Source organism: Streptomyces sp. NRRL F-5755 (assembly GCF_001279365.1).
GTDB lineage: Bacteria > Actinomycetota > Actinomycetes > Streptomycetales > Streptomycetaceae > Streptomyces > Streptomyces rimosus.
On the sequence record NZ_LGCW01000272.1, the window covers coordinates 1 to 57138 of the forward strand.

A 57138-nucleotide genomic window follows, 5' to 3' on the forward strand; every position below is an offset into this window, starting at 1 on the left:
CACCACGCCCCCACTCAGCCCCTCACCTCCCCACCCGAGTAGCCCCCTCCAACGCCAGCAGAACCGAGTGGTATCCCCGGCCGTTCGTGGCGTGGTCCATGCCCACCTCGCACATCCGGTTCGCGGACAGGTGCGCGTCGAAGTGGCGGGACGTCACCTCGGCGGCCTCCTTGGCGGTCGCGGCCTCGGTGAGTTCCTTGTGCAGCATGCCGCGGTCGCCGGCGAAGGCGCAGCAGCCCGCGTCGTCGGGGACGACCACTTCCCTCGCGCACGCCTCGGCGACGGCGCGCAGCTGCACCTCGTCGCCCAGGTGCCGCATGGAGCACGTCGGGTGGAGCACGGCGGAGCCGATCGTACGGTGGATCTCCAGGTGCGGCAGCAGTTCCTCGGCCGCCCAGACCACCGAGTCCACGACGGTCAGTTCGGCGTGCAGTTCCCGGTTGTCGGGGGTCAGGTACGGCACGACCTCGTGGGCGATGCCCAGCGTGCACGAGGACGCGTCCACGACCAGCGGCAGCCGCCCGCCCGCGGTCCAGCCCCAGGCCGCTTCCACGATGCGGTTGGCCATCACCGCGTTGCCCTCGTCGTAGCCCTTGGAGTGCCAGACGGTGGCGCAGCAGGTGCCCTGCACGTCGGAGGGGATCCACACCGGCTTGCCCGCGCGCGCCGACACCGCCACGACGGCCTCGGGCAGGGAGGGCCCGTCGAAGCCGTCCGGTTCCCCGAAGATGCGGTTCACGCAGGCCGGGTAGTAGACCGCGGCGGCTCCCACCCGCCGGGTGGCGGGCAGTCCGCGGGCCGCGGCGCCGGGGATCTGCGGCAGCCATTCCGGTACGAGATCGGGCCGTACCGCCTTGCGCGCCGCGCCCGTCAGGGACTTCAGCAGCCGGTCGGCGCGCCCCTCGCCGATCCGGTCGCCGATCTTCGCGGCGGCGGCCACCGCCAGCCGCGCCGACCGTTCCACCGCCTTGAAGTGCCGGGCCGTCAGCGCCGCGGCGCGTTCCTCGGCGGGGGAGTGGCGCCGGTGCCGGAACTCCTTCATCATCACGCCGGTGTCGATGCCGACCGGGCAGGCCAGCTTGCAGGTGGAGTCGCCCGCGCAGGTGTCCACCGCGTCGTAGCCGTACGCGTCCAGCAGGGCGCCGGTGACCGGCGACGCCGGGGCCTGGCGCATCATCTCGCGGCGCAGCACGATGCGCTGACGCGGCGTCGTGGTGAGGTCCTGGCTGGGGCAGGTCGGTTCGCAGAAGCCGCACTCGATGCAGGGGTCGGCGATCGCCTCGACCTGCGGAATGGTCTTCAGGCCGCGCAGATGGGCCTTCGGGTCGCGGTCGAGCAGGACGCGCGGGGCCAGGATGCCGTGCGGGTCCACGGTCCGCTTGATCCGCCACATCAGTTCCGTGGCGCGCGGGCCCCACTCCAGTTCCAGGAACGGCGCGATGTTGCGGCCGGTGGCGTGCTCGGCCTTCAGCGAGCCGTCGAAGCGCTCGACGGTCAGCGCGCAGAACTCGTCCATGAAGGCGGCGTAGCGCTCCACGTCCGCGGGCCGGGCGGCGTCGAAGGCGAGCAGGAAGTGCAGGTTGCCGTGGGCGGCGTGGCCCGCGACCGCCGCGTCGAAGCCGTGCCGGTCCTGGAGTTCGAGCAGCGCCGTGCAGGCTTCGGCGAGCCGGGACGGCGGTACGGCGAAGTCCTCGGTGATCAGCGTCGTACCGGACGGGCGGGAGCCGCCGACCGCGGTGACGAACGCCTTGCGGGCCTTCCAGTACCCGGCGATGACCGCGGGATCGCGGGTGAACTCGTTGGTGACGGACGCGACCGGGGCGACCAGCTCCAGGCCCGCCAGCACCTTGCGCGCGGCCTCCTCCTGGGCCTCGCGCGCCGCCTCGTCGGGCGCGCGGAACTCGACCAGCAGCGCGGTGGTCGTCTTCGGCAGCTCCGCCCAGTCGGCCGGTACGCCGGACACGCTCACCGAGGCGCGCAGCGTGTTGCCGTCCATCAGCTCGACGGCGATCGCACCCGCCTCGTTGAACAGCGGCACGGCCGCAGCGGCGGCGCTCAGCGTCGGGAAGAACAGCAGGGCGGTGGAGGTGTACCGGTCCAGCGGCAGCGTCTCGAAGACGGTCTCCGCGATGAAGGCGAGGGTGCCCTCGGAGCCCACCGCCAGCCCGCGCAGGATCTCGGCGGGGGTGGCGCCGTCCAGAAAGGCGTCCAGCCGGTAGCCGTTGGTGTTCTTGATCTCGTACTTGGCGCGGATCCGGGCCATCAGCTCCGGGTCCGCCTCGATCTCCGCCTTCAGCGCCAGCAGCCCGCGGCACAGCTCGGGCTCGGCGTGCGCCAGTTCCTCGTCGGCGGCCGGGTCGCCGGTGTCCACGATGGTCCCGGAGGGCAGGACGAGGGTGACCGAGGCCAGCGTCCGGTAGGAGTTGCGGGTGGTGCCCGCCGTCATGCCGGACGCATTGTTGGCCACCACGCCGCCCAGCGTGCAGGCGATGGCGCTGGCCGGGTCCGGGCCGAGCAGCCGGCCGTGCCGGGCGAGCGCGGCGTTGGCCCGTACGACCGTGGTGCCGGGCCGGATACGGGCGCGGGCGCCGCCGTCCAGCACCTCGACGCCCGCCCAGTGCCGGCGCACGTCCACGAGGATGTCCTCGCCCTGCGCCTGCCCGTTGAGCGAGGTCCCGGCGGCCCGGAAGACGACGCTGCGCCCCTTGCCGTGCGCGTAGGAGAAGACCGCGGAGACGTCGTCGATGTCCTCGGCCAGCACGACGACCTGCGGCACGAAGCGGTACGGGCTCGCGTCGGAGGCGTACCGGACCAGGTCGGAGACGTGGTGCAGCACCTTGTCCGGGCCGAGCAGCGCCGTCAGCTCGTCGCGCAGCCGCTCCGGGGTGCCGGACGCCTGCCGGTCCGTCACCCGGTCGTGGTACGGGCCTTCGGTGGCGGCCGGCCGCAGGGCCTCCGGCTTCGGTTCCAGCAGGGGCATGACGACGTACCTCCGGTCCGCTCGGCTCGCTCGGGCGGCCGGTCCGGCGTCCGGAGCGGCCACCCGGGCCAGTGTTTCAGCAGCGGGTGGCCGCCCCGTCGACGAGGGTGGACAACAGGCCGCCGAGCACTTCCCGCTCTTCGGCGGTCAGTGGTGCCAGGATGTCCCGTGCGGCGGCCCGGCGCGCGCCGCGCAACGCGCGCAGCGTCGAACGGCCGGTGTCGGTCAGCTCGATCCGTACGACCCGGCGGTTGGCGGGGTCGGGCACCCGGCGTACCGCGTCCTTCGCCTCCAGCGCGTCGACCAGCGTGGTCACCGCCCGTGGCACGACCTCCAGGCGCGCGGCCAGGTCGGCCATCCGGGGCGCCTGGTCGCGGTAGTGGTCCACGATGCGCAGCAGCCGGGTCTGCGCGGGGGTCAGGGCGATGTCGAGGTCTTCCATGTGCCGCTGCTGCGCGCGGTGCATCCGGCGGGTGAGCCGCACCAGCTGCTCCGCCAGGTCGGGATCGGTGGGGGCCGGGTCGGGGGAGGACATGGCCGGAGGATATCAGGACCAGGTTCATTGTGAGTATAGGTAACAATGAACTATGCTCGGCGGCACCTTGTTCCCGTACCGCCTCCGAAGGAGCCCATGCGCCCCGACGTACCCGAGTGGACGCCGCCGCCCCGGGACCCGGCCCAGCCGGCCCAGGTGCGGCGCATCCTCGCCCTCTTCCGCCCCTACCGCGGCCGGCTGGCCACGGTGGGCCTGCTGGTGGCCGCCTCCTCGCTGGTCTCGGTCGCCTCCCCGTTCCTGCTCCGCGCCGTCCTGGACGTGGCGATCCCCGGACGCCGTACCGGCCTGCTGACCCTGCTCGCCGCCGGCATGATCACCACCGCCGTGCTGACCAGCGTCTTCGGCGTCCTGCAGACGCTGATCTCGACCACCGTCGGCCAGCGCGTCATGCACGACCTGCGCACCGCCGTCTACGCCAAGCTCCAGCGCATGCCGCTGGCGTTCTTCACCCGCACCCGCACCGGCGAGGTGCAGTCCCGCATCGCCAACGACATCGGCGGCATGCAGGCCACCGTCACCTCCACCGCGACCTCCCTGGTCTCCAACCTCACCTCGGTCGTCGCCACCATCGTCGCCATGATCGCCCTCGACTGGCGGCTGACCCTGGTCTCCCTGCTGCTGCTCCCGCTCTTCGTCTGGATCAGCCGCCGGGTCGGCAACGAACGCAAGAAGATCACCACCGCGCGGCAGAAGCAGATGGCCGCGATGTCCGCCATGGTCACCGAATCGCTGTCGGTCAGCGGCATCCTGCTCGGCCGCACCATGGGCCGCGCCGACTCGCTCACCAAGAACTTCGCCACCGAGTCCGAGCGGCTGGTCGGCCTGGAGGTCCGCGCCAACATGGCCGGCCGCTGGCGGATGGCCACCATCGGCATCGTCATGGCCGCCATGCCCGCCCTCATCTACTGGTCGGCCGGACTCGTCCTCCAGATCGGCGGCCCGCAGTTCTCCCTCGGCACCCTCGTCGCCTTCGTCACGCTCCAGCAGGGCCTGCTGCGCCCCACCGTCTCGCTGCTGTCCACCGGCGTGCAGATGCAGACCTCGATCGCGCTCTTCCAGCGCATCTTCGAATACCTCGACCTGCCGGTGACCATCACCGAACCGGCCCGCCCGGTACGCCTGGCCGAGCCGCGCGGCGAGATCCGCTTCGAGGACGTGACGTTCGCGTACGACAGCCCCGAGCCCGGCGCCGGGCCCGCTCCGGCGACCCTGCGCGACATCGACCTGACCGTCCCGGCCGGCACCAGCCTCGCCGTCGTCGGCGCGACCGGCAGCGGCAAGAGCACCCTCAGCTACCTGGTGCCGCGTCTGTACGACGTGACGGCGGGCCGCGTCACCCTGGACGGCGTCGACGTACGCGACCTGGACTTCGACTCCCTCGCCCGCGCGGTCGGCGTGGTCTCCCAGGAGACCTACCTCTTCCACGCCTCGGTCGCCGACAACCTCCGCTTCGCCAAGCCGGACGCCACCGACGACGAACTGGAGGCCGCCGCCCGCGCGGCCCAGATCCACGACCACATCGCGGCCCTGCCGGACGGCTACGAGACCCTTGTGGGCGAGCGCGGCCACCGCTTCTCCGGCGGCGAGAAGCAGCGGCTCGCCATCGCCCGGACGATCCTGCGCGACCCGCCCGTCCTCGTCCTCGACGAGGCCACCAGCGCGCTGGACACCCGTACGGAGCACGCGGTGCAGCAGGCGATGGACGCACTCTCCAAGGGCCGTACGACGATCACCATCGCGCACCGCCTGTCCACCGTCCGCGACGCCGACCAGATCGTCGTCCTCGACGCGGGACGCATCGCCGAACGCGGCACCCACGGTGAACTCCTCGCCGCCGACGGCCGGTACGCGGCCCTGGTACGGCGTGACGCACACCTCGTCCCCAACGGTGATCAGCCCCTGTCCGCCGATCTGACGCATGGGTAAGGTCGGCTCCGACCGCGCCGGACCGACCCCAGGAGCGCCCGTGGCAGCCGCCGACCGCACCACCGACCGTTCCGCTCTGACGATGGCCCGGATGCTCGGCGGCATGGGGGCGCTCCACTTCCTCGCCCCCAGGCCGTTCGACGCGATCGTGCCGCGCGCGCTGCCCGGCTCCCCGCGCACCTGGACGTACGCCAGCGGCGCCGCGGAACTGGCGGTCGCCGCCGCGGTGGCCCTGCCGCGCACCCGCCGGGCCGGCGCGCTGGCCGCCGCCGGCCTGTTCGCCGCCGTCTTCCCCGCCAACATCAAGATGGCCCGCGACTGGCGTCACCGCCCCGCGCCCCTCAGGGCCATCGCCTACGGCCGCCTCCCGCTCCAACTCCCGATGGTGGCCTGGGCCCTCCACACGGCCCGCACCGCCCGCCCCTGACCCCCATGACTCAACAAGAGCCGCTGCCGCCCTTCGAATTCGCCTTCCCGGGCCCCCTGCGGGACCGGCTGGTGGCCGCCGTCCTCTCCGGCGCCAAAACCACCACCACGGGCCTGCTGGCCGACTACGAACACGCGGGCGACCCTCTCCCGCAGGCAGGCGAGCGCTATCAGGTCCCCGCCTCCGACGGCCGACCCGTGGCCGTCATCGAGGTGACGGAAGTACGGGTGCTACGCCTGGCCGACGTGGACCTGCGACACGCCGTGGACGAGGGCGAGGGCCACGAGACACTGGCCGACTGGCGGGCCGACCACGAGACCTTCTGGCACAGTCCGGAAATGCGCGAGGCCCTGGGCGACCCGGGATTCAGGGTGGACGACGACACGCTGCTCGTAACGGAACGGTTCCGGGTCGTCGAGCGCCTGTAGGACGGCACGAGCGCTCACAGCGCTCCCAGGTCCACCGCCCCCGCCATCGCCCGGTACCCCGCGTCATTCGGGTGCTTGCGATCGCCGCTGTCGTACGCGGGCAGGAGGGCGTACGGGTTCGACGGGTCGGCGAGGGCCGTGGCGAAGTCGGCCACCGCGTCGAAGGCGCCCGAGTCGCGTATCCACGCGTTGATCTCCTGACGCTTGGCCTCCGAGACGGGGGTGTGGTACTCGGCGCCCTCGAAGGGCAGGACCGTGCCGCCGATGACCCGTACTCCGGCCGTGTGGGCCTGGGTGATCAGGTCGCGGTAGCCGGCGATGAGCGCTTCGGCGGGCTGGTCCGGGTTCGGCCGGTACGTCGGGTACGCGGCCGGGTCCACCTCGCTGAAGCCGATGTCGTTGAGGCCGACGAGCACGATGGCGGTCCGTACCCCGGGCTTGTCGAGAACGTCCCGCCGAAAGCGCGCGCCGGCCCGTTCGCCGAACCAGGGCGCGTCGCTGAGCAGCAGGTTGCCGCCGATTCCGGCGTTGAGCACCGGGCGTGCCAGGCCGGCCTCCGTCAGGCGCTCGGCGAGCGCGTCCGGGTAGCGGCGGTCGGTGTCGGTGGTGGAGGAGAACCCGTCGGTGATCGAGTCGCCGAACGTCACCACGGTGTCCCGGCGGGCCGGGCCGCCGGCCAGTTCCACGTCGGCGAGGAAGTACCAGGAGACCGTGGTCTCGGTGAAGACCGCCGGGTCCGCGGCGGTCAGCTGGTCGCCCGCGGCGCGGTAGGCGGTGGTGAACGCCTGGGCGTGGAAGGTTGCGGGGCCGGTCGGCCGCGCGAAGTACAGGCTCACCGTCAGGTGGTCGAAGGGGGCCACGGGCAGCTCGGCCGCGTCGCTCCAGATCTCGCCGCCTGCGGGGACACGGGCGGTTCCGGCGCCCGCGAAGGTCAGGCGGCGGGTGGTTCCCGCCTGGACGGCCGCGCCCCGGTCCGTACGGGCGAGAGCGGCGCCGGTGACCTCCAGAGGAGCCGTGCCGTAGCGGTTGGAGAGCTTCACGCGGGCCGCGGTGCCGGAGCCGGTGACCCGGACGACCTGACGCACCGTCTGGTCGGCGAATCCCTCCTCGGCCCAGTTCTTGTCGAAGCCGCTGCTGGGGCGCTGGACGGCGGTGCTCCAGCCGGCCTGCCACCCGGTGGTGTCGTGCATGACGGTCGCTCGCTTTCTGCCGTGAATCCTTCCGCGGATGCGGTGATCACGAGTCTGCTGAGCGGGCGCCCGGCCACCCAGCCCCCCGGGCTGCGTACGCACCGGATGCCTACCCACGCCAGGGTCACCCTGCGGCCGAAGGCGGGAGCCGGGGGTGGCGAGCGGGTGAGAGTGCGGTGCGGCCCGGCCGGTCGAAGTTGGCGCAATCTTGATCGTGATAGGGCAGACAGCGTGCCGAGCGGAGTTTCACTCGATCACACCCGGCAAGGTGCACGACGCAACCACCTCACCCCACAGCACCCACCCCTACGCACACTCGGAGGCGACGTGGTCGACAGCGCTCCCGGCCGGCCCACGGCGGACGACGGGCACCCGGCGGCCCGGCGGGCGGCCCGCGCACCCGCCGGCACCACGGGCCCGGGCGGGCACCTGACGCGCGGGCCGGGCCGCCGCGGCGTCCTGGCCGCCACCGCGGCGGCCGGCCTCGGCCTCCTCACCGCCTGCGCGGGGAAGGCGGACGGCGACGCGTCACCGCCCGGCGCGGCACCGCTCCGTACCGGCGCGGCCACGCCCGGCCCCTCGCGCAAGCCCGCCAAGAAGCGCCCCCAGCTGCCGCGCGGCGGCCGGCAGCTGTTCCCCCGATACCAACTCGCCGGCTTCTGCGGCCTGCCCGGATTCGCGGCCCTCGGCCGCCTCGGCACCGGCGACCTGGACGAGCGCGCCCGGGAGATCGAGAAGCTCGCCCACACCTACGCCGGCGACCGCGAACCGCTGCCCGTCCTGGAACTGCTGGCCACGGTCGCCAACGCGGAGGCGGGTTCCGACGGCACCTACCGTTCCCGTACCGACGCCGACACCGTCCGCCGCTTCCACGCGGCCGCGCGCAAGCACCGCGCGCTGCTGCTCCTGAACATCCAGCCGGGCCGCGCCCCGGCTCTGGGCGAGGTCAAGGCGCTGCGCGAATGGCTGGTGCACCCGGACGTGGGCATCGCCCTGGACCCCGAGTGGGAGATGGGCCCCGGCGAGAAGCCCGGCGACACCTACGGGAGCACCGACGGCCGCGAACTCACCGAGATCGCCCGCTACCTCTCCGGCCTGGTCCGTGAGCACGACCTGCCGGAGAAGCCCTTCATCTTCCACCAGGTGGCCTCCTCGGTGGTCCGCGACCAGCACGCGTTCCGGCCGCAGCCCGGCGTCGCCGCCGTCAAGTGCGCCGACGGCATCGGCTCGCCGGGCCTGAAGCGGGAGACCTGGAACCACCTGGTCAGAAACATGCCCCGGGGGATGCACACCGGCTTCAAGCTCTTCTACGAGGAAGACCCCAAGGGCAGCCGCCTGATGACCCACCAGGAAGTGCTGGCCCTGCGCCCGCAGCCCGAGTACGTCATGTACGAGTAGGTGCCCCCGCCGGGCCGGAGCGGGGGCAGTGGACTCACCGCCTCAGGCGGGCCGCAGCCGGTACGCGTAGCTGTAGGGCCGGTCGGCACGCAGCAGGTACGTGTCCAGCGGCGGCGCGCCCCACGAGTCGTTCCCGCCGACGCCCATCTGCCGGTGGTTGACGCCGAGCACCGTCTCCGGGCGCCGCTTCAGCTGGTACGGATGCTCGTGCCGCTCGCTCTCCAGGTCGGACGGCGCGTAGTGCAGGGCGCTCAGCTCCAGCAGCGGCGCGCCGTCGCCCGGCTCCGCGCGCACGATCAGCCCCGTACCGTCGCGGCCGGTCAGCGAGGCGCTGCGCACATCGGTCACGTTGCCGGTCTGCTGCGGCCGGACGTACGGGCCGAACTGGGCGTCTACGCTGCTGCGGTAGCGGCCGACGAACGCCGCCGTGCGCCGGTCCCAGTAGTTCTCGTGCGGCCCCCGCCCGTACCAGCTCAGGGTCTCCAGCCCGGCCGGTACGGTCAGCAGCGCGCCCACCATCGGCAGGTCGGGCAGCCGGCGGCCCGGCGTGAGCGTGTGCCGCACCCGTACCTCGCCGTCACCGCGCACGGTGAAGACGGTGTTCCAGCGGGAGGCGGAGGGCCATGTGGGCAGCGTGGCCGTGACCTCGACGGTCACCTCGGCGGCGGACGGCTGCGCGGTCTTCACCCGTGTCACGGTGCGCCGGGCGCCCGCCTCGCGCCAGGTGCGCAGCGACTGGTGCGCGTCGCGGCCGATGTCGTTGTCCGTGGGCCCGCGCCAGAAGTTGGGCACCGGCCCGGCGGCCAGCAGCGCCCGCCCGCGGTGGCGGTAGGCCGACAGGGTGCCGCTCGCCTTGTCCAGGACGAGTTCGAGGTCGCGCCCGGTGACGGTGACCGCCCGGTCAGACTCGGTGAGGCGGAGCGGCGGCAGTCCGGCGGGGGAGGGCTCGGCGGGCGCGGGGGCGCGCCAGGGCAGCGCGAGCTGTTCGGCGGCGATGCTGTGGCCCGCGTCCGCCCAGGAGGTCGCGTGGCGCAGTACGAAGGTGAGGTTGAGCCAGTACTCGGCTCCGGGCGCGGGCCGCTCGGGCCGGGTGAAGGGAATCCGTACGGTCGTCTCCTGGCCGGGCGCGGCCTGGGGCGCGGGCAGCGTGCCGTGCTCGATCCGCTCGCCGTCGCGGGTGACCTCCCAGCGCAGCTCGTAGCCGTCGAGGCCCAGGAACAGCTGCCGGTTGGTGATCCGTACCGTGCCGGCGGCGAGGTCGGCGGCGGCCGTCCGGACGGCCTGGTAGACCTTCTTGACCTCGTGGATGGCCGGGTGCAGCACGCGGTCGGCAGAGACGATGCCGTTGCAGCTGAAGTTCCAGTCGGTCGGGTAGCCGGGATGCCAGTCGCCGCCGTAGGAGAGGTATGTGCGCTTCGGGTCGCCGGGGACGGGCAGGCGGATGGCCTGGTCGACGAAGTCCCAGATGAAGCCGCCGTGCAGGTTCGGATAGCGCTCGAAGACGTCCCAGTACTCCTGGAAGTTGCCGGTGCTGTTGCCCATGGAGTGCGCGTATTCGCACAGGAGGAACGGCTTGGGGTTGCCGGACTTCCCGTAGCGCTCGACCTCGTCCGGCTTGGCGTACATCCGGCTCTCGATGTCGGCGACCGCGTTCATGCCCTCGTAGTGCACCGGCCGGGACGGGTCGCGGCGGTGCGTCCAGTCCGCCATGGTGCGGAACGTGCTGCCCTGGCCCGCCTCGTTGCCCAGCGACCAGACCACGACGGACGGATGGTTCTTGTCCCGCTCGACCATCGACCGCATCCGGTCCAGACAGGCGTCGGTCCACTCCGGCAGGCTCCCGGGCAGCCGGTCGCGGACCCCGTGCGACTCCAGGTTGGCCTCGCCGACGACGTACAGGCCGTACTCGTCGCACAGTTCCAGCCAGCGCGGATCGGCCGGGTAGTGGGAGGTGCGGACGGCGTTGATGTTGTGCTGCTTCATGATGCGGATGTCCTGGAGCATGCGCTCCTCGGGGACGGCCTGCCCGTGGTCGGGGTCGGTCTCGTGCCGGTTGACGCCGCGGAAGACGACCGGCTGCCCGTTGACGGTGAGCGTGCCGGGCCCGTACGCGACGGACCGGAAGCCCACCCGGCTGCTCTGCACGTCCACGGTGCGGCCCGCCGGGTCGGTGAGGGTCAGCACGAGCGTGTAGAGGTACGGGGTCTCGGCGGACCACAGGCGCGGGGCGCGGACGGTGGCCTTCGGCTCGACCGTGGCCTCGGGCCCGTCGCCGAAGCGGACCTCGGCGGTCAGCGGCGCGGGCAGCGCGGGCCGCCCCCGCTCGTCGTACAGCTCCGCTCTGAGCCGGTGCGCGCCCGCCGCCGCCCCGCCCCGGTTGCGTACGGTCGCGGCCACGGTCAGCTCCGCGTCGCGGTGCGCGGCGTCCAGAGCGGTACGTACGTGCAGGTCCTGGAGGTGTACCGGGGCGATGGAGTACAGGTACACATCGCGGAAGATCCCGGACAGGTCGATCATGTCCTGGTCCTCCAGCCAGCTGCCGTCGGACCATCGGTAGACCTCGACGGCCAGCACGTTCGTACCGGGCCGCAGCCGCTCGGTGATGTCGAACTCGGCCGGGGTGTAGCTGTCCTCGCTGTAGCCGACCCGCTCGCCGTTGACCCACACGAAGAACGCGGACTTCACGCCCTGGAAGGAGAGCAGGGTCCGGCGGCCGTCCCAGCTGCCGGGGACGGTGAAGGCGCGCCGGTAGGAGCCGACCGGGTTGAAGCCGTGCGGGACGTGCGGCGGCTGCGGGTCCTCGTACCCGATCCACGGGTACTTCACGTTGAGGTAGATCGGCTCCGGATAGCCCTCGATCTCCCAGTTGGACGGCACGGTGATGCGGTCCCAGCCGCTGTCGTCGTACGGGGGCGCGAAGAAGTCGCGGGGCCGCTCGTCGGGATTCCTGGACCAGTGGAAGCGCCAACTGCCGTTGAGGGAGCGGTAGTACGGGGACGCGCGGAACGTCCCGGCCCGTGCGGCCCTGGTGTCGCCGTACGGGATCAGGCGGGCGCGGGCCGGTTCGCGGTTGACCTGGAAGATCCGCGGTGCGGCGTCCCACTCCTCGCCGAAGGCGACCGAAGGGACGGAGGCGGCGAAGGCTCGTTTCTGTGCGGCGAACGCGGCCCACCCGGCCAGCGCGGCGCCGGTGGCGAGGAAGGACCGGCGGTTGATGCGACGTACGTTCATGAGACAGCTCCGAACGTAAGGCAACAGGAAGCGTCAGGGTCGAACGGTGAGGGGCGCAACACAAGACGCCCTTCACGCCACTTCCCGCGCCCGCCTCACTCCGAGAGCAGCACGACCTCCAGCTTCCGCGGTCCGTGCACCCCTTCCACCCGGTCCAGCTCGATGTCACTGGTCGCCGACGGACCCGAGATCCACGTCAACGGCCGTGCCGGGTCCAGCCGTTCGAGCGCCTGCGGGACCGAGTCGACGACCTGGTCCGGGACCCGGACGACGCAGATGTGGTGATCGGGGACGAGCGAGATCCGGCGGCGCCCCTGGTCGGGCGAGCCGTCCAGGACGATCGTGCCGGTCTCCGCGATGGCCACCGCGCAGCCGGTGACGACGCTGTCCACCGCGTCGAGTTCGCGGGCGGTGCTCGCTGTCCGGTCGTGGATGCGGGTGGAGTCGGCGGCGGCCGTCCACGACGGGTCCAGCCCCGGCGGCACGAGTACGGAGCGCGCGCCGTGCTCGTCCAGCAGGCGCGCGATCAGCGCCGCCAGGCCGTTCGTGTCGCTGTGATGCACCAGCGCCCGGTACTCCGCCAGATTCTCCGCCAGCAGCGCCACCCGCTCCTCATCCGTACGGGAGCCGTGGGCGCGCAGGTAGTCGCGCGGCACCGGCGCGTCCTCCGGCCCCTCGCCGCGCGGTACGTCCGCCAGCGCCCGGCGCACCCGCGCCAGCACCACATCCCGGCTGCTCACTTGCCCTGCTCCTCTCCACGCGTACGCCGCCACCAGTCGCGGAACGACTCGGCCGGCACCGGCGGCAGGTCCCGGGTGTCCGACCAGGCGTGCCCGGGGCCCGGCAGCCGGCGCGGATGCAGCCGCCGGGTGCGGCCCGCCAGCCGCTGGCCCGCCCGCAGCACCCCCGGATGAGCGAAGGCGAACCCCGCCGCACGCATCGCCGCCCGCTCGGCGGCGTGCCCCTTGGCCGGCTTCAGGACGGTCTTCACCCCGCGCCGCGTCACCTTGCCGCCCTGCACCACCCGCTCCCGCAGATGCACCAGCACCTCCGGGATGTCGATGGCCACCGGGCACACCTCGTAGCAGGCGCCGCACAGCGACGACGCGTACGGCAGCGAGGCGTCCAGCTCGCTCGCCGTACCGCGCAGCTGCGGCGTGAGGATCGCGCCGATCGGGCCCGGGTACGCCGAGCCGTACGCGTGCCCGCCGGCCCGCTCGTACACCGGGCAGACGTTCAGGCAGGCCGAGCAGCGGATGCAGCGCAGCGCCTGGCGGCCCACCGTGTCGGCGAGGGTGTCGGTGCGGCCGTTGTCCAGCAGCACGAGATGGAAGGCGCGCGGGCCGTCGCCGTCCGCCGTCCCGGTCCACATCGAGGTGTACGGGTTCATCCGCTCGGCGGTCGAGGAGCGGGGCAGCAGCTGGAGGAAGATCTCCAGGTCCTGCCAGGTGGGCACCACCTTCTCGATGCCGACGACGGAGATCAGCGTCTCCGGCAGGGTCAGGCACATCCGGCCGTTGCCCTCGGACTCCACGACGACGAGCGTGCCGGTCTCCGCCACCATGAAGTTGGCGCCCGAGATGCCGACCTTGGCGTTCAGGAACTTCTCGCGCAGATGCAGCCGCGCCGCCTCCGCCAGTTCGCCCGGCGCGTCGGACAGCCCCTCGGGCGCCGCGCGGCCCCAGCTGCCCATCCGCTCACGGAAGATGTCGCGGATCTCGCCGCGGTTGCGGTGGATCGCGGGCACCAGAATGTGCGACGGCAGATCGTCGCCGAGCTGCACGATCAGCTCCGCGAGGTCCGTCTCGTACGCGCTGATGCCGGCCTCGGCCAGCGCCCGGTTCAGCCCGGTCTCCTGCGTCGCCATCGACTTGACCTTGACGACCTCGCGCTCGCCGGTCTCCCGCACCAGCCGGGCGACGATGGCGTTGGCCTCGGCGGCGTCCGCCGCCCAGTGCACCTGCCCGCCGGCCGCCGTCACCGCCTCCTCCAGCTGTTCCAGGTAGTGGTCGAGATGGCGCAGCGTACGGTCCTTGACGGCGGCGCCCGCGGCCCGCAGCCGCGCCCAGTCGTCCAGCTCGGCGACCGCCTTGGCCCGCTTGTCGCGGATGGTGTGGGTGGCGTACCGCAGGTTCGCGCGCAGTCGGCCGTCCTGCGTGGAGGACGCGGCGGCCGTGGGGAACGCGGGCATGCCGAGATAGGTGCCGCTCATCGCGGGCTCCCTTCCGTGGCAGCGGTCCGGACGGGCTGCCGGGCGCCGGGTTCGGTGGCGGCCAGGATCTCCGCGATGTGCACGGGCCGGGCCGCCGCGCCCTCCCGCCTGAGCATGCCGCCGATGTGCAGCAGACAGGAGTTGTCGACCGTGCAGACCGCCTCGGCGCCCGTCTCCCGGACGGCGCGCACCTTGTCGGCGCCCATCGCGGCCGACACCGCCGGATTCTTCACCGCGAAGGTGCCGCCGAAGCCGCAGCACTCCTCGGCGCCCGGCAGTTCCCGCAGCTCCAGGCCCTTGACGTGCTCCAGCAGCCGCCGCGGCCGGTCGCCCAGACGCAGCATCCGCAGACCGTGGCAGGTCGGGTGGTAGGTGACGGTGTGCGGGTAGTACGCGCCCACGTCCGTCACCTTCAGCACGTCGACCAGGAACTCGGTCAGCTCGTACGTCTTCGGTACGGCGCGCGCCGCGGCCTCGGCCAGGTCCCGCCCGCCGCGCCCCTCGGCCGCGGCCCGCTCCGCGATCCGCGGATAGTTGTCGCGCACCATCGCCGCGCAGGAACCGGACGGGGTGACCACGTAGTCGTAATCCCGGAAGGCCCGCTCGTAGCGGCGCACCAGCGGCTCCGTCAGATGCCGGTAGCCGGTGTTGAACTGCGGCTGGCCGCAGCAGCTCTGCTCCTCGGGGAATCCCACCTCGACACCGAGGCGTTCCAGCAGCGTGATCACTGCCCGGCCGGTGTCCGGGTGGAGCGTGTCGTTGATGCAGGTGACGAACAGTGCTACACGCACGTTGCCATCTCCTTTCGGCTGCCGTTACCGCTGGCGGCGGGCCGTCCCACCGGTACATGATCACCTGTCGGCTCATCCTGCCCCAGTGGCGGGCCGAGGAGAAGGACCCGGAGCGGAGGACCATGACACGTGCGGAGCAGGCCCCGGACATAACGCGAGCGCAAGGACCCGACGGCGCGCCGCGGCAGGTGTCGCAGCTGCGGCAGCTGGCCGCGGCGTCGGTCGGCAATGCGGTGGAGTGGTACGACTGGTACGCGTACTCCTTCCTGGCCGTCTACATCGCCGACCGGGTCTTCCCCAAGGGCACCGGCAACTCCCTGGTGCCGCTGCTGTCCACCTTCGCGGTCTTCGCGGTGGGCTTCTTCATGCGCCCGATCGGCGGACTGCTGATGGGCGCGGTCGCCGACCGCCGGGGCCGCCGCGCCGCGCTGACCGTGACGATCCTCCTGATGGGCGGCGGCAGCCTGCTCGTCGCCGTCGTCCCCACCTACGCGGCCACCGGCGTACTGGCGCCGGTCGTGCTCGTCGTCGCCCGGCTCGTCCAGGGGCTCTCGGTCGGCGGCGAGTTCGCCGCCTCCACCACCTTCCTCGTCGAATCGGCGGGCCCGGGGCGGCGCGGACTGTTCTCCAGCTTCCAGTACGTCTCCACCACCGCCGGCCAGCTGCTGGCGTCCGGCACCGCGGCCCTGCTCGCGGGCGTCCTCACCGAGGACCAGATGGGGCAGTGGGGCTGGCGCGTGGTGTTCCTGATCGGCGCCGTGCTCAGCCTGATCGGCCTGTGGGTACGCAGCGGGGCGCGCGAGACGCGCAGCGCGCAGCAGCGCGCCGCCGCCCGCCCCGGCCTCTTCGAGGCGCTGCGCCGCCACCCCCGGCAGTCCCTGCTGATCTGCGGCATCACCGCGGGCGGCACCCTCGCCTACTACACCTGGACCACCTACCTGCCCACCTACGCGCAGGTCAACGCCGGGTTCGACAAGAGCCAGGCGCTCACCGCCGGCACCCTGTCGCTGCTCTTCTTCACCCTGCTCCAGCCGCTCGGCGGCATGCTCTCGGACCGGATCGGCCGCAAGCCGCTGCTGCTCGGCTTCGCGCTGGGCTTCGCGGTGCTCGCCGTACCGCTGCTGCACCTGGTGACCGACGCGTTCTGGTCGCTGCTGCTGGTGCAGTGCGCGGGCATGGTGCTGCTGACCGGCTACACGGCGGTGGCCGCGGCCGTGAACGCCGAGGTCTTCCCGGCCCGCGTACGGGCCGCCGGCATCGGCTTCCCGTACTCCCTGACCGTGGCGCTCTTCGGCGGCACCGCGCCCTACGTGGGCACCTGGTTCAAGCAGGCCGGGCACCCGGACCTGTTCCCCTGGTACGTGTCCGCGCTCTGCCTGGTCTCCTTCGTCGTCTATCTGACCCTGCCGGAGACCGCCAAGCAGAAGCTGGAGACCTGAGGCACGGGTGCGCGCGGGCCGTCCGCGGTCCGCGCGCACCGGGACGGCCCGCATCCGGATCACGGTCCGGGCGTCACCTGCGGGCGACGACGGCCGCGTTGGCGCCGGGCGCCTCGAACGGCACCTTGCGCACCTCGGAGAACCCGGCGTCCCGCAGCCAGGAGCTGTACTCCGCCGCCGTGTAGTTGCGGCCGCCCTCGGTCTCCACCAGCATGTTCAGGCTCATCAGGGCGGCCGGCGCGGGCCCGGTCAGATCGTCGTCCACCATCAGCTCGCTGATCACCAGGGTGCCGCCGGGCGGCAGTGCCGCGCAGCACTTGTCGAGCAGCGTGCGGTTGGTGTCCTCGTCCCAGTCGTGCAGGATCATCGACAGCACGATCACGTCGTGGCCGCCGGGCAGCGCGGGCTCGGCGAGGAAGTCGCCGGGATGGGTGCCGATCCGGTCCGCGAGCCCGGCGTCGGCGATGTTGCGGTCCGCGACCGGACACACCTTCGGCAAGTCGTAGACCGTCGCCTTCAGGCCCGGATGCTGCCGGCACAGCTCGATGGCGTACGCGCCGGAGCCGCCGCCCACGTCCAGCAGCCGCGTCCCGGCGGTCAGGTCCACCACCTCGCCGAGCCGCTGCGCGGTCCACGACGACACCGCGTGCATCGCCTCCCAGAACACCGACAGCAGGCCCGGGTCCTCGGTGTCGAACAGGTGCAGTTGCTTGTCGGGGTCCCAGGTCGTGGGCCGGTTGGTGCGCACCGCCTCGCCGAGCCGGCCCCAGCCCGGGTACAGCCGCTGGTCCAGCATCCGCAGCCAGCCGCTGAAGTGGTACGGGCGCCCCGGCACCAGATAGGCGTCGGCCAGCGCCGAGTTGACGAAGCGGCCGTCCCCGCGGCGTTCCAGCAGGTCCAGCGCCGCGCAGCCGGTCAGCAGCATCCCCGCCGGCCGGGTGCCGATCTCCAGCTCTTCGGCGCACTCCTCGATCGTGCCGCCGCCCAGCCGGTCGAGCATGCCGAACAGGCCCAGCTCGTCGGCGGTGGCCAGCGTCTTGAACGCCCAGAACCCGGTGGCTAACTGCATCAGCGGAAGCGGGGACGCGGTCGGCGCGACGGGGTGCGGGGATGCCATGGGATGCCTCCAGGAATCGTTGTGGGGGTGCTGCGGGGGACGTGCGGGGGACCGCACGGGGGTTCACGGACGCGAACATACGTCCGCGTCCGTGATCACTACCACCGCCGGGAGGCCGTCACACACGGAAAACGGGCACCGTGGTGCCCGTTTCCGGCCGTGTCGGGGGGTTCGCCCACGTCAGGGGGCGTGATCGTGCCGGGAGGAACGGCCATGTCCGCCGCCCGTTTCCACGGCGCCGCCCAACTCGGCCCGGAGCGGGGCCAGCGCGCTCCGGGACGGGCCGGTGACCGACCAGCGGGTGCCGACGAGATACGTCCCCCCGTACGCCTGCGCCTCGGTGAGCCAGGCGCGCTTCTTGGCGTCGCTGCTGAAGGTGAGCATGCGGAAGGTGCCGGCGCCGGTGGTGCAGCCGCCCTCGCGCAGCTCCTGGGCGTCGACGATGACTTCGGCGCGGCAGCCGAGGGCGGCGGCGATCCGCGCCAGGGAGACCGGCGGGCCGGACGCGCCGGGGGAGGGGGCGGTGTGCGCGGGGTGCGGGGAGCCCTGGGCGGCGGGCGCCGGACCGCCGTTCGCATAACCGGTCACCACGATCGCGCAGGACAGGACGCCTGCCGCGCCAAGAAGCAGCACCGGGCCGGAGGGAGACCTCATGCCGGAATTCCCCCTTTCACCGGCAGTCGCGGCCGGAATTGATGCAGTCCACGGCCGTGCGCATCAGCCGCTGCGGCATCACGTTGATGAAGTCCCCGTGATCCGTCACCGGGTTGTGCAGCTGGTCGGGGAAACTGTCCACGGCGTACCGCGCGTTCGGCGGGACGGCGTAGGTCAGCCGCTGCACCAGCCGGGGAATGGCCCGGAATCCGTTGCGGCACTGCCCGTTCCCGTCCGGGAACACGACATGCGTCCGGTGATTGGCACTGTCGATGTTGCGCCCGTCCCAGCAGCTGGGGAACGCCAGCGACCGTACGACATTGCTGCCCCGAGGACAGAGCGGATACTTGTTCTTCAGCTGCCGGTCCTCGAAACCGGTACAGCTCCACGAGGCGTTCGCGTTGGCCGGGCCGTTCGTCAGCGCTTTCGCGTCACCGGTGAGGTTCCGCAGGAACGGGGGCATGGCCGTGACCTTGTCCGCGCCGTTCCCGTCGAATTCCAGCGACACTTTCGCCGGGCGGAGGATGGTGCCGACATTGCCGTCCTGCCCGCCGCCGGGTGCGTCGGCGTCCCGTTCCCGCCCGTTGTCCCGTAGCCGCAGCACCGGCCAGTAATACGTGGACCGGTCCCCGTTGCCGCAGGTCGTACCGGCCCCGGCCAGTTCCCGGTCGGAGGAGAACGCGTTCGTCGCCAGATTGCCGACATAGTCGTGCATATGGTGGGCACCGTTGCTGACTCCCGGCGCCACGATCAGGTTGTCCGGGTTGTTGTGCCGGTTCTCGTTGCGCCCGCATTCCGAGCGGAACGAACCGGAGGCGGCGCCGCCTCCCCCTTGGTCATTGCCGCGCGTATTCGGCCGTACGGTTCTGATGTCGACGAAGTCGTCGCGGAACGGGCCGTTGCCCGCACTGTTCCCGCTCTGGGCGTCCCGGAGCGCGTTCCGCGCGGTGGCGGAATTCCCCGTCGTCGTGCGGCACGCGCTCAGCCGGTCGAGCGCGTCCGGCTGCTCACCGGCCCGGCGCAGCGCGTCCGTGATCCGCCCGATGGTGGCCTTACGGTCTTCCTCCAGGCCGCGCAGCACTTCGCCCTGTGTGCCGGGATCGGCCGACCACCGCCGGAACGCCTGGGCGACCTGGGCGTCCAACTGCCCCAGGTTGCGGTTCACTTCGGGCGCGGCGGCGGGCGGAAGGCTGCGCAGTTGCTGCCCCACGTCCGGGCAGCTGATCGTCCGCCCGGCCGCCGTGCCGGCGCTGCCGCCCGCCGGGGCGTCCGCGCTGTCGGCCCCGGGCCCGCCGGGCCCCGCCAGCGCCTGGGCGGCGATGACCGCCGTACCGCCGCACGCGGCCAGCGCCGTGAGGATCAGCGCGCCGCTCCGCTTGGAAAGGCGCGTCCTCTTGTGCGGACGCGCCGTCCGCGCCGTTATCCGTTTCTGCCGTTTCATGTCATCACTTCGCTTCTGATCGCGGGGTGGTCCTGCGGCCGTGCCTCTTCGCGGCGATGCGGTCTCGCGGTCATACGTACGCCGGGCGCGGTCGTTTCACGGGAACCGGTATTCGATGGCTTGCCGCTGGTCGGCAGTGCCATGGGCAGGGATATACGCAGGGCTACCTGGGCGGCTGCCCATCGGCGAGCGCTTCGAAGTCGACCAGTCCGGTCTGTTCCAGCGCCGTTATGTGATCGAGCACGACGGAATTGGCGCGGGTGGCCAAATCCCGGATCATGGAATTCCGGGTGCTCGCCCGCACCTGCGCGACAAGGGAGAACACCTTGCCGTGCGCCCGGCGGGCCAGATTCGCGAACAACCGCTCATAGGCGTCCCCTTCGGCCGCGTCGAGCTGGGCGAGCCAGCCCTGCTGCTCGGGAGTCGGCTGTCCGGGGAGCGTGATGTTCAGGGCGCGGGCCGTGTCGGCGGCACGCTGATTGAGATCGGTGTGCCCCTCCAGCAAATGCCGGCCCGCGTGCTTGACGGCCTGCCGCGTACCGCGTTGCAGTGCTTGCCGGCCGGCGGGCAGTTCCCACAGTCCGGCCTGCCGTACCTTTCTGACGAATTCCCGGTCGAGCGGTGACAAGGGGCCCGACGGCGTGTTCCACACCCCGAGCCCGTCGTCCTGTGCGGCCGGCGCGGAACTCCCCGCCGCGCTGCCACTGCTCGCGAACAACTGCACCGGCAGCAGGATGGCCACGGCCGTCAGGGAAAGCCCGGCGACGACCAGGCCCGTACCCACCGAGAACCGCGACCGTACACCGCCGATCACCGAACGCCGCCGTCCGACGTTGCGCACAGCGCCCTCCTTCCCCAGGGATGGAAAACGGACGCTAATGCCGGGCCGGGGCGCCTTCGCATTGTTGGCACCAAAGCGACAAAGAACTGCCGTGGCCGTGGGTGGTTGCTAGGGTGCGGGGCCGCGGTGAGCGGTGCGGGGGCGCTTCGCGCGCCTTTTACGCTCTCCTGGGGTGTCCACCGAAGCCGACACACCGGGCGGTACCCGGGGGCATCGGGCGAACGGGTGATTAGCGGGCGCGCCCGTCACCACCGGGGCCGGGGCGTCAATACCTGTAGCAAACACAGCAACGCTGCCGGTCTGCCGCGGCCGACCGGCAGCCGTACGCGAAGGAGACGCCTCCATGTCCGCACCGCGCCGCCTGTTGACCACGGCCTGTGTGACCGCGCTCGCCCTCACCGGGCCCCTGGGCGTCGGGTTCGCGCTGGCCGCAGCCCCGGACGGCCCGCGCCCCGTGCCCGCACCCCAGGAGGAACTGTTCCGGCTGGGCAAGGGCACCGGGACCTTCTGCCTGACGCCCGGCGCCTCCCGCGCCCTGGCCAAGGCACACGTACGGCTCAACGCCGTCCGTCCGGCTCGGCTGACCGGCACCCATGAGCGGCGGTGCGTCACCACGCCGATCACCGGCGGCGCGTTCAACCGCGCCCTCACCCGGGGTGAGATGCACTTCGACGGCGGCTTCGAATTCACCCGCGGCGGCCGCTACCTGCGGGTCAACCACTTGAAGGCCGACCTCGCCACGGGCCGGGTCTCCGGCGACGTCCGGGGCGCCCGCCCGGCCAGGACGGCGTTCCTGGCGTTCAAACTGGACCGGAAGCAGGCCCGGCTCGCCTCCGGAAAGATCAACTCCGGCCGTATCGCCTTCACCCTGACCGACCAGGGCGCCGCATCCTTCAAGAGCGCCTTCGGCACCACACCGGTCAAGGCCGGCGAGCAGCTCTTCGAAGGCACCGGTTCGGCGGAGCTGCGCACACCGCAGCCGTCGCACACCCAGCGCCCGGCTCAGCAGACGCTTGACGTGTCGCAGTGATCGGGGGCGGGGGCGGGGGCATCGGCGGCGGCTGACCGGCGACCACCGCTGACCGGCGGGCCCGCCTCCGACCGGCGCGGGCCCGCCTCCGTACGCCTGTACTGGGACGCGTGACCGTACACTGCGCCGGGACGCGACACGGTACGCCTGCGTCGGGACGCGTCACCGTACGTCTGCGCCGGGACGCGTCACCGCGAAACCGGCTGGAACGCCTCCGCAGCCCCCGCCTCCACCCCCGCGTCCTCCCTACCGACTTCCTTCGCGGCCTCTCCCAGCAACCGCCGAACATCCCGCACAGCCGCACGTCCCGCGCGGTTGGCGCCAATGGTGCTGGCGGAGGGGCCGTAGCCGACGAGATGGACGCGGGGGTCCCGTACCGCGCGGGTGCCCTCCATCCGGATGCCGCCGCCGGGCTCGCGCAGCTTGAGCGGGGCCAGGTGATCGACGGCGGCGCGGAAGCCGGTGGCGTACAGGATCGTGTCCGCCTCGACGGTACGGCCGTCGGCCCAGACCGCGCCGGTTCCGGTGAGCCGGTCGAACAACGGCAGCCGCTCCAGCACACCGCGTTCGCGCGCCCGCCGCATCGCCTCCGTCATCGGCAACCCGGTGACCGACACCACACTCTGCGGCGGCAGTCCCCGCCGCACCCGCTCCTCGACCCGGGCGACGGCCGCGCGCCCCTGCTGCTCGTCGAACGGGCCCTCGCGGAAGACCGGCGGGCGGCGGGTCACCCAGGTCGTGGCGGCGGCGACCTCCGCGATCTCCAGCAACTGCTGGACGGCCGATGTGCCACCGCCCACGACGATCACGCGCTGCCCCGCGAAGTCCTGCGGACCCCGGTACTGCGAGCTGTGCAGCTGCCGCCCCCGGAAGTCGCCCTGCCCGGGGAAGCGCGGCCAGAAGGGACGGTCCCAGGTGCCGGTCGCGTTGATCAGGGCGCGGGTGGCGTACGTACCCTCCGAGGACTCGACCAGCAGGCGCCCGTCCGCGCCGTCGCGCACCGCCCGGACGTCCACGGGGCGGTGCACCCGGAGCCCGAAGGTCCGCTCGTACGTGTCGAAGTACGCGCCGATCACCTCGGCGGACGGGCGGTCCGGGTCGGCGCCGGTCAGCTCCATGCCGGGCAGCGCGTGCATGCCGTGGACCTTGCCGTACGTCAGGGTGGGCCAGCGGAACTGCCACGCGCCGCCCGGCCGCGGCGCGTGGTCCAGCACGACGAAGTCCCGGTCCGGCTCGTACCCCACCCGCCGCAGGTGGAAGGCGGCGGCCAGGCCCGCCTGCCCGGCACCGACCACCACGACCTCGGCTTCCCGCACCCCGGTGTAGTTCATGCTTCTACCAACCAGGGGGCGGGCCGGAATCTTCCGCCTTCCCTCTCCCTGCCCCTCCCGTCCTCCCACACCTCCCGTCCCTCAGCGACCGCCGGCCACCAGCAGCGGCGCTCCGCCCGGTGCGGAGGCCGGACGGCCGTCGAGGGCCGGGACCCCGCCCAGCGGTTCGGGCCCGGCCGGCAGCAGCCCGCGCGCAGCCAGCTCGGGCCGTACGCCTTCCCCGAACCAGTACGCCTCCTCCAGATGCGGATAGCCCGACAGCACGAAGTGCTCGATGCCGAGCGCGTGGTACTCCTCGATGCGGTCGGCCACCTCCGCATGGCTGCCGACCAGCGCCGTTCCCGCACCGCCGCGTACGAGACCGACCCCGGCCCAGAGGTTCGGCGCGATCTCCAGCTTGTCGCGTGAGCCGCCGTGCAGCGCGAGCATCCGCTGCTGGCCCACCGACTCGCTCCGGCCCAGCGCCTGCTGCGCGGCGGCCACGGTGTCCGGGTCCAGGTCGTCCAGCAGCCGGTTCGCCGTGGCCCACGCCTCCTTCGCCGAGTCGCGCGAGAGGGTGTGCAGCCGGATGCCGAAGCGGACCGTACGGCCCTCCCGGGCGGCCAGCCCCGCGATCCAGTCGATCTTCTGCTTCACCTGCTCGGGCGGCTCGCCCCACGTGAGGTACACGTCCACGTTGCGGGCGGCGACCGGCCCAGCCGCCGCCGACGAGCCACCGAAGAAGATCTCCGGCAGCGGGTCCGGCGGCAGCGCGGTCAGCCCGCCCTCCACCTGGTAGTGCTCCCCGTGGAAGTCGAACGGCGCGCCACCCCACACACCCCGTACGACCTGCAAGAACTCATCCGTACGGGCATAGCGCCGGTCATGGTCCAGCCCGTCGCCGAACCGCCGCTGCTCGGTGGAGTCGCCGCCGGTCACCACGTTCAGCAGCAGCCGGCCACCGGAGATCCGCTGGTACGTCGCGGCCATCTGCGCGGCCAGCACCGGCGAGATCACCCCCGGCCGGAAGGCGACCAGGAACTTCAGCCGGTCGGTGACCTGGGTCAGCGCCGCCGTCGTCAGCCAGGCGTCCTCGCACCAGGTGCCCGTCGGCGTGAGGACCGCCTCGAAGCCCAGCCGCTCGGCCGCCTTGGCGATCTGCGCCAGATAGTCGATGTCGGGCGCCCGCACCCCGCTGACCGGGGTGATCCGCTCACGCCGTACACTGCCGTCGGTGTACGCGTGCCGGTCGACGAGCGTGCGCCCGTCGCCGCCGGTCGGCAGGAACCAATGAAGATGCACGGTCACGGTGTTCAGCCGGCCTTTCCTGGAGAGCTGTTCGTGTAGGTACGCGGCGCCGTGCTCGAAGGCGGCAGGCCGCCGTTGAACCGGGTGTCGACGAAGGACGAGAAGTCAAAGCGGCCGGGGATCAGCTTCAGTTCGGCGAAGGTGTCGGCGATCCGCTGCTCGGAGGCGACGGCCGGCCGGTCCAGGGCGACGGTCACCGCCGTACCCCGCGTCCGTTTGGCCGCGGCCAGCGCCACGTCCCGCGGCAGCCCGGTCTCCTTGGCCCACACCTTCGCCCAGGCGTCCGGGTGCCGGTGCACCCAGTCCTGCGCCCGGCGCAGCCGGTCCACGTAGTCCTTGAGCGCGGCCGACTTCTTCTCGTCGCCCAGCGCGGCGGGCGCGGCGACCTGGAAGCTGAGCCCGTTGACGACGCCCTCCCCGGTGGTCAGCACCCGCGCGTCACTCTGGTCGAGGGCCTGCGAGGTGTACGGGTCCCACACGGCCCAGGCGTCCACCCGGCCGCGGGTGAACGCGGCCAGCGCGTCGGCCGGCTCGAGGTAGTTGAGCGTCACGTCCTTCGGTGACAGCCCGGCCTTCCGCAGGGACGCGACGAGCTGGTAGTGCGCGGAACTGCCCTGCGCCACCGCGATCGACTTGCCCTTCAGCTCGGCGGGCCGTTTGATCGGCGAATCCTTCTTCACCAGGACCGCTTCCCCCGCGGACGAGCCGTGCGACGCCGCGACCACCTTGATCTTCGAGTTCGCCGCGGCGGCGAAGACCGGCGGCGTGTTGCCGACCCCGCCCACGTCCACCGCCCCGGCGTTGACCGCCTCCAGCAGCGGCGGCCCGGAGGTGAAGGTCGACCACTGGATGCGGTACGGCAGGTCGTCCAGCTCCCCGGCCGCCCGCAGCACCGACTCCGAACCCCCTTTCTGGTCACCGACGTTCAGCGTCACCGAGCCCTTTCCGTCGGTGCCGCCGCGGGTGCCGCCATGCCCCCCGTCGGCTCGGGAGGTTCCGCCGCAGGCGGTGAGCAGGAGGAGGGGAAGGACGAGGAGGGAGAGCAGGGGAGAGGGGCGGGGTGGGGGTGTTGCTTGCATGGGGTGGTCCGTTTCCTGTGGGGGATGGATACGAGAGCGGGTGAGAGGCCGTGAGAGCGGGCCTCACGTATGGCGGCGGGAGCGGCAGCGACCAGCGGTGGCGGTATCGGCAGTGGCAGTGACCGGGGTGGTGGTATCGGCAGTGGCAGTGACTGCGGTGGTGGTATCGGCAGTGGCAGTGACCGGGGTGGCGGGAGCGGCCGCGGCGGAGGTATCGGCAGCGGCAACCGCCCTCAGGCGACAACCACCCCCGCCGCACCCACTTCCACCTCTTTCTCTTCGTCGGCGTCCTCCTCGTCCGCCTCCACCCCCTCCACCCCCAAGCGGTCCAGCAGTTGCGCGCGCAGCGCGGCGAACAGCGGGTCGTCGACGGTGCGGGGGCGCGGCAGGCGGACCTCCTCCTCGTACGCGATCACACCGTCCTCCATCACCAGCACCCGATCGGCCAGCAACAGGGCCTCCTCCACGTCATGCGTGACGAGCAGCACCGCGCAGCCGCGCTCCCGCCACAGCTCGGCCACCAGCCGCTGCGCCTTGATGCGCGTCAGCGCGTCCAGCGCGCCGAACGGCTCGTCCAGCAACAGCAGATCGGGTTCGCGTACGAGCGCGCGGGCCAGCGAAGCGCGCTGAGCCTCACCGCCGGACACCGTCTTGGGCCAAGCGTCCGCCCGATGCCTCAGCCCCACTTCTTCCAACGCCGCTTCAGCCACGCCGCGTTCGGGCGTTCCCGGCAGCCCGAGCAGCACATTCCGCCACACCCGCTTCCACGGCATCAGCCGGGGAGCCTGAAAGGCGACGGCCTTCCGGTCCGGTACGAGCACCTGCCCCTCGATCTCCCGGTCCAGCCCGGCGAGCACCCGCAACAGCGTGGACTTGCCGCACCCACTCCGCCCCAGCAGCGCCACGAACTCACCGGGCGCCACATCCAACCGCAGCCCATCGATGACGGCCCGCCCACCGAAAGCCCGCCGCAGCCCCCGAACCCGTACAGCAGCACCTCCGTCGGCTACTTCGCCCACCCCGAACCGCCCCTCTTTCCCCGCCTCTTCTACTGTCCGGTGAACGTCGGTCGCCATTGCAGCAGCAGCCTTTCCAGAGTGCGGACGATGAAGTCGGCGATCAGCCCGAGGACCGCGTACACCACGAGGCACACCACGATCACATCGGTACGGAAGAACTCCCGGGCCTGATTCATCAGGAACCCGAGCCCGTCATCGGCATTCACCTGCTCACCGAAAACGAGCGCGAGCCAGGCGGTGGCGAGCGAATAGCGAAGCCCCGTCATGGCACCCGGCAGCGCACCGGGCAGTACGACGTGCCGGATCAGCCCCCAGCGCCCGAGGCCCAGCGAGGTACCGGCCTCCACCAGTTGCGCATCCACACCACGAATCCCGGCGTACACATTCACGTACAGGTGAAAGGCCACCCCCAGCGCGATCAACGCGACCTTCGGCGCCTCACCGATCCCCAGCCAAATAATGAACAGCGGAACAACGCCCACCCACGGCACGGACCGCAGCATCTGCACCACGGGATCGACAAGATCCTCCCCAAGCCGCGACAGCCCGGACACGAGCGCGAGCGCCACCCCGGCGACCACCCCCGCCGCCAGCCCGACGGCGACCCGTTGCAGCGACACGAGCATCGCCGACGACAATGTCCCGTCGGACACCAGCGTCCATGCCGTACGGGCGATGGTCCCCGGCGAGGCGAGGATGTCCTCCGGCAGCGCCCCGCTCGCGCTCAGCACCTGCCACAGCACGAGCAATGACACGGGCACCACGGTGCGCCGAATCCACCGGGGCACGGACCGCCGCCGGCCCGACAGGGGAACGACGGGAACGAGATCGGGCCGCCTCGTACGCGACGGCGGCGAGTCGGGTGGGACATGCACAGGCACGGCCTGATCAACAGTCACGGAAGCTCCAGATCAGAAGACGCACGCCCCCTTCCGCCGTACGCCAGTCCTGGGCAACCCAGCGGGGGGAAAGAGGAACGTGCCGAGAACACGCCGTACATTCGGCGCGGGAACCAACCAAAAGAAGGGCAACGCGAAAGGTGTGCGCGGATCACTTCTGAACGCGCCCCAAAGACGTCAGCGGAGCAAAAGCCCTCAGCCCCGGCGCCCGCGCCGACACGCGGCGGACGCCACCCGCAGCAGGTCGATGTGACCGCGCGTGGTGAGCCGGGCTGACGTAGACATGTCGCTGAACGTAGCGGCGCACCCGAAGTCGGGTCAAACATCATCTCACCTGCTGGACCTTTATTGCGGCGACATTGCCCCACCGCTGCCCCGATCCCCACCCCACCCGTATGAAAATGAACCCATGAGCAACGCATTCAAGACCCGGACCCTGGACCTCACCACCGGCACCAAGGAAGCAGTCGCCGACATCACCGACGACTGCGCCGCCTTCCTCCGCGACGTCGCGAACGGCGCCGACGGCCTCCTGAATGTCTTCGTCCCCCATGCAACTGCCGGCATCGCCATCATCGAAACCGGCGCCGGCAGCGACGACGACCTCCTCACCGCCCTCGCCGACCTCCTCCCCGCCGACAACCGCTGGCGCCACCAACACGGCTCCCCCGGCCACGGCCGCGACCACGTCCTCCCCGCCTTCGTCCCACCCCACGCGACACTTCCTGTCGTCGAAGGGCGGCTGGCGCTGGGGACGTGGCAGTCGGTGTGTTTCGTGGATACGAACCGGGACAATCCGAGCCGTCAGGTCAGGCTGTCGTTTCTCGGCTGACACCGCCCCGTACCGTGAGCCGATGTCACGGCCCCGCGCCACCGATGGACGCGAGGATCCGGTGAATGGGATCGCCGAGCGTGCCCAGCCACGTGGCGAGGGCCGACAGAGGAGTGATCAGGCTGTTTCCCGCGGCCGCCAGGGCGCCCGCCGAGGCCAGGTGCTGGGTTATCCGGGTCAGACGCCCGGCCACCGAGCTGCGGTCGGCCGACGGGCCGGCGAGTTCGTCGCGAATGGCGGTCAGCTCTTCGTGAATGGTCCGGGCGGTCGTGCGTGGCAGGGGGACGTCGGCCAGAGCCGCTTCCAGGTGGTGCAGTGGGACGGCCGCGCTGCTACCGGGAGAGCCCGCCGTCTGCCCTCCGACGACGGTCTGGCCGCCGGTCACGTTGTTGATGATGGAGCCTTGCTGGTGGCGTATGCGGAAACCCATGGTGGGTCCTTCGGTCGAGGTTCACGGGGACCAGATGGGAGGCGGCGAGAGCGGCTGGTTGAGCGCGGATTCCACGGAGCGCCGACGGGAAGCCGCGACGATGTGCCGTACGAAGCCGACGAGCATGCAGATGATTCCCCCGGCGTTCAGCGCCATGGCGATCAGGATCAGGGGCATCCCGCCGATGGTGGGGCCGAACGGGGAGGGCAGGGAGCCGTCCCAGCACCGGGTGTCACCGCGGGCGATGCACTCCCAGTCGGCGGTGAACCCGGTGATGAACCGACGGAAGACCGCGAAACCCAGCGCCATTCCGGTCAGGAACGCGGCGAGGCCGATCGCGATGACCCACCGGGCCCGGGTGCGGGCGGCGGCGATCTCGCGGAGGAAACCGTCCCGGCGTTCGTGGATCTCCTGCACGTGGTGGTTGTACTGGTCCCGCAGCACGTTGTTGATGACCTTGCCCCATTGCCGGTCGCTGTTGAAGTGGGCTTCGGAGGCCGGGACCGGCGGCCCGGCGGGCGGGTCCGGTGTGGGGCGAGGCGGCACTGCGGTCGTGGTCCCGAAGGGCGCGTGGAAGACGGCCTCCACCGACCCGAACCGGATCACGTCTCCGTCCCGCAGCCGGTGGTACGTACCGTCGATGCGGACCGAGTTCAGCCAGGTGCCGTTGGTCGACCCCTTGTCTTTGAGCGAGGTCGCGCCATCGGAGCGGCGCAGTACCGCGTGGACGTTGCTGACCTGGGGATCGTCCAGTCGCAGATCACACTCGGGGGCACGGCCCACGGTCAGATGCCTGTTCCGGAAGGCGTGGACCGTTCTGGGAACCGACGCCGTCCCGGTGAAGATCAGGCGGGGGCAGGAGTCGGGCTGTGTGACGGGGTGCGGCATCGACGGCTCCTCACATGACGGGTGCCGCGGTTGTCGTCCACCACGCTGCATGCCCGGCGTCCCGGGCCGCATGAGGCATTGTCCCGGACAGCCGGGACGGTCCTGCCGGGACGTGGCCGGTTCAAGGGCCCGGGCCGGTGGGCGGGACGCCTCCCAGGCCGGCTTCGCGGGCCAGTTGCGCGGCATGCGAGCGGTCGTGCGCCGGCAGCTTGGCGAGGACGGCCGAGACGTGGTTGCGTACGGTCTTCTCGTGCAGGCCCAACCGCTGGGCGATGACGTGGTTGGAGCAGCGTTCGCCCAGCAGGGAGAGCACTTGGCGCTCGCGGCCCGTCAGTTGGGGGAACGCGTGGGCCCACCCGTACTCCGGCCGCAGCCGGGACCGGACCCGGTCGGCCAGCCGAGGGTCGAAGACCAGCGCGCCGTGCGCCACGGCCCGCACGGCGTCGAGGATCACATGCGGCTCGGCGTGCTTGGACAGGAATCCGTGCGCGCCGGCCGCCATCGCCGCCTCGAACTGCCGGTCGTCGTCGTACCCCGTCAGGATCAGCACCGCCACCGGCGGGTGCTGCCCGCGCAGCATCCGGGTGGTCTCGATTCCGTCGCAGTCCGGCATCCTGACGTCCAGTACGGCCACATCGGGGTGGAGTTCCGCGGCGCGCCGCACTGCCTCCCGCCCGGTCCGGACCGCGGCGGCCACCAGCATGTCCTGCGCGGTCGCGCATTGGGCCAGCAGCCCTCCGAGGAAGACCGGGTGGTCGTCGGCGAGGAGTACGGAGAGCGGCGTGGGGTTCATGGCGACGAGAGGGCGCCGGGCGCGGGCCGGCCGGCCGACGGGCAGGGCAGCAGGGCGTGTACGACGGTTCCGCCGCCGGGCAGCGGCCGGACCGAGCAGGTTCCGCCGAGTTCTTCGGCACGTTCCCGCATGGAGGGGAGTCCGGCTCCGGGGGCGCCGGGCGAAGCCCCTGGCGGATCGGGCACTCCGGTGCCGTCGTCCCGTACCTCGACGGACAACAGCGGTGATGGGCCATCGTGATGCCCTGCCCCATGGTGGGTGAGCCGGAGGCGCACGGTGCAGTGGGAGGCGTGGGCATGACGGACACAATTGGTGACGGCTTCGACGGCGATGTGATACGCCGCCACCTCGACACCGGCGGGCAGCTTGGCTTCCTTGGCGGGCCCGGCCACCTCCAGCCGAGGGCCGTCCGCGGCATGGGTCACGAGTTCCCGCGCCGCCGCCCGGACCGCGTCCGTGAGACCGAGCGCGTCCAGCGCCGGCGGGCGCAGGCCCTCCACCAGACGGCGCAGATCGACGGCCGCCTCGCGTATTCCGGCGGCGCTCTCCGCGAGCAGGCGCCGAGCGTCGGCGGGCGGCGCCGGGCTTGGTACGGGGTGACCGGCGTGCTCGCCGGGCGGGGGAGGAGGGGACGCGGGGAGGCCGTCGCCGAGGAGCACGAGCGCGGCATCGATCTTCATCGACAGCCCGATGAGCGTCGGGCTCAGCGTGTCGTGCAGGTCCCGGCGCAGCCGCCGGCGCTCGTGTTCGCGGGTGGCGACGGCGGCGGCTCGCGAGCGGCTCACGTCCTCGTACGACACCACCGCGTGCACCGCGGCGCCGAGTTGGCCGGCCACCTCGGACAGCAGCTCGTGATCGGCGGGGGACAGCGGTTCGTCCGCCTCCCGGGTGCAGACCGTCAGCCGGCCGACGGTACGGCCGTGGTGGCGCAGGGGCAGCCGGTAGGTCTCGCCGATCGGCGCCCCGAGGTTCTGCGTGGTCCGGAAGCCGTCGGGAGCGGTCGGATCGGCGATCTCGACGGCCACGTGCGGCAGCCGCAGCGCCTCGATGACGCCGGCCGCCACCTGGGGCAGCGCTTGCTGCGGCGAAGGGACGCGGGCCAGCGTGCGTCCGAGGGCGCGGAGTGCCCGGGCAGGGTCCTCCCGGCCGCCGAAGAGCCTGCGCGACGCGTGCCGGCGGATCCCCTCCCTGAGGGGCAGCGCGACCACAGCCACCGCCACTGCGGCGCTCGCCGCGACGAGGGTGTCCGAGGCGGCTGCCGCTGCCGCCGCCGCGGCGACCGCCAGATAACAGCCGTACAGGACGGCTGCCAAGGTGGCGTATTCGATACTCCGGCTGACGACCTGTTTGATGGCGTAGACGTCGTAGCGCAGGATCGCGACCGTGATGCCGATCAGGACGGGGAGTCCGGCCAGACCGAGCCAGAGCATGCTCGTAGGGCGCCGGCCGACGGCGATGTCGGGGACGAGCCAGAGGGCGAACAGGGCGAGTCCGGTCAGCAGTCCACCGCCCAGTACCCAGCGCAGCGGACGACGGCGGGCGGCCGTCGCGTGGCGGTAGAGCAGCAGCGACAGCCACCCGGCGGTGAGCCAGCAGGCCGCGATGATCACTTCCTGGCCGACGTGCACCAGCCCGACCGTCCGCATGCCGCCGGGGCCGAGCCACAGGAGAGCAGCGATCCATTCCGTGAGCAGCAGTAACGGTGTGGCGTACGCGGCGATGCGAAGCCGCCGGTGGCGACGGTCCGGCCAGCGGCCGCGCAGCAGGACCAGAGCGAGGTCCACCATCGCGCTCCAGGCGAGCGTCCCGCCGACCAGCGTCGCAACGTGGTACAGCCAGAACAGCAGGCTCCCGGTCGCGGCGTCGAGTGCGGTCAGCCCCACGACCGGTCCGGCGACCAGCCAGGCGAAGCTGGCGGTGAACGCGAGGAACAGGGGGCCCTGCGTGGGGGCGGTGGGACGGCGGGCGCGCAGCCAGGACGCCAGCAGGCCGAAGACGGCCAGGTAGAGCAGCGGGCCGGCGAGCAGGACGAGGGTCAGGCCCAGGTCCGGGCGGACCAGGAGCAGGTCCACCTCTATCGGTGCGCCGTCGCGCAACAGCCGGTAGCGCAGTACGGCGCCCTGGCCGATGAGCCGGGCCGGCACCGAGCCCACTCCGTCGGCCAGCGGATACCCGTTGATGGCGACGGCCACATCGCCGTCTTCGACCGGTCCCGCGTTGGGGAACCACTCGGCCACACCGAGCCCGGAGGATGGCCAGTCGCCGCGCGAGTAACGCACGTCCGTTCCGTCACACGGAGTGTCCATGCGGAGTGCGAGGGCCCAACAGGGCAGCGCGACGAAGGCCGCTCCCAACACCGAGGCGGGGCGGACCCGACCGGACAGCACCGTGACGCCGAACGCCCACACATCCTCATGGTGGAGCTACCCGTGCACCAGGGCAACCGACGTGCGGTCCCCGCTCACCACGGCGCGGTTCCCGACCCCGCCCGCGTCGCCTGCTGTTTCGAGCCGGGCCGCGCACCCCGCTGCCCCTTCTTCTCCGTCCGTCCCTCCACCGCCACCCCCAACGGCCTCGCCAACCCCGAAATCCCCTCATCCAACCGCTGCAAATGCCGCAGCACCCGATACGTCACCGTGCCGGGATTCGGTGCTCCCGAACCATCCGACTCCAGCAGAGAGATGATGGTCGCGCCGGAAGAAACCTTCGCGTCCGTCTTCTCGCCCCGTACATGCGCCGTGATGGTTTCGATGTTGTGGGCTATGCGGTGGCCCACGCGTTCCAGGCGGGGGTCGGCGGCGATGGTTTTGCTGTAGGGGAGGAGTTCGGCGGTGGCTGCCAGGGAGCGGGCGTGGTAGGCGCTGGTTTCGAGGAGGGCCACTACGTAGCGGACGGTTTGGCGGCGGACGCGTAGGGGGGTGATGGGGTGGGTCAGGGGGCGGGTGGAGGCGCGTAGGTCGTCGAGGGCGGTGTCGAGGTCGCGGGAGAGGCCGAGGAGGTCGGTGGCGGGGCCGCCGCTGAGCTGGTCGACGGAGGCGGCGACGACCTCGTCGAGTTTGGTCAGGACCGTGCCGAGGAGGTCGTCGGTGCGGCGGTCGGTGTGGACCGGCAGGACGAGGGCGGCGGCGATGATGCCGCAGGCGGCGCCGAGGGCGGTTTCCTCGATGCGCAGGATGAGGACGTCGAGGCTGTAGGTGTTCAGGAGGGTGTAGAGCAGGCCGAGCATCGCCGTGACGAAGAAGGACATCAGGGCGTAGGAGAGCGGCGCCGTGAAGAACATCGCGAAGACGAAGAGCAGGATCAGCGCGAACGCCGTCCAGGTGTGGTTGCCGACCAGGCCCGCGAGCGCGACACCGGCGACGACGCCGAGGACCGTACCGACCAGGCGGCGGTAGCCCTTGATGATGATCTCGCCGGTGGAGGCGGTGTTGAGGAAGACGACCCAGCAGGTCAGCACGGCCCAGTACCAGCGCTGGGCGGAGAGGAACTCGCCGCCGACGATGGCGAGCGTGGAGCCGACCGCGATCTGGAAGGCGGCCCGGGTGGTGGGCCGCCGCAGGCCGGTGCGGTCGTCCTCCTCGGGCTCCTCGGCGCCGGCCAGCGCGACGTCCTCGGCGTCGAACTCCTCGCGGGAGCGGGTCGTGGCGGGGGTGTCGTCGGATTCGTCCTGGGGGCCGTCCAGCGCGAGCCGCAGGCCCAGGACGGAGCGGGCGGCCTCGCCGATGCCGCGGAACACGTCCTGGACGGCGATGGAGGCGCGCGGCAGGTTGTCCTCGTCGCGGTAGCCGAGCAGGCGGTTGCGTACGTGGGCGACGGCCGTGCCGGAGTGGTCGGAGGCCCCACGGGAGACCAGCAGGTGCAGGGCGTTGAGGTCGCGGCGCAGGGTGACGGTCGCGGGGTCCTCGGCCGGCATCTCGTTCTTCGCCGCGGTGGGCAGCGGGGCCTGGGGCAGGTGCAGGGTGAGGGTGTCGGCGCGCTCGGCGGTGCGCGCGTTGAGCAGCAGGACGCCCAGCCGCTCGGTGGCGATCTCGGCGTCGGCGATACGGCGCTGGAGCAGTGAGGCGGTGGCCTGGTCGCGGGTGCCGTCCTCCAGGCGGCCCTGGATCATCAGGGCCGACTCGTGCAGCCGGGCGGTGTGCCGCCGCAGGTCGTCGAGGACCTTGTCCAGCTGGTCGGGGCGGGCATCGAGGAGTTCGATGTGGGTGGCGACCAGCTGGGCGACCCGGGCCCGGAAGGCGCCGCGCAGCCACCGCAGGATGCGCTGCGGCGTCTCCGGTACGACGGTGAAGCGGACGACGGCGCTGCACGCGAAGGCGATGACCAGGGTCAGGGCCAGGTGGGGCAGGGCGGACGCGGTGACGCCGACGAACAGGGAGACGAAGTAGGTCTGGAAGCCGATCAGGCCCAGCGCGGTGCCGCGGTCGCCGAACCGGCGGCAGTAGACGGCGCCGAAGATGAGGGCCACGAAGAAGGCGTCGCCCGCGATGACCTGGCTGTGCAGCAGCGCGCCGAGGGAGACCGCGGCGAGCGCCACGGGCAGGCCGAGCGCCAGGGTGACGGCCTGGCCGCGTACCTGCTTCTCCTTGATCGCGAAGGTGGCGACCATCGCCGTCATGGCGCCCGCGACCAGGTGGGTGACATCGGTACCGAGGATGGCGAGGACGACCAGGGTGAGCGCGATGGCCGCCACCGTCCGCAGTCCCGCCATCAGCCGCAGCAGTCCCGGGTCGGACGCCGCGAAGCGGTCCCACACACCGGTCAGGCCCCGTCGTATCACTGCCCCCACGCTTCCGACTCTCCCGTCCGTGCCGTGAACTGCCGACGTCTCAGCATTGCATGGCCGGGAATTGCGCCGGCCGTGTCCGCCGGTGGCCGCCGGTGTTTGTAGCTGGGTTGTGACGGTCGTCGGAAATGGGTGCCGGCCGTACGCCGGGATACGGTAAAGGCCCCCGCGAACGTAAGAGGAGAGGCTGATGAGCTCGTCCCCGGTCGCCGCCGAGGCGTTTTCGTGTTTTCTCGCGCAGCTGGAAGCCGACGGGCCCGGTACGGGCGGAGGCGGTGCGCGGAGCGCGCAGGGGGTGACCGCGCCGGCGTGGTTCGTGCCGGTGGCCGCCGCGCTGTTCGACGGGCAGCCCGTGGAGGTCGCGACGGACTGGGCGCGCCGGGTGTACGGGGAGGTCGAGCGCCTGGAAGGGCGGATTCCGTTCGGCGTGGTGCACGACTGGCACCTGCGGACGGCGCTGCCGATGCTGGTGGCGGCGAGTGCCCGGCGGGGCGGTACGGGCGCGGAGCTGGAGGCCGTACGCGCCTTGCACGAGCGGGCCGCGGCGGGGGACCCGGGCACGGAAAGCGAGTGGGCCGCGGCGCTGGAACCGGCGCTGCGGGAGGTTTACCGGCTGGCTTATGCCTATGCCGACGCCTTCGCCACGGCGACGGCCAATGCCCGTGCTTATGCGGTGGCCAATGATTACGGCGAGGAGAAGACCGAGGAGTTCGCCGCGTATTACGCGAAGCTCAACACCGGTGCCAATGCGCGGTCGTTCGCCGACGCCCACGCCCTGGCGAATTCCCGGGCGGTGGCGGCGGCGTACGCGAACGGGGACGCGCGGGCCTATGCCGAGGCGTACCCGGGCGCGTACATCCACGCCTACGCACTGGCCGAGGCCAACCGGGAGGTGGCCGACGGCCAGGAGGACGAGCGGTGCCGTACGGCGTACGGGCGGCTCGCCGAGGGATTGGCGGAGAGCCTGGAGAGGGCGGCGGCCGCCGCCTGAGCCGTAACGGTTCTCCCCACCGGCCGCCGCCCCGGGCACCCACGGCCCGGAGCGGCGGCCGGTCGCGTCACGCCTGAGGCCGCTGCCCCTTGATCGCGACGCGGCGGCCGTAGCGCGTCTGCGGGTAGTAGTCCCACGTCGCGTGGTGCTGGAGGCAGCGGTTGTCCCAGAAGACCAGCGTGTTGGGGGCCCAGCGCACCCGGCAGTTCAGCAGCGGCGTGCGGGCGATGTGGTCGAAGAGCATGTCGAGCACGGCCCTGCTCTCGCCGCGGGTGAGCTGCGGGATGTGCGAGGTGTAGGCGCCGTTGACGAACAGCAGCTTGCGGCCGGTCTCGGGGTGGCGGGCCACGACGGGGTGCTCGTTGACGGGGACGACGTAGTCGGCCGGCGGGGTCTGGCCCTGCCAGGGGAGGATGCCGTCGTGGACGGCGGTGAGGCCGTCCAGGAACGTCCGCATGGCCGGGGACAGCAGCTCGTACGCCAGGTGCATGTTGGCGAAGAGGGTGTCGCCGCCGCTGCCGCCCTCCGGCGGGCGGATGATGTGCAGCATCGAGCCGAGCGAGGGCTCGGCGTCGGCGGTGCCGTCGGCGTGCCAGCCGTTGCCCGCCACGGCGCGCGACTCCTTGGTGGTGCTCAGTTCCAGTACGTACGGGTCGGAGCCCTCGGCCGGGGCCGCCACCGGGTGCAGCTCGCCGAAGTGGCCCGCCAGCCGCTTGTGGTCCTCGGGCGTCAGCTCCTGGTCGCGGAAGACCAGGACGTGGTGGGCGAGGAAGGCGCGCCGCAGCTCGTCCACCTGGCCGGGGGTCAGCTCCTTCGACAGGTCGAGGCCGGTGATCTCGGCGCCGGTCAGCGGGGTGATCGGGTCGACCGCGATGGTGTCGTAGACCTCGGGCTCGCGGGTCGTGACGCGCTCGATGGCGTCCAGTGCGTACTGCTCCATTGCGCCCCTCCTGGGGTGGTACGGGGTATACGGGGTGGGTCGGGGGAACGGGCGGTCACAGGCCCCGGGCCAGCAGGTCGGCCAGGATGAGCCGGCCGAAGGCCAGGTTGCCGTGGATCACGTCGTTGGGTTCGCAGAGTTCGGGCCGCTGGAGGCCGGTCCCGTCGGTGACGCGCTCGCGCAGGTCCACGACCTCGACGCCGAGCGCGGTGACCGCACGGCGTACGACGTCCTGCGCCGCCATGAACACGTCCGGGGACGACAGGCCCGGTACGCGCTGCGGCGGCATTGCCGCCAGCACGCGCAGGCCCAGTTCGCGTGCGTGGGCGTAGAAGGTGAGCGCGTCGCGGACCGTGGCGCGTACCAGGTCCTCGAAGAGGGGGCTTTCCAGGAAGCCCGGGGCGAAGCCGCCGCCGCGCACCCGGTAGATCCGCCAGTTCTCGGTCGTGGCGATGAAGTGGGCGCTGAAGCCGAAGGTGCACACCAGCGGGACGGTCAGCTCCCCGAGCCCGGCGATGCCCAGCTCGTCCAGGAACCGGCGGTAGTACGCGTCCGCCTCGGCCTTGCGGAAGACCACGTCGGTGCCGCGCGCGTCGAAGAACTCCGCGTTGAAGTCGCGTCCGGCGCCGATCGGGCCGCCGCTGAACGGGATGCCGGCCGCCTTCGCCGCCCGCCCGACGGGCCCGGCGTGCGAGTCGCCGAGCAGCAGGAACCGGGCGGCGGAGGCGCGCGCCGACGCGTCCGCGCCCGGCTCAGCCCTGGTTGTAGTAGTCGAGTACGGCGTCGTCACACCAGAAGTCCTCTCCGGTCGGTGCGGGCTGGGCGGGGGCGGCGGGCCGCGGCGCGGCCGGTGCCTGGGCGAGCGCGTCGAAGAACTGGCGCATGACGAAGGCGACGCCCTCCGGCGTGACGGTGCGCAGGTTCGGCTCGAAGAACCCGGCCTTGAACGGGAAGCCGGTGACGATCTCGTACGCGGGGAAGTAGTCGACGTCCTCGTGTTCCTGGGCCAGCTGACCGGCCACGGCGCGCAGCACGGACTTCGAATACGTGGTGGCGGTCAGGGCGTGGCCGCCGGTGGCGGTCGCGGTCAGCGGTACGGGGGAGACCGTGAGCAGCACCCGCAGGCCCGGGTTGACGGTGCGGGCCAGCGCGATGGCGTGCGACAGGTCGCGGCGGACCTCGTCGAAGGTGAAGTTGTGGAACGCGTACCGCCCGGCGTCGAAGGCGCCGCGCACCGTGCCGGGGCAGACCGGCTGCACGGTGCCGTCGCGGCGGTCCACCCACGCCTCGGTCAGGCCCAGCGTGAAGACGAAGCAGTCCGCCTCGGCGACGGCGCCGCGCACCGCCGCCAGGGTGGCTTCGCGGGCGGCCCGTACCGCGTCCGCCGTGGGGTGCCCTTCCGGATCGACGGCCGGGCGGAACGGGTCGTACCAGCGGCCGTCCTCGGTCCACACCTCGTCGGGCGGGGCGGTCTCGCCGTGCGCCCAGGACAGCCACTGCCGCAGCATCGCGGCGGTGTAGATGTTGCCGGTACGGAACGAGAACACGCCGTAGTGGCGGGCCCGGCGCTCCTCCTCGGTCAGCCCCGGCGGGGCCGGTTCGGCGTCCCGCCAGTTCATGCCGCGTTCGAGCAGGGCACGGCCGATGTGGCGGGCGAAGCAGGAGCCCGCGGTCAGGACCACGTCGTCCTGGCCGATGGCGAACTTCGGGGTCCACAGCCCGCCGATGTCCGCCGGGTCCGGCTCGGCCACGGCGGTGCGCCAGAAGGAGCGCGGCGGGAGGGACTGGTACGGGTTCTCGGTCGGCATGGTGGTGGCCTCGGCTCGGGGGACGGGTGGTCGGTGGGCGGGCGGGTACGGGGCGTTCCCCTCGGTCAGGTACGGCATCAGCGGCGCTCCGGGTCGGTCGGTGCGGCGGCGTCCACCGCGCCCGCCGCGTACGTACTCACCGCGTCCGCCACGGCCCGCACGTACGGAGGCCGGACGATGCCGTAGTGCGTGGTGTCCACGCTCTGCCAGCCGCGCAGGTCCGGCAGCCGGTCCCGCCACTTGCGCTGCTTCGCCTCCGGCGTGCCCAGGTCCGGCAGTCCCTCCACCGGCCGGTTCGCCAGCCACAGGTGGGTGGGCGTGCCGGTCAGCCGGGGTACGTCGTGCCGGGCCATGCCGGCGATGTTGGCCCGGCAGCAGCGCGCCAGCCGCTCGGCGTACGCCTGCGCCTCCCGGCTCGCCGGCTCACCCGTGCCGCCCTGTCCCAGCTCGTGCGCGAAGACCGCTTCGAGCTGGGTCTCGTCGTACGCCCTGAAGTGCGGCGCGGCGTCCGGCGGCGGCGGGTCGAGCAGGTGGAGCGCGGCGGCCGGACGGCCTGCCGCCTCCGCTTCGGCCGCCATCGCCTGCGCCACCCATGCGCCGAAGGACCAGCCGGCCAGCTGCCGGCGCCATCCGGTGTGCGGGAAACGCGCTTCGAGGGCGGCGTGGTAGCGCCGGGCCCGCTCGGTCAGGGACCAGGCCGGCGGGTCGGGGAGGCGCAGCGCGGGGTCGGCGATCAGGCAGACGGTGAAGCGCGGGTCGAGGGCCGACACCAGCGCGCGGTACGCCTGGATGTCGCCGCCGACCGGGTGGACCAGGCACAGCAGGTCGCGACCGGTGCCCTGCTGCCAGACCTCCAGCGTCACCGGATCATCGGCGGCTTTGGTGGCGGCCCGGTCCGCGCCGGACGGTTCCGCCCCCGCCTTGACCAGGACCTCGTTCAGGCTGACCTGATGGCTGAGCTGGGACAGCTCCAGATCGACGCCGAAGTGCTCCTCCACCTTGCCGATCAGATCGAGCATGGTCAGCGAGTCGGCGCCCTGGTCGTAGAGCGAGGCGTCCGGGTCCAGCTCGTCCAGGCCCAGCCAGCGGCCGAGCCAGTCGGCGAGTTCGGCGGCGGCCGAGGCGGTTGCGGTGCCGGACGTGACGGGCGGCACGGACGCGTCGGCCGGAGCCTCATAGAACGCGCGGGCCTCCTCGATGGGCGTCGTGGAGACCAGCAGCTGCGGGAGTTGCAGCTCCAGCGCCCGCGCGAAGAGCCGCCGGCCCTCCTTCACCGCCAGGCCGACCGCGAGGTGGGCCTGATGGCGGGCGTCCGTCCGCAGGGCGTCGCGCGCCATGCCGACCTCGCTCCAGATGTCCCAGTCGATGCCGATCCGCAGGGTCGCTTCGGCCTCGCCGCTCCGGTGCCGGGCGAAGCCGTCCAGCAGGCCGTTGGCGGCGGCGTAGTCGAACTGGCCGATGCCGCCGAACTGCGCCGCCATCGAGGAGCAGTACGCGGCGAAGGCCGGCCGGTGCCGCTCGATCAGCCGCTCGGCCAGCAGGGCGCCGTGCAGCTTGGCGGCCATGGCCTGGCGCATCGCCGGGGCGTCCCGCCGTGTGACGAGGCCGCCGGCCGCCGTGCCCGCCGCGTGCACGACACCGTCGATCCGGTGGGTCACGGCGTCGATGCGCGTGAGGACGGTCTCGGTCGGCGTCTCGGCGAGGTCCGCCTCGACCAGCTCGACGCGGTCGGCCCACGCCGTCAGCTCGGCGGGCACGCGCGGCTGCCGGGACAGCAGGACCACCCGGCAGTCGGAGCGCTCCAGCAGCCAGGCCGCGATGCTGCTGCCGATGCCGCCGGTACCGCCGAGGATCAGGTACGTACCCGCCTCGTCCGGCAGTACGGAAGGCAGCGCGGAAGACGGCGCCGTCGTGGGGGCGGGCACCGGCAGCAGCGCCTGCTGCCACCAGTACCCCTGCCGCAGCGCCAGCCGCCGCGGCAGCGTGCCGGAGTCGTCGGCGCGTCCCGCCAGTGCCGCCAACTGCTCGGCGCAGTCGGCGAGTTCGCGGCTCGGCAGGTCCAGCCAGCGGCCGTCGACGGCGCACTCCTGCGGAGCCACCTCGCAGACCCCCGCCAGCAGGCCCAGCTCCGGCCGCCGTACGGGCCCTTCGACCGGCTGCGCACCGTACGACAGCCACCACGGCCGCACCTTCTCCGCGAGCGGCGTACCGGCGACGGCTTGCAGCAGGGCGGCGGGCGTGTCGAGGCAGGCCCAGCGGGCGCGCGTCAGCGCGTCCTGGTCCACCGGGCCGTCGACCGCCAGCGGCAGGGCGTGCAGCCAGTCGATGACGGCCTCGCCCGGGTCGCCCAGCGCGTCGAGCAGCTGCCGCAGCGAGGCCGGGTCGGCCGGGTCCACCTCGTACACGTCGTCCGCCGGCCGGGCGTACGCGCCGGCCGCGCCGACCCGTACCACCCGGGACCAGCCCGCCTCGAAGGAGCGCAGCGCCTCGGGCGGCAGCGGTTCGGCGGTCACGACGACCAGCAGACCGCCGGGCGTCCGCGACGCGGGGGCCGGGACGGCACGGCTCAGCCGGACCCAGTGCGGCTGGTGCAGCCAGTCGGTCGCAGGCAGCCGCTGGGGAAGTGCCTCGGTGGTGGCCTGGTTTGCGGGGGCGTCCGTCTCCGGCGTGGCGCGCTGGAAGTCGTACGTGGACAGCTCGAACGCCGGGGGCGGGAAGTCCCACGGGGCTTGCGCCGGACCGGCGGGCCAGCGGATCGTCCGCCCGGTCAGCCAGGCGTCGGCCAGTTCCTCGGGGGAGCGGCCTTCGGCCGGCAGCGGCTCCTCGGGGCCGTCCGCGTCGGTCGGTGCCGGGGCGATGTCCGGTACCTGCTCGGCCTCCGCGACCGTACGCAGCCACGCCACCGCGCTCGCCGCGTCGGCGCAGACCGCCGCGGCCCGTCGGCGGTGGGCCGGGCGGCCCGCCTGGAGGTGGCGCAGCACCTGTCCGTACGTCTCGGGCCGGGCCTGGAGATAGTCGGCGATGCGCGCGGCGTCGGCGCGCAGCCCGGCCGCACTGCTGCTGGACAGCGGCAGGCAGGGCACCTCGGACACGGGCTCCTCCGCCTGTTCGCCCGCCTCCAGGACGAGGTGGGCGTTGGTGCCGCCGATGCCGAAGCTGCTCACCGCCGCCATCCGGGGCCGCCCGGTGGGCCACGGGCGCGCCTCGGCCGGAATGGTGAACGGCGCCGCGTCGGTGCCGATCTGCGGGTTGAGGCGGCGGAAGTCGACATTGGGCGGGATGACGCCGTGGTGGACCGCGAGGGCGGCCCGTACCAGGCCGACCACGCCCGCTGCGGCGCCCAGGTGCCCGATCTGGCTCTTCACCGAGGCCAGCGCGCAGTGGCCGGTCCCGTCCGGCCCGTCCAGACCGAACGCCTGGCGCAGGGCGCCGACCTCGACCGGGTCGCCGAGCGCGGTGCCGGTGCCGTGGGCCTCGACGTAGCCGAGGTCGGCGCCGGTACGGCCGCTGCGGCGCAGGGCGGTGCGGATCACCTCGCGCTGCCCGGCCAGTGAGGGCGCGCTGTAACTGAGCTTGGCGGAGCCGTCGTTGTTCAGCGCCGAGCCGGTGATCACCGCGTACACGGTGTCGCCGTCCCGCCGTGCCAGCCGCAGCGGCTTGAGCACGATCACGCCGACGCCGCTGGCGCCGATGGTGCCGTCGGCGTCGTCGCTGAACGGCCGGCAGTGGCCGTCCTTGGAGAAGATGTGCTGCGGCCGGTAGCGGTAGCCGTCGGTGAGCAGGGTGTCGACCAGTACGCCGCCGGCGAGCATCACCTCGGCGTCGCCCTGGCGCAGCAGCCCGGCCGCGACGTGCACCGCCACCAGCGAACTGGCGCAGGCCGCCTGCACGGTGAAGGCCGGGCCCGACAGGTCGAGGTGGTAGGCGACCTTGGTGGCGAGGAAGTCCTTGTCGTGGTGGAGCGCCATCTGGAAGCCGTCCGGCAGGTACGCCGGGTCGGCCTCGCGCAGTACGGACTGGTAGTACGTGTTCTCGCCGCAGCCCGCGACCAGGCCGACGCGCTGCCCGGCCGGACCGGTGATACCGGCGTGGGCCAGTGCCTGTACCGCGCTCATCAGCAGGTGGCGCTGTTGCGGGTCCATCAGCCGGGCCTCCTGGCGGCTGATGCCGAAGTGGTCCGGGTCGAAGTCCAGCAGGCCGGACATCTGGCTGCGGGCGCCCACCAGGCCGTCGGCGGCGTCGAAGTGCTCGATGCCGCGCCCGCCGGTCCGCACCATCTCCCAGAAGGCGCCGAGGTCGTCCGCGCCGGGCAGCCGCACGGCCATGCCGACGACGGCGACCGGCTCGTCGGCCGCGCGGGACGCCGGTGCGTCCTGGCGTACCGGCGTCTCCGGCGCTGTCGAGCCGGTCAGGAACCGCGCCAGCCGCCGGACGGTGACGTGCTCGAACAGGTCGGGAATGCCGAACGACAGGTCTGGCTCGGCGGTGCAGCGCAGGTGGAAGCGCATCAGGTCGAGGCTGGTGGCACCCGCGTCGAAGAACCGCTCGTCGGGGCCGACGGGCGTACCGACCACCGCCTCGAACAGCTCCGTGAGCCGGGCCTCGACCGGCGACAGGGCCGCTGCCGTGGCGGCGGTACGCGGGCGCAGCTCCTCGCCCGGCGCGCTCAGCGCCTGGCGCCGGTCCAGCTTGCCGCTCGGGGTGAGCGGGAGGGACGCGAGCCGCCGGAAGCGGTCGATCCGTACGTACGGAGGCAGCAGCGGCGCCAGGTGCGCGGCCAGTTCCTCCGGCGCCGGGGACTCGCCGCGGCACTCCAGACAGGCCGTCAGCCGGCCGCCGTCGCGCACCACGACCGCGTTGACCACGCCCGGGTGCTGGAGCAGCGCCGCCTCGACCTGTCCCAGCTCCAGCCGGTGGCCGCTCAGCTTCACCTGCTGGTCGTCGCGGCCGAGGTAGTGCAGCAGGCCGTCCCGGTCGAAGCGGGCCAGGTCGCCGCTGCGGTAGAAGGTGCCCAGGCCGGGCAGCTCCACGAAGCGGGACGCGTTGAGCGCCGGGTCGCCGAGGTAGCAGGGCGCGGCCATCGGGCCGCCGATCAGCAACCGTCCGGGACAGCCGGGCGGTACGGGCGCGTCGGCCTCGTCCACGACGTGCAGCCACGCGTTGGCGACGGGCCTGCCGATGGCCGGGCGCTCCGGCCAGTGCGCCGGGTCGCCCTCCAGGCAGAGGCTGCTGACGACGTGCGTCTCGGTCGGGCCGTAGTGGTTGAACAGGCGCGCGCCGGGCAGCCCGGCGAACCAGCGGCGTATCGCGTCCGTACACAGCAACTGTTCGCCCGCGGTGACCACTTCGCGCAGCCGGGACGGGAAGCGGCCGAGCCGGACGCCGTGTTCGGCCAGCAGGTGCAGCGCCACGTACGGCATGAAGATCCGCTCGACGCCTGCCGTTTCCAGCTGCTCCAGCAGGGCCGGTGCGTCCTGCCGCCAGCCGGGCCGTACGAGGTGCAGACGGCCGCCGCTGCACAGCGTGCCGAAGATCTCCTGGAAGGAGACGTCGAAGGACAGCATGGAGAACTGCTGCGTGACGGCGCCGCCCGCCAGGCCACCGGCGTCGGCCTGCCAGTGCAGCAGATTGCACAGCGTACGGTCGGGCACCTGCACGCCCTTGGGTGTACCGGTGGAGCCGGAGGTGAACAGCGTGTAGAGCGGCCGTTGTCCGTCGTGATCGGGCGCGTCGTACGCGGGTACGTCCGGGGCGGCGTCCGGCAGCGTGACCGGGTGGCGCGGCAGGTCCGCCGGGGCGATCGCGTCGATCGCCGCCGTGCCGTCCGGCGGCACCAGGACGCACAGCGGGCGCACCTGGTCGAGGATCTGCCGCAGCAGCTTCGGCGGGTACGACGGGTCGAGCGGCACGATGGTGAGGTTGAGCCGGGCCAGCGCCAGCAGCGCCACCGCGTGCTCGGCGGAGGGCTCGAAGTGCAGCGCGACGCAGCGCGGGCGGTCGTCGTCCTCCGGCGGGGCGGGGTACGCCGCCCGTAGCTCGTCGGCCAACGCGACGGCGTGCCCGCCGAGTTCGGCGTACGTCAGGGTGCGGCCGTCGGCGACCAGCGCGGGAGCGTCGGGCGTCCGCCGCGCCTGACGGGCGAAGCCCTCGGCCACCGTGGTGAACGCCGGGGGAGTCGCGGCGTCCCGGCCGGGCTCGGGCAGGCCGTCGCGGTACGGGCCCACCAGTTCGGCCAGCGTGGCCGTACCGCCGTCGGCCAGCTCGTCCAGCCCCTGCCGGAACAGGGTGGCCATCGCCTCCGCCTCGGCGTCGTCGAAGTGCTCGGCGGCGTACTCCCACAGGCAGTCGAAGCCCGCGTCGTGTTCGACCACGGAGAGCGTCAGCGGGCACTTGGCCTCGGCCGGCACCGGCCACTCGGGGCGGGAGGTGCAGCCGGGCAGCGTCAGCGCGCCGAAATCGGTGTTCTCCAGGACGAAGAGAAAGTCGAACGGCGGGCCGTCCGTACGGTGCTCCCGGTCGGCCAGGACATCGGCCAGCGCTACGTCCTGCCGGTCCAGCACTTCCTGCACGGCGGCACCCTGCCGCAGCAGCTGCGTGCGCAACTGCTCGCGCGGTGCCAGATCCAGCGGCAGCAGCACGGTGTTGGCGAACATGCCGACACTGTTCTCGAAGGGCTGCACCGGGCGGTTGGCCACCGGCCCGGCGATACGCGGCCGCGAGCGCCCGGTCACGCCGTACAGGCTCCAGGCGAACACGCCCAGCAGCAGTTGGAAGCGGGTGAGATCCAGGTCGGCGCAGAGCCGGTCGAGCGCGGCGCGGCGGCCCGGGTCGAGCGGGGCGCGCAGCAGCCGGCCGTTGGTGCGGGGCCGGGGGCGGGCGGGCTCTAGCGGGGCCGCCGCCTCTTCCACGGTGTTCAAGTAGCCGTGGAGCTCGGCACGTTGTGCCTGGTAGGCGTCGGTCGCGAACCACTCGGTCTGCCAGCCCGCGTAGTCCAGCGGCGTCGGCGCCGCCGTGGGCTCCGCCGCCTCCGTGCCGCTCAGCGCGGCCGCGTAATCGGCCGACAGCTCGCGGAAGAGGACATTGAGCGACCAGCCGTCGACCGCGATGTGGTGCAGGTGCAGCAGCAGGATGCCGCCGCCCGGCCGCGGAAGGAGTGTCGCTTGCAGCAGACGCGGGCGGGCGAGGTCGAAGGGGGCGGCGAAGAGACGGTGGGCGGCGGGGCGCCAGTCGGGCTCGTCGGCCGTCGGCGTGCCGGATTCGGCTGACGTATCCGTTCCAGGCGCGTCGGTCCCTGTCAGTGATTCCGGTGCCACCCACGGGTCGTACGCCTCGCCGACCACCTGCCGCAGCCCCTCCGGCGTGGCCTCGAAGGCCGTACGCAGCGCGGGGTGACGCGCCACCAGCCGGCGCAGCGCCTCCCGCAGCGCGGCGGTGTCCACCGCGCCGTCCAGCCGGAACGCCAGCGGGACGTTGTACGCGCAGGACCGCGGGTCGCGCTGTTGCAGGAGCCAGAGCCGCTGCTGCTCCGAGGTGGCGGGAGCGGAGCGGGCGCCCGAGGGGGCGGAGGGCTCCGGGTACGGTGAGGCCTCCCCGTCGCGAGCCTCCGCGACCGCGGCGGCGAGCTGTGCGAAATCGCCCTGGAGCACCGCTGCCCGGGGCAGTTCGCAGCTCCAGCGCCGCCGGACCTCGAAGCGCAGCCGCAGTGCCTTGAGCGAGTCGCCGCCGTTGGCGATCCAGCGGTCGCCCGGCCGCAGGCCCGGTACGCCCAGCACCTCGCCCGCCAGCTCCAGCACCGTGCGCTGCCAGGGCGTGGCCGCCGCGTCCTCCGCCGTCTCCGGGCGCTGCCAGGGGCGGTCGTCGCGACGCAACAGTGCCGTCGCGTCGACCTTGCCGTTGGCGTTGAGCGGCAGCTCGTCCACCAGGTACACGTGGTGCGGGCGCATGTACGCCGGGAGGCCGTCCGCCAGGTGCCGGTCGAAGGCGTCGAACGACAGCTCGTCGCCGAGCACCAGATAGGCCAGCAGTTCATTGACGCCGTGCGCGTCACGGCGGGTGCACACATACGCCTGGCGCACCGCCGGATGGGCCTCGATCCGCCGCTCCAGCTCGCCCGGCTCGATGCGGAAGCCCCGCACCTTGACCTGCCGGTCGGCGCGCCCGACATAGCCGATCAGGCCGTCGGCGCCGCGGCGCACCAGGTCGCCGGTGCGGTAGAAGCGGCGCTCGCCGCCGTCGTGCCAGGGGAGCCGTACGAAGCGGCGCGCGGTCTCGTCGGGCAGGTTGCGGTAGCCCGCCGCCAGCGCCTCGCCCGCCAGGTACAGTTCGGCGGTCTCGCCGGGCTCGGCGGGCCTGGCGCCGTCGTCGGCCACCACCAGGGCCTCGGTGCCCGGCAGCGTCCGCCCGATGGGCACCACGTCACCGTCGAAGTCGCGGGGCACAGGGTGGCAGAGGGCGAAGGTGGTGGCCTCGGTGGGGCCGTAGATGTTGTGCAGCCGCGTCGGGCTCGTGGGGTTGTCGCGGTACCAGCGGCGCAGCAGCGGCGCGTTCAGCTGCTCCCCGCCGATCAGCACCTGGCCGGCACCGGAGAAGCAGTCGGGCACCTTGTCGGCGACCGCGTTGAACAGCGCGGTGGTGATGAACAGCGAGTCGATGCGCTCGCGCCGCAGCGCGTCGCTGAGCAGGTGCGGCGTCTGCACCTCCTCGTCGCCGAAGATCACGCAGCAGCCGCCGGTGAGCAGCGGCACCCACACCTCGAAGCTCAGCGCGTCGAAGGCGGGGTTGGCCAGGCAGGCGTAGCGCGCGCCCGCGTCGAGGCCGATCCACCCCGGGCGCGCGAGCCGCAGGATTCCGGCGTCCCGCACTTCGACGCCCTTGGGGCGGCCGGTGGTGCCCGACGTGTAGAAGATGAAGGAGGCGGGCGGGGTGGCGGACAGCGGCAGCGGGGTGTCGCCGCCGTCGGTGAGCAGTTCGGCCACCGGCAGGGCCCGTACGCCGTCCGGCAGCCCGTCGGGCGCCGTACCGTCGTGGAGCACCGTGCCGCTCGCGGAGTCGGTCAGGATGTGGCGTCGCCGCTCGGGCGGGCTCAGCCGGTCGAGCGGGACCACCACGGCGCCCAGCCGCAGGATGCCCAGCATCGCGCAGACCAGTTGCCACGAGCGCGGCAGGCAGACCGCCACCGCCTGGCCGGGCCGTACGCCGTGCCGGTGCAGGGACCGTGCGACGGCGGCGCTGGCGGTGTCGAGTTCCGCGTAGTCCAGGTGCCGGCCGCCGTCCACGACCGCAAGGGCGGCGGGGGTGCGGCGGGCCTGGGCGAGGACGCTTTCGGCCAGGCAGGGGGAGGCCGGGAAGGTCGGTTCGGGTTCCATGATCACTCCTGCGCCTGTGCTGACTCGGCTTCCGGCCCGGTGGACAGCGACGGGCTGCCGGGCGGCGGGGGAGCGGCGGCCAAGCGGGCAAGCTCTGCTTCCACCAGCGCGGCCACCCGCAGCACCTCGGCGCTCTCCAGCATTTCCCAGTGGTCGCAGTACGCCGGTTCCACCACGAAGTCGCCCTTCGCGCGCCGCTGCCAGAAGTCCCGCACGTCCCGCCGGAACGGGGTGTCGGTGCCGTCCTCGACGGCCTGGACGAGGACCGTGCGGGCCGCCGACGGCGGTGCCGGGTAGGCGCCCGCGGTCTGCCGGTTGTGGTTGTAGATGCGGAAATACTGGTCGATCTGCTCGTCGTCGATGCCCGGGTACATGCCGTTGAACTTGACGAGCTTGTCGCGGAACTCGGCCATGTCCACCGGCGCCGTCGCGGCCGGGTCCACGGGCCCGTCCGAGCCCTGGGTGTCGAGCAGCACCACGCTGACGTCCGTACGGCCGGACTCCGCCAGGCGGCGCCCCATCTCATGGGCGACCAGCCCGCCGTACGACAGGCCGGTGACCACCACGGGCCCGTCGAGCAGCGGCGTCACCAGCGTCAGATACGCCTCGGCCATGGCCTCGACCGTCGGCAGGAAGGTCTCGCCAGGGTTCACGCCGGGTGACTGGATGCCGTAGATACCGAAGGACTCGGGCAGCGCCTTGGCCAGCGACAGGTAGCAGAAGGCGGTGCCACCCGCCGGGTGGACGCAGATCACCCGCTGCCGGCCGTCACCCGCCCGGAACTCGATCAGATTGCTGTCCGGCCGGTCCGGCGCGCCGCGGCGCAGCCGCCCGCCCAGCGCCTCGATCGTCGGGTGCAGCATGATGTCGCGCACCGGCAGCGTCTCGCCGAACTCCTCGCGGACCGCGTGCGCCAGCTTGATCGCGGAGATCGAGGTGCCGCCGATGTCGAAGAAGTTGTCGCCGATGCCGATCTCGGAACGGACCAGCACCCGCTGCCATATCCGGTACAGCGCCAGCTCGACGTGGTCGCGCGGGCTGGCCTGGTTGACCTGGACGGGGGCGTCGGCCCGCGCCCGTTCCAGCAGCGCGGCGCGGTCCGGCTTGCCGTTGGGGGTGCGCGGCAGCCGCGGCAGCTCCACGAACAGCGCCGGGATCATGTAGCCGGGCAGCCTGCGCGCCAGCATGGTGCGCCATGCGTCGGGCTGCCGCGCCTCGGCGTCGCCCCGGCCCAGGAAGGCCACCAAGCGTGCCTCGCCCGCCGCGTCCCGGTCGGCCAGAACCACCGCCTCGCGCACGGCGGGCCCCTCCAGCAGCGCCGCCTCGATCTCGCCCAGTTCGATACGGAAGCCGCGCAGCTTGACCTGGTGGTCGCGGCGGCCGACGTACTCGGCGTCGCCGCCGGGCAGCCGCCGGGCCAGGTCGCCGGTGCGGTACATCCGCTCGCCGGGCGCGAACGGGTCCGGTACGAAGCGCTCGGCCGTCAGGCCGGGGCGGCCGACGTAGCCACGGGCCAGTCCCGCGCCACCGATGTAGATCTCGCCGGTCACACCGGGCGGTACCGGACGCAGGCGCTCGTCCAGCAGCCGGACCCGGGTGCCGTCCAGGGGGCGGCCGACCGGGCACTGCCGGGACAGCGGGCGGGGTTCGGTGTAGCCGGTGCTGAAGACCGTGGTTTCGGAGGGGCCGTAGCCGTTGAGCAGGCGGAGTTCAGGCAGGAATTCCCGCATACGGTGCAGGGCCTGTTCCGGTACGGGTTCCACACCCGTCAGCAGGCGGCGCAGCGCAAGACCGGCCAGCCGCTCCCCGGGCGCCTCATCAATCCACTTGATGAAGGCGGGCGGCAGGAACGCCTGCGCGATGCGGCGGGTGCGCATCCAGTCCAGCAACGCGTCGGGGTCGGCGCGCAGTTCACCGGGGACCGGGTGCAGCGCGCCGCCCGTGGTGAGCGGCAGCAGGATCTCGAACGCCGAGCAGTCGAAGCCGATGCCCGACCACCACGACGCGGCCTCGCCCGCTCCGTCGTCGAAGCGCGCCAGCCAGTGGTCGAAGAGGCTGGCAACGTTGCCATGGGTGACGCCGACGCCCTTGGGGCGGCCGGTGGAACCCGAGGTGAAGACCACGTACGCCAGGCGGTCGGGGTGCGCGGCGATGCCGGGTGCGTCGTCGCGCCGGCCCTCTGCCTCGACGGCGGCCAGTGACTGCCAGTCGCCGGACGGTACGGGTGCGTCGCTCAGCACCAGGGCGGGCGCGGCGTCCTCCACCATGGCGGCCAGCCGTTCGGCAGGCAGTTCGGGGTCGAGCGGCAGATAGGCCGCCCCGGCCTTCAGGATGCCGAGGACGCCCACGACCAGCGCCGTCGAGCGTCCGGCGTGCAGGCCGACCACCTGGTCCGGGCGCACACCGCGGGCCAGCAGGGCGTGGGCGAGCCGGTTGGCGCGCCGGTCCAGCGTCGTGTAGTCCAGCCGCTCGCCGTCGCACACCAGCGCCGTCCGGCCGGGCTGTTCGCGTACCCGGCTCTCGAAGCGGTCGATCACGCCGGACCACGCCGCCCGGTGCACCGTCCCGTCCCACTCCGCGACGAGCCGGTCCCGCTCCTCCTCGTCCAGCAGCGCGAGGGCGTCGGCGGCGGTGCCGGGGTCGGCGGCCATCTGCGTCAGGATGCGCCGGAGATAACGGCCGTACCGTTTCACGGTTTCCGCGTCGAACAGCGCCCGCGCGTATTCCAGGCTGCCGACAATACGGCCGTCCTCTTCCGCCAGCGACAAGGTCAGGTCGAACTTCGCGACGTCGTACGGCGAATCCAGCGGCGTCACCTCGATATCCGGCAGCGACAGCTCGCCCTCCTCGCTGTTCTGCCACGCGAACATGGTCTGGAACAGCGGGGTGTGTGCCGGACTGCGGGACGGATTGACGAGTTCCACCACCTGCTCCCACGGCAGGTCCTGGTTTTCCAGCGCAGCCAGGGCGACACCGCGTACCCGCTTGAGGAGTTCGGCCACCGTCGGTCCGCCGGAAAGATCGACACGCAGTGCCAGGGTATTGACGAAGAAGCCGATCAGACCTTCCAGCTCGGCGCGCCGGCGATTGGCCACCGGCGTGCCGATCACCACGTCGGCATGGCCGGACAGCCGGGAGAGGACCAGTGCCCAGCCCGCCAGCAAGGTCATGAACAACGTACTGCCGTTGCGGCGGCTCGCGTTCTTCAGCGCCGCGGTCAATTCCGCGTCGAATTCCAGCGGAAGCTTTCCGCCGCGGTAGTCCTGCTCGGCCGGCCGCGGCCGGTCGGTGGGCAGTTCCAGCAGCGCCGGGGCGTCGGCCAGTGCCTTCTTCCAGTGGTCCGCCTGCTTCGCCGGTGCGCCGTCGGAGAGCCACTTCCGCTGCCAGGCCGCGTAATCGGCGTACTGCACCGGCAACGGCGGCAGCGGATTCGCCTCACCGGCGCGGAAAGCGGTGTAGAGCGCGGTGATTTCCCGCGTCAGCACGGTCATCGACCACCCGTCGGACGCGATGTGATGGGCGGTCAGCAGTAGTACGTGGTGGTCGGCCGCCAGCACGACCAGGCGCCCGCGGATCAGCGGACCCTCGGCCAGATCGAAGGGCGCGATCGCCTCCTCCCGCAGGAGTCCGGCGAGCCGTGCTTCGGCCGCGGACGCGTCACCGGCCCCGCTCAGATCGTGGACCTGCAAGGGAAAGCCCACGTCAGACGGGTCGATCTGCTGGTACGGGGTGCCCGCCACCGCGACCAGGCGGGTGCGCAGCACCTCGTGTCGGGCGACCAGCGCGTCCAGGGCGCGGGTCAGCGCGCCCCGGTCCAGTGGTCCGCGCAGCCGGAACGCCTGCGGCATGTGGTACGCCTCGCCGGCGCCCCGCATCTGCGCCAGGAACCACAGCCGCTGCTGCGCGTAGGACAGCTCCAGCGGCCCGGTACGGCTCGGCAGCGGCTCGACAGCGGTCTGCTTCCGCGTCGTCCGGGGGTTTTCGGAAGTCGAGGCGCGGAACGTTTGATTCGCCGGCAAAACTAGCTCTTCTTCTGTGCGAGGAGGTTTGTTCGTGCGGAGGCTGAACAGCTGCCGCCGGCCGGGCCCGAATACGGTGCGGTAAGGGCCGGAATGGGGTTGGCGGGCGGGTGCGTATTCGGACGCCGCGCAGGCCGCTGCGGGAAGTCGCGGGCTGAACTCATGGCAGTCGTATCCGCGGAGCGGAGGGGGGCCGGGGAGTTCGCGCATGCGCGCCGGAACGGCTCGACGAGGGGCGGGAATGCGTGGTGGGGGTGGTGTTTCGGCGCGGCGGTGAAGTACGGGCGGGGCCGTGGGACTTCCGCGGGGAAGTGCGGTCGGCCACCCGGCAGGCCGGTTCCGGTCTGCCCGCCGCCTCAAGTGGCCATGATGCGCACTCGCTTTCCGGGCCACCGGTCGGGCGGCCCCGTGCACACGGACCCCGATTCGGGTGCCGTGCTGGACGCTTTGTGACCCCGAGATGATCGAACAGTGTTGCGGAGTGTGTCAATGGTCGTAAGTTCCGTGTTTGACCGGTCCGCCGGGGCGTTCCGCGGTGCCCTCGAAGCGTGCACGGCCGTGCCGGGCGGCCTGTGTGGCGGTTCGGACGGCCGCGTCCCGGCACCCGGTGAACTCACCGGAAATCTTTCGGGAAGCGATGAAGTTCGCGCAGATAGTTGCATATCCCAGCCGGGGTGAGGCAGATTGAGAGCGCTTCCATCGGCGGGGACCACCCTCGGCCGCAGCGCTGAAGAAAGCTGTTCGATGTCCGACGCTCCAGCAAGCCCGCGCTCCCCGATCCAGGCCCGTCCCGCCTCGGCCGCCCAGAGCGGGATCTGGTTCAACGAGCAGCTCGACGACTGCGGGTCCGTGCACCACGTGCCCTTCACCCTGCACTTCGACGGCCCGCTCGACACCGCCGCGCTGCGCCGCGCGTGCGATGCCCTGCTGCGCAGGCACCCGGACCTCACGAGCGCCGTCGAGAACCGGGACGGCGTCCCCCACCTCGTCCCGGCGCCCGTACGGCCCGAGTTGGTGACCGAGCGGGCCGGCGCCGAGGCCACCCGGCAGCACATCACGGCACCGTTCGACCTCGCCGAGGGGCCGCTGTGCCGCCTGGTCCTCCAGATCATCGGCCCCCGCGAGCACCGGCTGCTGGTCGTCGCCCACCACCTCGTCTTCGACGGGCAGTCGATGGAACTGTTCGCGGCCGACCTCGCGGCGCTCTACGGAACGGAGGCCGGGCACGGCACCCCCGTACCGCCGGAGCCCGCGCCCGCCGAACCGGCCGGCGCGGAGGACGCCCGGATCGCCGCCAAGCTGACCGCCGCACGGGACCATTGGGCGCGGCACCCGCTCGGCGACGACGATGTGGTGCTCCCCGGCCTGGAGCGCCCGGCCCACGGAGCGGCACCCGGCGCATCGGTCGAATTCGCCCTCCCCGGAGACCTGCGGTCCCGGCTCACCCCGCTCGCGGACCGCCTGGGCGTCACCCGCTTCGAGTTGATCGTCGCTTCCTTGCACGCCCTCCTGTACCGCTACGGCAACGCGGTGCCGGTCACCGCCCTCGATCTCGGCACCCGTACGCCGGAGCAGCAGGGCCACATCGGCGTCCACGTCAACGAACTGCCCTTCACCACTGCGCCGGAGCCCGGCCTGACGTTCGCGGAGTTCGCCCGCGCGACCCGGGCCGGACTCAGCGAGCTGTACCGGGTGCGCGACGTACCGCTCGGCCGCGCCGGCACGGGCGTGAAGCCGGCGGTCGCCCTCGCGCCGGTCTCGCTCACCTACCGGCGCCCAGGGCCCGCGCCGGAGTTCCCCGGGCTCACCGTCTCGGCCGACTGGACGCCCTCCAACCACTCCGCCCGCAACGCCCTGCGCGTCGAACTGGTCGACGGGCCGGACGCGTTCCACGTACTGCTCCAGTACCCGCCCCGGTCCCTCGCCCGCGAACACGCCGAGAGCCTGACGCGGCACTGGCTGACCCTCCTCGGCCACGCGGCCGGCGACCCGGACACACCGCTGGCCGGACTGCCCCTCCTCGACGGCGACGCGCGCGAGCGGCTGCTGACCGGCGTCAACGACACGGCCGTGGCGTACCCGGCGCGGACCGTCCCCGAGCTGATCGCGGAACAGGCGGCCCGGCAGCCCGACGGCGTCGCCATCGTCCACGCCGACCGCAGCCTGACGTACGCGGAACTGGACGCCGGAGCGGAACGCCTCGCCGCGCGTCTGCGGGACAAGGGCATCGGCGCGGGGGCGCTCGTCGCCGTACGGGCGAGCCGCTCCGAACGCCTCCTGATCGGCCTGCTCGGCGTCCTCAAGGCCGGTGCGGCCTACATCCCCCTCGACGCGGAATACCCGCGGGAGCGCATCGATTTCGTCCTCGCGGACGCCGGCGCAGCGCACGAACTGGGCGACACCGACCTGTCGCCCGAGACCCTCGCGGCCGACGGCGAGCCGCTGACCCCCGACGCGCCGCTCCCGTCACCCGCCTCCGCCGACCTCGCCTACGTCATCTACACCTCCGGCTCGACCGGCCGCCCCAAGGGCGTACAGATCGAGCACCGGTCCCTGACGAACCTCCTGCTGTCCCTGCGCGACCTGCTCGGCTCCGGACCCGGCCACCGCTGGCTGGCGCTGACCTCCGTCTCGTTCGACATCTCCGGCCTGGAACTGTTCCTGCCGCTGGTCACCGGCGGCACGGTGATCGTGGCGGGCGCGGGCGACACACGCGACGGCGCCGCGCTGGCGGGCCTGGTCGCCCGCCACGGCGTCACCCACGTCCAGGCCACACCGACCGGCTGGGCGATGCTCCTGGACAACGGTTTCGACGCGCCCACCGTGACCGCGCTGGCCGGTGGCGAGGCCCTGCCCCCGACGCTCGCGCAGCGGCTGCGCCCGCGAGTCGGACGCCTCCTGAACGTTTACGGTCCCACCGAGACCACCATCTGGTCGACCTACGACGAGATCGACACCGAACCGGACGAGGTGACGATCGGCCGGCCCCTGGCCAACACCCAGGTGTATGTGCTCGACGAGCGCCTGGAGCCGGTCCCGGCCGGTCTGCCCGGTGACCTCTACATCGCCGGGGCGGGCCTCGCCCGCGGCTACGTCGGCCGCCCGGAACTGGACAGCGAACGCTTCCTGCCGGACCCGTTCGGACCGCCCGGCAGCCGGATGTACCGGACCGGCGACCGGGCGCGCCACCGCGGCGACGGCCGCCTGGACTTCCTCGGCCGCACGGACGATCAGATCAAGCTGCGGGGCCACCGGATCGAACTGGGCGAGATCGAGTCCCGGCTGCTGGCGCTGGAGGGCGTGGACCGGGCGGCAGCCGCCGTCCGGGACGGCCGTCTGACCGGGTACTACGTCGGTACCGCGGACACGGGACCACTGCGGCGCGCACTGGCGGCGGCCCTGCCCCCGTACATGGTTCCGGAGGTCTTCGTGGCCCTCGAAGCCCTGCCCACCACCCCGAACGGCAAGCTGGACCGCGCCGCGCTGCCCGCGCCGCCCGAGGAGACCATCGCACAGCCGCCGGCGGCCGACAGTCCCCTGGAAGCCGTCCGGGACATCTGGCGCGAGGTCTTCGGCCTCCCCGAACTCACCGACACGGACGATCTCTTCGACCTCGGCGGCCACTCGATCACCATGACCCGGATATCGACCCGGATACTCGACCGGCTCGGTGTGGAGGTCCCGCTCTCGGCGTATTTCGACGCGCCGACGGTGGAGGGGATCGCCGGGGTGGTCGCCGCATTGCAGGAAGAGCTTCCGTAGCACAGCGGCGGGCCGCGATCAGGCCCCCAGCACCTCGGCCAGGTCGTACCGCACCGGCTCCTCCAGCTGTGCGTACGTGCACTGCTCCGGTTCGCGGTCGGGGCGCCAGCGGCGGAACTGGGCGGTGTGCCGGAAGCGGTCGCCCTGCATGTGGTCGTAGGCGACCTCCAGTACGCGTTCGGGGCGCAACGGAATCCAGGAGAGGTCCCTCTTCCCGGTCCACCTGCTGGGACCGCCGGGCAGCCGGCCCGCCGCCTGCGCCTCCTCGCTGGTCCACTCCTCCCACGGGTGGCCCGCGACGGACTCCGTCCGCAGCGGTGCCAGCTCCTCCATCAGCTCCTCGCGCCGGCGCATGGGGAAGGACGAGCAGACGCCGACGTGCTGGAGGCGGCCGCTCGCGTCGTACAGGCCCAGCAGCAGGGACCCGACGACCGGGCCGCTCTTGTGCGGGCGCAGGCCCGCCACCACGCAGTCGGCGGTCCGCTCGTGCTTCGTCTTGACCATGACCCGCCGTCCCGGCCGGTACGGCATGCCGGGCGGCTTCGCCACGATGCCGTCCAGCCCGGCGCCCTCGAACTGCTCGAACCACTCGCGGGCCACGTCCAGGTCCTCGGTCACCGGCGCGGTGAAGACCGGGTCGGCGGCATCGCGCAGCGCCGTCGTCAGGGCCTCGCGGCGGTCCCGCTGCGCCGTGGACATCAGCGACTCGTCGTCCAGGGCCAGCAGGTCGAACGCCACGAAGGCGGCCGGGGTCACCTCCGCCAGGTGGCGCACCCGGGAGTCGGCCGGGTGGATGCGCTCCAGCAGGGCGTCGAAGTCCAGGCGCCCGTCCCGGGCGATGACGATCTCCCCGTCCAGTACGCAGCGCGCGGGGATCTCCGCGCACAGGGCCTCGACCAGCTCGGGGAAGTACCGGGTGAGCGGCTTGCCCGAGCGGCTGCCGAGTTCGACCTCGTCGCCGTCGCGGAAGACGATGGCCCGGAAGCCGTCCCACTTGGCCTCGTACTGTATGCCGGGCGGAATGTCCGGGGCGGCCTTCGCGAGCATCGGCTCCACCGGGGGCATCACGGGAAGATCCATGAGGGCGATTGTGCGGCGGGGCGCGCGGGCGGCCGGCGGTACGCGCCCGCCGACGGGCGGGGCCTGCCCGTACGGCCTAGACGAGTAGTTCCGAATGCGGGGTTCGCAGACGCGGGGAGGGTGTCCAGCATCGGGGTTGTGACGACCCAGTTGGACACCCTCTTGACCGCA

General features: G+C 72.7%; 37 protein-coding genes. 9 read left to right on the plus strand and 28 right to left on the minus strand.

What is annotated here, in order from left to right:
• Positions 1–22 precede the first annotated feature (22 nt).
• Together ADK86_RS25365 and ADK86_RS25370 are read right to left on the minus strand one after the other, a co-directional pair.
• Complete coding sequence (locus ADK86_RS25365) at positions 23–2980, minus strand: FAD-binding and (Fe-S)-binding domain-containing protein (protein ID WP_053698657.1); 2958 nt, start codon at positions 2978–2980, stop codon at positions 23–25.
• A gap of 76 nt (positions 2981–3056) precedes the next feature.
• Positions 3057–3515 (minus strand): MarR family winged helix-turn-helix transcriptional regulator, encoded by a 459-nt coding sequence (locus ADK86_RS25370; protein WP_053698658.1) that lies wholly within the window; start codon positions 3513–3515, stop codon positions 3057–3059.
• Positions 3516–3611: 96 nt separating this feature from the next.
• On the opposite strand from ADK86_RS25370, the gene ADK86_RS25375 reads away from it, so the two are divergent.
• From ADK86_RS25375 to ADK86_RS25385, 3 genes are all read left to right on the plus strand, one after another.
• On the plus strand, positions 3612–5462 hold the full coding sequence (locus ADK86_RS25375) for an ABC transporter ATP-binding protein (protein ID WP_053698659.1): 1851 nt from the start codon (positions 3612–3614) through the stop codon (positions 5460–5462).
• A gap of 82 nt (positions 5463–5544) precedes the next feature.
• Positions 5545–5889, plus strand: coding sequence for a hypothetical protein (locus tag ADK86_RS25380; protein WP_053698683.1), 345 nt, complete (start codon positions 5545–5547; stop codon positions 5887–5889).
• A 5-nt stretch (positions 5890–5894) separates the two neighbouring features.
• The gene (locus ADK86_RS25385; protein ID WP_053698660.1) at positions 5895–6317 is read left to right on the plus strand and encodes an ASCH domain-containing protein; all 423 of its coding nucleotides are present in this window, start codon (positions 5895–5897) and stop codon (positions 6315–6317) included.
• Between the two features lie 14 nt (positions 6318–6331).
• Here ADK86_RS25385 and ADK86_RS25390 read toward each other — a convergent pair whose 3' ends face one another.
• Entirely contained in the window at positions 6332–7507 is a 1176-nt protein-coding gene (locus tag ADK86_RS25390) for an SGNH/GDSL hydrolase family protein (RefSeq protein ID WP_053698661.1), read from the minus strand.
• Positions 7508–7834: 327 nt separating this feature from the next.
• On the opposite strand from ADK86_RS25390, the gene ADK86_RS25395 reads away from it, so the two are divergent.
• The gene (locus tag ADK86_RS25395; RefSeq protein ID WP_234346026.1) at positions 7835–8905 is read left to right on the plus strand and encodes a hypothetical protein; all 1071 of its coding nucleotides are present in this window, start codon (positions 7835–7837) and stop codon (positions 8903–8905) included.
• A 42-nt stretch (positions 8906–8947) separates the two neighbouring features.
• On the opposite strand, the gene ADK86_RS25400 is transcribed toward ADK86_RS25395, so the two are convergent.
• The 4 genes from ADK86_RS25400 to ADK86_RS25415 all read right to left on the minus strand — a co-directional run bounded on the left by ADK86_RS25400 (position 8948) and on the right by ADK86_RS25415 (position 15139).
• Positions 8948–12136 carry a glycoside hydrolase family 2 TIM barrel-domain containing protein gene (locus ADK86_RS25400; RefSeq protein WP_053698662.1) on the minus strand — a complete coding sequence of 1063 codons (3189 nt, stop codon included), beginning with the start codon at positions 12134–12136 and terminating at the stop codon, positions 8948–8950.
• Between the two features lie 95 nt (positions 12137–12231).
• Positions 12232–12876, minus strand: a complete 645-nt coding sequence (locus ADK86_RS25405; RefSeq protein ID WP_053698663.1) for a LutC/YkgG family protein — start codon at positions 12874–12876, stop codon at positions 12232–12234.
• Positions 12873–14348 (minus strand): lactate utilization protein B, encoded by a 1476-nt coding sequence (locus ADK86_RS25410; RefSeq protein ID WP_053698664.1) that lies wholly within the window; start codon positions 14346–14348, stop codon positions 12873–12875. Before ADK86_RS25410 ends, ADK86_RS25405 begins: the two co-directional genes overlap by 4 nt.
• Complete coding sequence (locus ADK86_RS25415) at positions 14345–15139, minus strand: (Fe-S)-binding protein (protein WP_053698665.1); 795 nt, start codon at positions 15137–15139, stop codon at positions 14345–14347. Before ADK86_RS25415 ends, ADK86_RS25410 begins: the two co-directional genes overlap by 4 nt.
• Positions 15140–15261: 122 nt before the next feature.
• Between ADK86_RS25415 and ADK86_RS25420 the strand changes: the two genes are divergently transcribed.
• Positions 15262–16578, plus strand: coding sequence for an MFS transporter (locus ADK86_RS25420; RefSeq protein WP_420718884.1), 1317 nt, complete (start codon positions 15262–15264; stop codon positions 16576–16578).
• Between the two features lie 73 nt (positions 16579–16651).
• On the opposite strand, the gene ADK86_RS25425 is transcribed toward ADK86_RS25420, so the two are convergent.
• From ADK86_RS25425 to ADK86_RS25440, 4 genes are all read right to left on the minus strand, one after another.
• A complete protein-coding gene (locus tag ADK86_RS25425) occupies positions 16652–17695 on the minus strand; it encodes a methyltransferase (RefSeq protein ID WP_078952266.1) in 1044 nt (347 codons plus the stop codon).
• Positions 17696–17875: 180 nt separating this feature from the next.
• The gene (locus tag ADK86_RS25430; protein ID WP_159393953.1) at positions 17876–18349 is read right to left on the minus strand and encodes a hypothetical protein; all 474 of its coding nucleotides are present in this window, start codon (positions 18347–18349) and stop codon (positions 17876–17878) included.
• Positions 18350–18365: 16 nt separating this feature from the next.
• On the minus strand, positions 18366–19790 hold the full coding sequence (locus ADK86_RS25435) for a DUF1996 domain-containing protein (RefSeq protein ID WP_053698667.1): 1425 nt from the start codon (positions 19788–19790) through the stop codon (positions 18366–18368).
• Positions 19791–19953: 163 nt separating this feature from the next.
• Complete coding sequence (locus ADK86_RS25440) at positions 19954–20631, minus strand: DUF4142 domain-containing protein (RefSeq protein ID WP_053698668.1); 678 nt, start codon at positions 20629–20631, stop codon at positions 19954–19956.
• 343 nt (positions 20632–20974) lie between these two features.
• On the opposite strand from ADK86_RS25440, the gene ADK86_RS25445 reads away from it, so the two are divergent.
• Entirely contained in the window at positions 20975–21661 is a 687-nt protein-coding gene (locus ADK86_RS25445) for a hypothetical protein (RefSeq protein ID WP_053698669.1), read from the plus strand.
• A 188-nt stretch (positions 21662–21849) separates the two neighbouring features.
• On the opposite strand, the gene ADK86_RS25450 is transcribed toward ADK86_RS25445, so the two are convergent.
• From ADK86_RS25450 to ADK86_RS45445, 6 genes are all read right to left on the minus strand, one after another.
• The gene (locus ADK86_RS25450) at positions 21850–22992 is read right to left on the minus strand and encodes an NAD(P)-binding domain-containing protein (protein ID WP_053698670.1); all 1143 of its coding nucleotides are present in this window, start codon (positions 22990–22992) and stop codon (positions 21850–21852) included.
• An 81-nt stretch (positions 22993–23073) separates the two neighbouring features.
• Positions 23074–24279 carry an LLM class flavin-dependent oxidoreductase gene (locus ADK86_RS25455; protein WP_053698671.1) on the minus strand — a complete coding sequence of 402 codons (1206 nt, stop codon included), beginning with the start codon at positions 24277–24279 and terminating at the stop codon, positions 23074–23076.
• A 5-nt stretch (positions 24280–24284) separates the two neighbouring features.
• Positions 24285–25358 carry an ABC transporter substrate-binding protein gene (locus ADK86_RS25460; RefSeq protein WP_053698672.1) on the minus strand — a complete coding sequence of 358 codons (1074 nt, stop codon included), beginning with the start codon at positions 25356–25358 and terminating at the stop codon, positions 24285–24287.
• Positions 25359–25591: 233 nt separating this feature from the next.
• Entirely contained in the window at positions 25592–26434 is an 843-nt protein-coding gene (locus ADK86_RS25465; RefSeq protein ID WP_420718883.1) for an ABC transporter ATP-binding protein, read from the minus strand.
• A complete protein-coding gene (locus ADK86_RS25470) occupies positions 26407–27258 on the minus strand; it encodes an ABC transporter permease (protein WP_199834467.1) in 852 nt (283 codons plus the stop codon). Before ADK86_RS25470 ends, ADK86_RS25465 begins: the two co-directional genes overlap by 28 nt.
• A 213-nt stretch (positions 27259–27471) precedes the next feature.
• Complete coding sequence (locus tag ADK86_RS45445; RefSeq protein ID WP_324611416.1) at positions 27472–27561, minus strand: putative leader peptide; 90 nt, start codon at positions 27559–27561, stop codon at positions 27472–27474.
• A gap of 124 nt (positions 27562–27685) precedes the next feature.
• On the opposite strand from ADK86_RS45445, the gene ADK86_RS25475 reads away from it, so the two are divergent.
• Complete coding sequence (locus tag ADK86_RS25475) at positions 27686–28108, plus strand: secondary thiamine-phosphate synthase enzyme YjbQ (RefSeq protein ID WP_053698673.1); 423 nt, start codon at positions 27686–27688, stop codon at positions 28106–28108.
• A gap of 25 nt (positions 28109–28133) precedes the next feature.
• Here ADK86_RS25475 and ADK86_RS25480 read toward each other — a convergent pair whose 3' ends face one another.
• From ADK86_RS25480 to ADK86_RS25500, 5 genes are all read right to left on the minus strand, one after another.
• Positions 28134–28538: a hypothetical protein gene (locus ADK86_RS25480; protein WP_053698674.1), complete on the minus strand. Its 405-nt coding sequence runs from the start codon at positions 28536–28538 to the stop codon at positions 28134–28136.
• A gap of 21 nt (positions 28539–28559) precedes the next feature.
• Complete coding sequence (locus ADK86_RS25485; RefSeq protein WP_053698675.1) at positions 28560–29426, minus strand: FHA domain-containing protein; 867 nt, start codon at positions 29424–29426, stop codon at positions 28560–28562.
• A 121-nt stretch (positions 29427–29547) separates the two neighbouring features.
• Positions 29548–30219 (minus strand): response regulator transcription factor, encoded by a 672-nt coding sequence (locus ADK86_RS25490; RefSeq protein WP_053698676.1) that lies wholly within the window; start codon positions 30217–30219, stop codon positions 29548–29550.
• Positions 30216–32498, minus strand: coding sequence for a GAF domain-containing sensor histidine kinase (locus tag ADK86_RS25495; RefSeq protein WP_159393954.1), 2283 nt, complete (start codon positions 32496–32498; stop codon positions 30216–30218). The genes ADK86_RS25490 and ADK86_RS25495 overlap by 4 nt, the downstream gene beginning before the upstream one ends.
• 182 nt (positions 32499–32680) lie before the next feature.
• Positions 32681–34927: an FUSC family protein gene (locus ADK86_RS25500; protein WP_078952267.1), complete on the minus strand. Its 2247-nt coding sequence runs from the start codon at positions 34925–34927 to the stop codon at positions 32681–32683.
• Positions 34928–35192: 265 nt separating this feature from the next.
• On the opposite strand from ADK86_RS25500, the gene ADK86_RS25505 reads away from it, so the two are divergent.
• Positions 35193–35993 carry a hypothetical protein gene (locus ADK86_RS25505; RefSeq protein ID WP_053698679.1) on the plus strand — a complete coding sequence of 267 codons (801 nt, stop codon included), beginning with the start codon at positions 35193–35195 and terminating at the stop codon, positions 35991–35993.
• Between the two features lie 67 nt (positions 35994–36060).
• Here the strand turns inward: ADK86_RS25505 and ADK86_RS25510 are convergent, their stop codons facing one another.
• From ADK86_RS25510 to ADK86_RS25530, 5 genes are read right to left on the minus strand one after another with little or no spacing between them, the layout of a single operon-like run.
• Positions 36061–36933, minus strand: coding sequence for a TauD/TfdA dioxygenase family protein (locus ADK86_RS25510; protein WP_004571774.1), 873 nt, complete (start codon positions 36931–36933; stop codon positions 36061–36063).
• A gap of 55 nt (positions 36934–36988) precedes the next feature.
• A complete protein-coding gene (locus tag ADK86_RS25515) occupies positions 36989–37723 on the minus strand; it encodes a hypothetical protein (RefSeq protein ID WP_234346028.1) in 735 nt (244 codons plus the stop codon).
• Positions 37686–38819 (minus strand): GSCFA domain-containing protein, encoded by a 1134-nt coding sequence (locus tag ADK86_RS25520; protein WP_234346029.1) that lies wholly within the window; start codon positions 38817–38819, stop codon positions 37686–37688. Before ADK86_RS25520 ends, ADK86_RS25515 begins: the two co-directional genes overlap by 38 nt.
• Positions 38819–48106 carry a non-ribosomal peptide synthetase gene (locus ADK86_RS25525; RefSeq protein ID WP_053698680.1) on the minus strand — a complete coding sequence of 3096 codons (9288 nt, stop codon included), beginning with the start codon at positions 48104–48106 and terminating at the stop codon, positions 38819–38821. The genes ADK86_RS25520 and ADK86_RS25525 overlap by 1 nt, the downstream gene beginning before the upstream one ends.
• A 2-nt stretch (positions 48107–48108) precedes the next feature.
• Positions 48109–52125, minus strand: coding sequence for a non-ribosomal peptide synthetase (locus tag ADK86_RS25530; protein ID WP_063789085.1), 4017 nt, complete (start codon positions 52123–52125; stop codon positions 48109–48111).
• A 744-nt stretch (positions 52126–52869) separates the two neighbouring features.
• Here ADK86_RS25530 and ADK86_RS25535 point away from each other — a divergent pair.
• Entirely contained in the window at positions 52870–55887 is a 3018-nt protein-coding gene (locus tag ADK86_RS25535; RefSeq protein WP_053698681.1) for a non-ribosomal peptide synthetase, read from the plus strand.
• An 18-nt stretch (positions 55888–55905) separates the two neighbouring features.
• On the opposite strand, the gene ADK86_RS25540 is transcribed toward ADK86_RS25535, so the two are convergent.
• Positions 55906–56967 carry an ATP-dependent DNA ligase gene (locus ADK86_RS25540; protein WP_053698682.1) on the minus strand — a complete coding sequence of 354 codons (1062 nt, stop codon included), beginning with the start codon at positions 56965–56967 and terminating at the stop codon, positions 55906–55908.
• Positions 56968–57138: the final 171 nt, after the last annotated feature.

What these genes read in the sequence shown, in the direction of transcription:
- ADK86_RS25385 (WP_053698660.1), top strand. Translation starts at nt 5,895, where the DNA reads ATGACTCAACAAGAGCCGCTGCCGCCCTTCGAATTCGCCTTCCCGGGC.
- ADK86_RS45445 (WP_324611416.1), bottom strand. Translation starts at nt 27,561, where the DNA reads ATGTCTACGTCAGCCCGGCTCACCACGCGCGGTCACATCGACCTGCTG.
- ADK86_RS25410 (WP_053698664.1), bottom strand. Translation starts at nt 14,348, where the DNA reads ATGAGCGGCACCTATCTCGGCATGCCCGCGTTCCCCACGGCCGCCGCG.
- ADK86_RS25525 (WP_053698680.1), bottom strand. Translation starts at nt 48,106, where the DNA reads ATGGAACCCGAACCGACCTTCCCGGCCTCCCCCTGCCTGGCCGAAAGC.
- ADK86_RS25475 (WP_053698673.1), top strand. Translation starts at nt 27,686, where the DNA reads ATGAGCAACGCATTCAAGACCCGGACCCTGGACCTCACCACCGGCACC.
- ADK86_RS25430 (WP_159393953.1), bottom strand. Translation starts at nt 18,349, where the DNA reads ATGAGGTCTCCCTCCGGCCCGGTGCTGCTTCTTGGCGCGGCAGGCGTC.
- ADK86_RS25365 (WP_053698657.1), bottom strand. Translation starts at nt 2,980, where the DNA reads ATGCCCCTGCTGGAACCGAAGCCGGAGGCCCTGCGGCCGGCCGCCACC.
- ADK86_RS25505 (WP_053698679.1), top strand. Translation starts at nt 35,193, where the DNA reads ATGAGCTCGTCCCCGGTCGCCGCCGAGGCGTTTTCGTGTTTTCTCGCG.
- ADK86_RS25480 (WP_053698674.1), bottom strand. Translation starts at nt 28,538, where the DNA reads ATGGGTTTCCGCATACGCCACCAGCAAGGCTCCATCATCAACAACGTG.
- ADK86_RS25445 (WP_053698669.1), top strand. Translation starts at nt 20,975, where the DNA reads ATGTCCGCACCGCGCCGCCTGTTGACCACGGCCTGTGTGACCGCGCTC.
- ADK86_RS25370 (WP_053698658.1), bottom strand. Translation starts at nt 3,515, where the DNA reads ATGTCCTCCCCCGACCCGGCCCCCACCGATCCCGACCTGGCGGAGCAG.
- ADK86_RS25425 (WP_078952266.1), bottom strand. Translation starts at nt 17,695, where the DNA reads ATGGCATCCCCGCACCCCGTCGCGCCGACCGCGTCCCCGCTTCCGCTG.
- ADK86_RS25465 (WP_420718883.1), bottom strand. Translation starts at nt 26,434, where the DNA reads ATGGCGACCGACGTTCACCGGACAGTAGAAGAGGCGGGGAAAGAGGGG.
- ADK86_RS25520 (WP_234346029.1), bottom strand. Translation starts at nt 38,819, where the DNA reads ATGCCGTACCTGACCGAGGGGAACGCCCCGTACCCGCCCGCCCACCGA.
- ADK86_RS25390 (WP_053698661.1), bottom strand. Translation starts at nt 7,507, where the DNA reads ATGCACGACACCACCGGGTGGCAGGCCGGCTGGAGCACCGCCGTCCAG.
- ADK86_RS25500 (WP_078952267.1), bottom strand. Translation starts at nt 34,927, where the DNA reads ATGGCGGGACTGCGGACGGTGGCGGCCATCGCGCTCACCCTGGTCGTC.
- ADK86_RS25540 (WP_053698682.1), bottom strand. Translation starts at nt 56,967, where the DNA reads ATGGATCTTCCCGTGATGCCCCCGGTGGAGCCGATGCTCGCGAAGGCC.
- ADK86_RS25460 (WP_053698672.1), bottom strand. Translation starts at nt 25,358, where the DNA reads ATGCAAGCAACACCCCCACCCCGCCCCTCTCCCCTGCTCTCCCTCCTC.
- ADK86_RS25485 (WP_053698675.1), bottom strand. Translation starts at nt 29,426, where the DNA reads ATGCCGCACCCCGTCACACAGCCCGACTCCTGCCCCCGCCTGATCTTC.
- ADK86_RS25435 (WP_053698667.1), bottom strand. Translation starts at nt 19,790, where the DNA reads ATGAAACGGCAGAAACGGATAACGGCGCGGACGGCGCGTCCGCACAAG.
- ADK86_RS25420 (WP_420718884.1), top strand. Translation starts at nt 15,262, where the DNA reads ATGACACGTGCGGAGCAGGCCCCGGACATAACGCGAGCGCAAGGACCC.
- ADK86_RS25490 (WP_053698676.1), bottom strand. Translation starts at nt 30,219, where the DNA reads ATGAACCCCACGCCGCTCTCCGTACTCCTCGCCGACGACCACCCGGTC.
- ADK86_RS25510 (WP_004571774.1), bottom strand. Translation starts at nt 36,933, where the DNA reads ATGGAGCAGTACGCACTGGACGCCATCGAGCGCGTCACGACCCGCGAG.
- ADK86_RS25400 (WP_053698662.1), bottom strand. Translation starts at nt 12,136, where the DNA reads ATGAACGTACGTCGCATCAACCGCCGGTCCTTCCTCGCCACCGGCGCC.
- ADK86_RS25380 (WP_053698683.1), top strand. Translation starts at nt 5,545, where the DNA reads ATGGCCCGGATGCTCGGCGGCATGGGGGCGCTCCACTTCCTCGCCCCC.
- ADK86_RS25450 (WP_053698670.1), bottom strand. Translation starts at nt 22,992, where the DNA reads ATGAACTACACCGGGGTGCGGGAAGCCGAGGTCGTGGTGGTCGGTGCC.
- ADK86_RS25535 (WP_053698681.1), top strand. Translation starts at nt 52,870, where the DNA reads ATGTCCGACGCTCCAGCAAGCCCGCGCTCCCCGATCCAGGCCCGTCCC.
- ADK86_RS25375 (WP_053698659.1), top strand. Translation starts at nt 3,612, where the DNA reads ATGCGCCCCGACGTACCCGAGTGGACGCCGCCGCCCCGGGACCCGGCC.